Raw genomic sequence first — 56,900 nt, forward strand, 5'->3', positions numbered from 1 at the left:
GACGCGACGTTGAACAGGCCGGCGATGCCGGTGATCGCCCTCAGCACCGGCTGCCGCCACAGAAAGGAGAAGCCCTCGCTGATGGCCCGCCGCATGCCGCCATCGCCGAGGGCGTTGCGGGCCACATGGTAGTCGCCGCGCATCCGGCGCAGGAGGACGGCGCTGACCAGGAAGGACAGCGCGTCGCCCAGGAAGGGGAGCGACCTGGACATGGTGAACAGCAGGCCGCCGAGGGGCGGACCGACGAAGGACTCCACCGTGTTCCGCGATCCGACCAGCCACGAGTTGGCGCGCTGGATCCGCACGGGGTCGTTCGCCACCACCCTGGGCAGCACGGCGGTGCTGGAGCTGTCGAACACGGTGTCGGCGATGGCGATCAGGAAGCCGACCACCATCAGCAGGGCGATGCCGGCGGACCCCGTCGCCACGGCCACCGCGAGCCCCGCGGTCAGTCCGGCGCGGACCAGATCGCTGATCCACATGGCGCGTTTGCGGTCCCACCGGTCGGCCATGACGCCCGCGGGCAGGGCGAACAGCAGCCAGGGCAGCCTGCCGACGACGACCACCGACGACACCACGATCGGGTCGCTGGACAGCGAGGCCGCCAGCAGGGGCAGCGCCGCGGAGGAGATGCCGTTGCCCAGGAGCGACACGGTCGTCGCCCCCCACAGCATGGGGAAGTCGGGGGCGAGCGCGGACAGGCCGAACCGGCTCGGCCGGCGCGGGGGGCTCGTGTCGCGCAGGGTGTCCGCCATCATCGGTCCTTTCTGTCGGGTGCGTCGGCCGGGAGGGGCGCGAGGTCGAGGCGCAGCAGGCCATGCCGGAGCAACTCGGCCACCACTTCGCGGCCCTCGCCGGTGGACGGCCCGCCGTCGCCGGAGGCCGCGCGGACCAGTTCGTCCACCCGCCACGGGGTACGGGCCAGCAGCAGCCGCACCAGTGGGGCGCAGACGGCGTCGAAGTCGTAGCGCTTGCCGGCGGACACCAGGACGCACCGGGGACCGTCCTCCTGGAGGGCCACCGGCCGGGGCGAGGCCAGCACCACGACGGCGTCCGGCGGGCAGTCGCCGGCCGGCCCGGCCGCGTACGGCAGCGCGTGCCGGGGCCTGGGCTGCGCGCGCCCGTCCCGTTCCGCGACGTACCGGCGCAGCCCGTCCTCGGTGAGCAGGGCGCCGATCTCCTCCCGCAGCACCGACAGCCGGCTCGCCGTCTCGTCGTCCCACCCGGTGAGGGGCAGGTCGAAGCGCGCCTCCGGGAGGCGGCGCTGCCGTTCGACCACCCATTTCAGGAAGTCCTCGACGACGGGCCGCCGGAAGCCGATGGTGAGGTGGACGGTGGTGCCGCCGACCGGCCGGACGGCGTGCCAGTGGCCGCGCGGCACGTACAACGCCTCGCCCTCGCGCAGCTCGAACTGCCGCAGGGGGGTCGGGGGGCATTGGTTGAGGGGCTCGTCGCCGGGGAGCGGCACGGGACGGCCGACGCCGAACAGCTGCCATTCCTTGCGGCCGTAGATCTGCAGGATGAGCCCGTCGTGGTCGTCCCAGTGCGGGTCGAAGGCGCCGACCTCCCCCCAGGAGGCGTAGAGGTTGACGAACACCTCCGCGCGCAGGTCGTGTTCGAGGGCTTCGGCGAGGTCCCGTACCGCCGGGACGGCCTCGTCCACCGAGCCGAAGACCAGCGTCGCGCCTTCGCGCAGCCGGGCGTGCAGTTTCGTGCTGCTGACCCGGAGCGCGGGTTCCCTGCCGACGCCGCGGCCGGGGATCGGCTCGACGTAGGACGACGGAGGCAGCGACTTGTTCGCCTTGGCCACCTGCATGCGCAGCGGCCAGGCCCGGTGGCCGTCGAGCAGCCGGTTGAGCTCGTCCCAGGGCAGCAGGTGGTGGAAGCGGTCCGGCTCGCCGGTGTCGTGGTAGCCGTCCCTCCCCCAGTACCGGTCGAGGAACCGTTCACCGGTGATGGTGGCGAGAACGCGGTCCAGCGCGTGGCCGCCCGTACCGGTGTCGCCGAGGGACGGCCCCGGCAGGTCGGACCGGGGGTCCGGTTCCCCGACCGTGAGCAGCCTGCGTGTCTCCGTCATGATCACTCCCACCGGTCAGACGTCGGCCTGGTGGACCGGCAGGCGTGCGGCCGGATCCAGGTCCAGCAGGAGGCGGCGGGCGTGCTCGGCCTCGTCCGGCCGGCCCAGCCGCTCCGCGCACACGGCCGCCGCGTTCGCCGCCGACGCCCCGCGCAGCGTGCCGGAGCCCGCGGCCCGCAGGAACGTCTCGAGCGCGGCCTCCCAGTCGCCGCGGCCGGCGAGGTAGGCGCCGATCGCGTAGAGCGGCTCGGGGTCGACGGGGTCGAGGGAGAGCAGTTGCCCGACGGCGTCCCCGGGCGCGCTCGCCGTGCCGGTCAGGGTGTCCAGCTTGAGGTGGGCCTCCAGCACCAGGCCCCGGTTCTCCCGCTGGTAGTGGGCCTGCACCGGGTTCCCGGCCGACCGCGCCAGGGCGTCGTCGTGTTCCAGGGCGGCGCGCATGTGCGCGACCACCGGGTCCCGGTCGCGGCCGGACAGCTCGTGCAGCGCGGCGGCGCGGTGGTAGCGGCTGGTCACCAGGTGCGCCAGCCAGTCCGGCTCCGCGCCGAGACCGGTGAGGGACCGCTCCGCCTCGGCGAGCCATCGGCCCGCCTCCTCCCGATCGCTGCCACGGGCGCGGGTGGAGACCAGTTGCAGGGCCGCGAGGGTGCGCAGCGCCGGGCGGACGGCGTCGCGGGCCAGCCAGGCGAAGATCTCGTACGGGATCGGGGACTTCCTGTTGAGCTGGTAGGCCGCACGGGCCACCTCGTAGACCAGTTGCTGGCGCAGCGGGTCGGTGTCGACCGTGAAAGGGCCGACCAGGCGTACGGCGTGGCGGTGGAAGCCGAGTTGCGTGAGCAGGGCGACGACGACGACCCGGCGTTCCGCCGGCAGATCGGCCCAGCGTTCCAATGCCTCGACGAGGGCCCGCCAGCGCGGGGAGCGCAGCTCCTCCGGGAGCGCCCCGGGCTGTTCGCACAGGTGACGGTGGCTTCTGGCCTGCACGATGACCTGGTAGCGGGAACTGGTCACCGACACCGTGCTGAACCAGTTGGGCACGACCGCGTCCTCCTCGCCGGTGAGCATCCGGGCGAGGTGCACGGCGTGCCGGGACCGCAAGGGGACGGGGCCGGCGGCGTCGCGCAGGTCGAGCCACCCGGCCCAGCGCCGAGCCAGTTCGGCCGTATCGAGCGCGTCCGCCGCCGGGAACCGAAGCTCGCCGAATGACCGGGAATCGTCGCGCTGATAGGCGAAGGAAGGCACGTGGGGCTCCTAAACCACTGGGCAGGGCAGGTGGGAGGGTGGGGTGAGCGGTTCGAAGACCTCCGAGCCGTGACACACCACGCGGCGCACCACGTGGCCGTCGAGGGAGGGCAGCCGCACCTCGACCGGCTGGCGCTCGAACAGGGCGTCCGCCGCGTCCAGCAGTGCGGCCGGGCCGGCCGGGGCCCGCCGGAGGGCGCCGCGCCCCACGATCCGGCTCTCGACGAAGTCCAGGTGCGCCGGGCCGGCCGCGGCCACGGCGTGTCCCCGGTCCCGGTCCCGGCTCTGCAGGCTGCTCGACGGGCGCGCGCCGAGGGCGAGCCGTGCCGCCACCGCCTCGTAGACCGCGTGCCGCACGGCGTCGGCGGTGTCGCCTCTCGCCGCGGCGCCGCAGGTGAGGGCGGTACCGCCGGTCCGGTGGAGCAGGGCGAGCACGATGTCGGGGCAGGGCCCGGCCACGCGGACGGTGCGCAGGCGGACCTCGTGATCGCGCAGGCCCGAGAGCAGTCCCGCGGGCAGCACGGAGTCGTGCAGGTGGTCCAGGTCCTCGAAGCGGATGTCACCGGTGCGCCAGCCGCGGGCCAGCACGTGCCGCTCGATCACTTCCAGCAGCGCCGCCGTCCGTGCCCGCCGCGGGTCCGTGCCCGCGCCGGTACCGGCCGACGTCTGCACGCACCACCGCTCCTCGGGCGGCGGCGGGTCCCAGCCAAGGAAGACCGCCTGGGCCGGCACCGCCGTCGCGGCGCCGTCGCGCATACCGGTTCCGGCCACCCAGTGGCAGGGCGGAGAACCGGCCTGCCGCAACGCGGCGGGTTCGACCCGGGGCAGCGTGCCGGGATCCGCCAGCAGCGGCAGCGCACCGGCCGCCGACACGTGGCTCACGTGCTGGACGTACTCGCCGAGCGCGCGCCGCGCCGCCCGGCCGGGGTCGTCGTCGCAGGCGCCGCCGCTGATTCCCGACTCGTCGCTCATCCAGGCGACGTGGACGGCGCCGTTGATCAGAGGGCGCACCGTGGGCCCGGCGGCCCGCACCGCTCCCCGGTGGCTCATGGTCACTCCTTGGCGAACATCGACCGTCACTCCAGGCGCGGACACGGTGGGGCGCCCGCGCGGCCGACCCACCCCACCGCGTCCTTCCGACCGGCCGCGCGCAGGTCACGGGCGCGCGGACGACCTACACGTCAGTAGGACTTGTTGCCGAGAACGTCGAACTCCGCGGCTTCCTCGTCGACCTGACCCAGGTCCCAGCTGATCTCCATGAATCTTCACCTCCTCCTGTAGTGGGTCGAATACTGACGGCATTCGGGGCCTGGCGCATCTCGCAGATTGCTATACTGCGCGGCTCACCGCCGGCTGTCGGGCTAGCATGTGAGGCTGGTCGTCCCCCCGAGGAGGTTCGCGGTGTTTCCGGGTCCGGCGTCCGATACAGGTGGTCCGACGTCCGGAAGAGTCCCGTTCCTGCGGGCGCACTGGGTGTTCCTCGTCGCCGTGGCGGCGGGGGCGGTGTTGCGGCTGGTCGCGGTGCTGGGGTATCGGCCGGTGCTGTGGTTCTGGGCGGACTCGTTCGTCTACGTCAACGCGGCGCTCGACCCGCAGCCGCTGGAGTCGCGCCCGTCGGGCTACTCGCTGTTCCTGTGGGCGCTCCAGCCGTTCAAGAGCTTCGCCGCCGTCGTGGTGGTCCAGCACCTGCTGGGCCTGGCCACGGCGGCCTGCGTCTACGCGCTGCTGCGCCGGCGCGGCGGGCTGCCGGGCTGGGGGGCGACGCTGGCCGCCCTCCCGGTGCTGTTCGATGCGCACATGGTGCAACTGGAGCACCTGGTGATGGCCGACCCGCTGTTCACGTTCCTGGTGACGGCCGGGGTGACCGTGCTGCTGTGGCGGCCGCGCCCGGCGGTGTGGACGGCCGCCGCCGGGGGCCTGCTGCTGACGGCGGCCACGCTCACCCGCACGGTCGGGCTCGCGGTGCTGGTGGTCGCCCTGGTCGCCCTGGTCGTCGCGCGGGCCGGGGTGCGGGCGGTCGTCGCGGCGGCGCTGGCCTCGGCGGTGGGGCTCGGCGGGTACGCGGCCTGGTTCCACGCCGAGCACGGGAGCTACGGCCTCGGCCAGAGCAACGTGTGGCTGTGGGCCCGCACGATGTCCTTCGCCGACTGCGCGAAGATCCGGCCCACCGGCGAGGAGCAGGTCCTGTGCCCGGCGGACCCGCCCGGCGACCGTCCCGCGCCGCCCGTCTACATCTGGGACTCCGGGTCGCCGCTCGCCAAGGTCGGGAAGGACGCCGACCGCGAGCGGCTCTCGGGCGCGTTCGCCAAGGAGGCGATCCTGGCGCAGCCGGTGGACTTCCTGCTCACCGGCGTCAGGGACGCCCTGTGGAGCTTCGAGTGGACCCGCCGGGTGTACCCGACGCCCGGCCCGCAGAGCGCCTACGTCTTCCCGTCCTCGGTGAAGCCGTTCACCGACAAGATCGCCTCATCCGGCCGCACCGCGCCCGAGCTGACGACGGCGTACCAGGGCGAGCGCGGCGACACCACGGTCGCCGAGCCCTACGCCGGCTGGATCCGCGCCTACCAGGAGCAGGGCTACGTCCGGGGTCCGCTGCTCGCGGCCCTGATGCTGGCGGGACTGGTCGCGGTCGTCATGCGGTGGCGGCGTCTGGGCGGCCCCGCCCTGCTCCCGTGGGCCACCGCCGTCACCCTCCTGGTCCTGCCGCCCCTCATCGCCGCCTTCGACCACCGCTATGTCGTCCCGGTGCTTCCCATGGCCTGCCTCGCGGCGGGCCTCGCCTTCGGGCGGCGGTCGCGGGCCGGGGAGGGCCACGTGACAAGCTCATAACATGACCTAGGCTCACGTTCGCGTGGTGCCTAGACTCGTGACATGGACGAACGCCGGCGTTATGAGCGCGCCACCGCCGGGCTGGAGCCGCCGCTGGCGATCCTGGACATGGACGCGTTGCGGGCGAACGCCGCCGGCATGGTGCGCAGGGCGCGCGGGAAGCCGATCCGGCTCGCGAGCAAGTCGATCCGTTGCCGGGAGGTCCTGCGGCGGGTGCTGCGCATGGACGGCTTCCGGGGGATCATGGCGTTCACGCTGCCCGAGGCGCTGTGGCTGGCCGCCGACGGGTTCACCGACATCCTGGTGGCCTACCCGACGGCCGATGGGGAGTCCCTGGCCGCGCTCGCGGGTGACGCGCGGGCGGCCCGCGAGATCACGGTGATGGCCGACAGCGTCGAGCACCTGGACCTCATCGAGAAGGCGGTCGGCGGGGTGGCCGATCGCCAGCAGATCCGGATATGTCTGGACATCGATGCGGGGTTCACCGCCTTCGGCGGCAGGTTCCGCGCCGGAGCCCTGCGCTCCCCCGTCCGGGAGCCCGCCGACGCCGTGGCGCTGGCCGCCGCGACCGCCGAGCGTCCCGGCCTGCGCCTCACCGGCCTCATGGCGTACGAGGCGCAGATCGCGGGCGTCGGCGACCGGGTGCCCGGTCCGTACGGGCGGGTCGTCCGGCTGATGCAGGAGCGGTCGCGGCGCGAGCTGGCCGTGCGCAGGGGCCGCGTCGTGCGGGCCGTCCGGCACATCGCCGACCTGGAGTTCGTCAACGGCGGCGGCACCGGCTCGGTCGAGAAGACCGCGCGCGAGAAGGCCGTCACCGAGATCGCGGCGGGCTCCGGCCTCTACCACCCGCGCCTGTTCGACTTCTACCGGGGCTTCACCGGCCGCCCGGCCGCCCTGTTCGCGCTGCCGGTGGTCCGCAGGCCCGCGCCGGACGTCGTCACCGTCCTCGGCGGCGGCTACCACGCCTCCGGATCGCCCGGGGCCTCGCGGCTGCCGCAGCCGTACCTGCCGGCCGGGCTGCGGTACGACCCGCGGGAGGGCGCGGGCGAGGTGCAGACGCCGCTGCTCGGCGCGGCGGCCCGGGACCTCGGGATCGGGGACCGGGTGTGGTTCCGCCACGCCAAGGCGGGCGAGCTGTGCGAGCGCTTCGACGCGCTGCACCTGGTCGAGGGCGACCGCGTCACCGAGACCGTGCCGACCTACCGGGGCGAGGGCAAGACCTTCCTGTGAGGCCCCGCGCGCCGGGCCCGCGCGACCGGTCAGGTGGGCTGCCGGGTGCGGGGGGCGGCGAGGCCGAGGTGGTCGCGGAGGGTGGGGCCGGAGTAGTCGGCGCGGAACACGCCCTTCTCCTGCAGCAGCGGGACGACCTTGTCGACCAGGTCGTCCAGGCCGGTGGGCGTGAGGTGCGGGACGAAGATGAACCCGTCGGAGGCGTCGGTCTGCACGAACAGGTCGATCGCGTCGGCGACGGCGCGCGGCGTGCCGATGAAGGTCTGCCGGGCGGACAGCTCGATGACCAGGTCGCGGATGGACAGGCGCTTCTCCTCGGCCAGCGCGCGCCACTTGGCCACGGTCGCGCCCCGGTCGCCGCGGAACTGGGCGCGTCCCTTGGACACGCCGACCTCCAGGTCCGGTTCGACGTCGGGCAGCGGGCCGTCCGGGTCGTAGGCGGACAGGTCGCGGCCCCAGATCCCTTCGAGGTAGGCGATCGCGGTCTGCGGGCTGACCTGCGCCCGCCGGATCTCGGCCGCCCGCTCGGCCGCCTCCTCCTCGGTGTCGCCGAGCACGCAGGTGACCGCGGGCAGGATCTTCAGGTCCTCGGGGCGCCGGCCGTGCGCGGCGAGCCTGCGCTTGACGTCGCGGTAGAACGCGCGGCCCTCCTCCAGCGTGCTGTGCCTGCTGAAGATGACGTCGGCGTCGGAGGCGGCGAACTCGCGGCCCTCGTCGGAGTCCCCGGCCTGGATGATCACGGGGTGGCCCTGCGGCCCGCGCGGGGCGTTGAAGCGCCCGGAGATGTCGAAGTGGCGGCCCTGGTGCCGGAACGCGCCGACGTCGCCGTCGCGGACGAACGCGCCCGCGCCGGCGTCGGCCGTGACGGCGTCCTGCGCCCAGGAGTCCCACAGCTCGCGCGCGGTGTGCAGGAACTCGGCGGCCCTGGTGTACCTGTCGGCCTCGTCGAGGAAGCCGCCGCGGCGGAAGTTCTCGCCGGTGAAGGCGTCGTAGCTGGTCACGACGTTCCACGCGGCACGGCCGCCGCTCAGGTGGTCCAGGGAGGCGAGCCGCCGCGCCACCTCGTAGGGCTCGTTGAAGGTGGAGTTCACGGTGGCGGCCAGGCCGAGGTGGGTGGTGACGGCGGCCAGGGCCGACAGCACGGTGAGCGACTCGGGGCGGCCGACCACGTCCAGGTCGTGGATGCGGCCCTTCATCTCGCGCAGCCGCAGCCCTTCGGCCAGGAAGAAGAAGTCGAACTTCCCGCGCTCGGCGGTCCTGGCCAGGTGCGCGAAGGACGCGAAGTCGATCTGGCTGCCGGCGCGCGGGTCCGACCAGACCGTGGTGTTGTTGACGCCGGGGAAGTGCGCGGCGAGGTGGATCTGCTTGGTCACGAGGTTCTCCTCATCGGGGACTCCGGTGCGGACGTCTCAGGCGCCGGGCCCGCTCACCCAGGCGTCGCCGAGCTGCTGGAGCCGGGAGTCGGCGCCGAGCTCGATGCCGTGGGCGGTGCGCGACAGCGCCACGACCGTGGTCAGTTCGAAGACGGGGACGGCGTGGGCCTGTTCGACGATGAGCCGCTGGGCCTCGGCGAGGCGGGCGGCCCGCCGGGCGGCGTCGCCCGCGGCGAGCTGCCCGGCCAGGGCCTTCTCCAGCTCGGGGTCGTCGACCTTGTAGTAGTTGCTGCCGGTGCGGCCGAACGAGACGCGCAGCACGTCGCCGTCGGCGCGGCTCTGGTTGCCCCAGGACAGGTCGAAGTCGCCCTTGGCGTAGACCTGGAGGAGTTCGGGGACGGTGTAGCTCTTCAGCTCCAGCTTGAACCCGACCTTGGCGACCTGCTGCTGGATCAGCTCCAGCGCCGACTGGTTGGGGCCGAAGTTGGACAGCCACGTGGTGGCGAGGACGAGCTTCGTCCCGTCCTTCTGGCGCACGCCGTCGGGGCCCGCGGTCCAGCCGGCCGCGTCGAGCAGCCGTTTCGCCGCCTCGGGGTCGTAGGTGACGGCGCCGCTCAGGTCCGTCCAGTCGGGTGTGGTCCTGGACAGGACGCTGGTGGCGACGGCGAAGTCGGGCGTCAGGACGGTGTCGCGTATCTCCCTGGCGTTGACGGCCTTGGCCAGGGCCTGGCGGACCCGGACGTCCTTGAACACGGGGCTCGCGTGGTTGGGGAGCAGGGAGAACACGTTGCCGGGGTTCGGGCGGATCACCAGGGTGTACCCGCTGTCGCGCAGCAGGCGGATGTTCTGCGGCGGGACGGTGCCGATGGCCGCGATCTGCCCGGACTGCAGGGCCCCGGTCCGCACCCCCGCCTCTGGGATGATCTTGAAGACGACGGTGTCGAGGTACGCCTCGCCGCGGTGCTTGCGGTCGGCGGGCCCCCAGTCGTACCCCTTGCGCTTCCTCAGCACGACCTCGGAGCCGCGCGTGTAGTGGTCGAGGGTGAAGGGGCCCGAGCCGGCCAGGTTGGCGGTGTCCCGGTCCTCCACCGGCGTGGCGAGGGTGGAGGGTCCGAGGAGCCCGAGCGCCGCGGTGGAGCTGGCCTGCAGGAACGCGGCGTTGGGCGTGGTGAACTCGACCTTGGCCGTCAGCCGGTCGACGACGTGCGTGGCCTTGTACCCGTTGAAGTAGATGATGGAGCTCGGCGCCTTGGCGCCGGCCTTGACGATGTCGTCGAAGTTGTCCTTCACCGACCGCGCGGTCACGGGGCTGCCGTCGGAGAAGGTGACGCCGTCGCGCAGCGTGAACGTGAACGTCCTGGCGTCCGGGCCGACCTCCCATTTCGCGGCCAGCCACGGGATCAGCCGTCCCGTGGCGGGGTCCTGCTCGGTGAGCGAGTCGACGAGTTGCCGGGAGACGTAGAGGGCGTCGTTGCCGGCGCCCGCGCCGCGCGGGTTGATGCTGATCGGGTCGGTGCTCAACCCGAAGGTGAGGGTGCCGCCCGGGCGCGGCGCGCCGCCCGAGGCGCCGGTGCTCGCGGTGCCCGGCCCTCCGCAGGCGGCCAGGAGCAGCGCGGCGGTCACGGCCAGCGCCACGGGTGCGGACGCGCGCAGGGAGTACGGCTTGTTCATCGGCATGCTCCTGGGATGCTCATCGGCGGTGGCCCGGGATCGCGGCCAGCAGTTCGCGCGTGTAGTCGTGCCGGGGACGCGAGAAGACCTCCTCCGTCTCGCCCTCCTCGATCAGGCGTCCCGCGCGCATGACGCCGACCTCGTGCGCGACCTGCCGCACCACGGCGAGGTCGTGCGAGATGAACAGGTAGCCGACGCCGAGGTCCTCCTGCAGGCCGGCGAGCAGGTCGAGGATCTGCGCCTGGATCGAGACGTCCAGCGCCGACACCGGCTCGTCGCAGACGACCAGCTCGGGGTTGACCGCGAGCGCCCGCGCGATCGCCACCCGCTGGCGCTGGCCTCCGGACAGCTCGGCGGGACGGCGGCGCAGCAGCGAGCCGGGCAGCGCGACGGTGTCCAGCAGCTCGGCCGCGCGGCGGCGCCGCTGGGCGCGCGTCCCGAGGCCGAACGAGGCCAGCGGGTCCACGACGATCTGCTCGACGGTCAGGCGGGGGTCGAGCGAGGCGTAGGGGTTCTGGTAGACGACCTGCACGCGCCGCCGCAGCGCCCGCAGGCGGCGCCCGCGCAGCCGGGTCACGTCCTCGCCGTCGAAGACGACGCGCCCCTCGGCCGGCTCGGTGAGCCGCAGCAGCAGGCGGGCCGTCGTGGACTTGCCGGACCCGGACTCCCCCACCAGGCCGTAGGTGCGCCCGCGCCGGACGCTGAAGCTCACGCCGTCCACGGCGCGGAGCACGCCCCCCGGCAGCGGATACTCCTTGACCAGGTCGTGGACGGACATCAGCACCTCGCCCGCGGGCGCGGCGGGCGGGACGGCGTCGGCGAACGGGTCGCCGGTCGCGCCGGTGGCCCGCGCCCGCGCGGGCCGGGTGGCGCGGGCGGCCGGGCGCGGGGCGGCGGCCAGGCCGGGGGCGGCGGCGAGCAGGTCGCGCGTGTAGGGGTCGCGGGGCGCGGCGAGCAGCCGTCCTGGCGTGCCCTCCTCCACGACGCGGCCCTCGCGCATCACCACGACCCGGTCGGCCCGGTCGGTGGCGATGCCGAGGTCGTGGGTGATGAGCAGGACGCCCATGCCGTTCTCGCGGGACAGCAGCCCGATGTGGTCGAGGATGCGCCGCTGCACGGTGACGTCGAGGGCGCTGGTGGGCTCGTCGGCGATGACCAGGCGCGGGCGCGCGGCGACGGCGATGGCGATCAGCACGCGCTGGCGCATGCCGCCCGACAGCTCGTGCGGGTACTGCCGCGCCCTGGCCTCGGGGTCGGACAGGCCGGCGCGGCGCAGCGCCTCCACCGCCTCGGCCGCGGCCGCGCGGCGGCCGGCCATGCCGTGCACGATCAGGACCTCGGCCACCTGGTCGCCGATCCGTTTGACCGGGTTGAGGGACACGGCGGGATCCTGGGGGATCAGGCCGATGTCGCGTCCGCGCACGGCGCGCAGGCGGCGTTCCCCCAGCCCGAGCAGGTCGGCGCCGCCGAAGAGGATCTCTCCTCCGGCGACCACGGCGTTGGGCGCCTGCAGTCCCACCACGGCGTGGGCGGTGGTCGACTTGCCCGACCCGGACTCGCCGACGAGCGCGACCGTCTCGCCCCGCGCCACCGTGAGGCTCACCGACCGGACCGCGGGCACCTGGCCCGTGCCGACGCGGTAGCGCACCGAAAGGTCCCGCACGCGCAGGAGCGGCTCGTCGCCGGTCATCGGCCGTGCCTCCATTCGCCGTCCAGCAGGCGCGAGATCCGGTTCGCGGCCAGGACGGTCGCCGCGATCGTCAGTCCCGGCATGGTCGTCATCCACCAGGCGACCGACAGGTAGTCGCGCCCGGCGGAGATCAGCGAACCCCACTCAGGCGCCGGCGGCTGCGCGCCGTACCCGAGGAAGCTCAGCGCCGACACCGCGAGGATGGAGGTGCCGAACTCCAGGGCGGCCAGGACGAGCACGGGGCCGGAGGAGTTCGGCAGCACGTGCCGCACGAGCACCCTGATCCGGCGCGCGCCTCCGGCGTGCGCGGCCTCGACGTAGAGGCTGTGGCGCACCCGCAGCACCTCGGCGCGCATGACCCGGGCGCAGGTCGCCACGCTCGCCACCCCGACCGCGATCGCCACGTTGACGGTGCCGAAGCCGAGGACGACGACCAGGGCCAGCGACAGCAGCAGCGCGGGTATCGCGAGCAGGACGTCGGCGACCCGCATGATCACGTCGTCCACCCACCCGCGCAGGAACCCGCCGAGCAGGCCGAGGAGGGTTCCGGTGGCGAGGCCGACGGACACGGCGATGATCGTCGCCTTGAGCGAGAGCGCGGCCCCGTGCACGGTGCGGGCGTACAGGTCGCGGCCGAGTTCGTCGGTGCCGAGCGGGTGCCCGGCCGAGGGAGGAGTGAGCTTGTCGGCGGGCACGGCGGCCAGCGGGTCGGCGGAGGTGAGCAGGCCGGGCGCGAAGGCCGCCAGCAACACGAGCGCGACCCAGGCCAGGGCGAGCAGGAGGCCGGGCCGCCTGGCCAGGAAGGCGAGCACCTCGCGGGCCCCGCCGCGCAGGGCGGTCCCGCGCGCCTCCGTGGCCGCGGCGTCCGGGTGGAACACGCCGGTCAGGTCCGTCATCGTCACCCCTTCACGCCGCCGCGGCGGGCGATCCGCGGGTCCAGCAACGGGTAGACGAGGTCGACGGCCAGGTTGACCAGGACGAACACCAGCGCCGCGAACACCACCAGACCCTGGACGACGGGGATGTCCTGGGTGGTCACCGCCAGCGCCGTCACCCGGCCGAGGCCGGCGCGCGAGAACACGGTCTCGGTGACGACGGATCCGGCGAGCAGGTTGCCGACGACCAGGCCCGCGACCGTGAGCGCGGGCAGGGCCGCGTTGCGCAGCGCGTGGCGCAGGTGGACGCGCGCCCGCCCGGCGCCCTTGGCCCTGGCCGTCTCGACGTAGGGCTCGCGCAGCGTGGCGGTCATGCTCTTGGCCAGCAGTTGCGCGATCATGGCGCCGGTGGGCAGCGCGAGCGTGACGGCGGGGAGCACGACGCCGGCGGCCCCCTCGTCCCCGACGGCCGGGAACAGGCCGAGCCGGAAGGAGAAGACCTGGAGCAGCAGCAGGCCGAACCAGAACGGCGGGATCGCGACGCCGAGGGGCGGCAGGCTCAGCAGCGTCTGGCGCAGCCACGCCGCCGAGACATAGGTGGCGAGCAGGGCGAGGCCCCCGCCGACGACGACGGCCAGCAGCAGGCCGAGGCCGGCGATCTGGAGGGTGGCGGGGAGCGCGCCGGCGATCACGTCGCCGACCGGCTGGTGGTTCTGCACGGACCGCCCGAGGTCGCCGTGCAGCATCCGGCCCAGCCGGGTGAGGTACTGGACGACCAGCGGCCGGTCGAGGCCGTACTCCTGGCGCAGCGCGTCGAGCCGCTCCGGGGGGATGTCGGCGTCCGGCCCGACGAGGAGCGCGACGGGATCGCTGGGAAGCATGTAGAGGATGGCGAACGACACGGTGAACGAGGCCCAGAGCACGAAGAGGGCCTGGGCGAGCCTGCGGGCGAAGTACCGCCACAGCTCCGCTCGGCCGGGCTCCGACGTCACTCGTCCTCCTGGCGCTATTCCTACTTATCCTACCGGGAGGATAGGAAAGCGCCACGGCATGGTCAAGAGATGGCGTGGAGGAATGCGCGCACGCGCCAGTGGCGGGCCCCGCGCCGAGGGGACCCGCGTGGCGGAGATATCAGGAGGAAAGGGGCGTCAGCCGCGCCGGCGGCGGCGCAGCATCGCGATCGCCGCGCCCACCACCACGATGGCGCCCACGCCGATGAGGATCGGGGCGAGGTTCGCGGCGGGCCGCTCGTCGCGCCACGCCTCGTCGCCCGAGTAGGGCTCGTGCGCGGGGCCGAGGCCCACCGCCTCGCGCGCCGAGGCGATCACCTGCTCGGCGTTGGCCTTGACCTTGGCGACGCCGCGCTCGGCGACGCGCTTGGGGCTGATACGGTCCACGATGGCGTCCACGGTGACAGCCAGCTCCGCCCTGCTGCGCTCGATCCGGCGTTCGAGCGCCTCGGGGTCGGTGTCCGCCATGGCGATCCCCTTCTCTTCGTCCCGCACGGGCCGCGCCGCGCCCACGGCGGCCGCTGGCGTCCCGGCATTTCAAGCGATCAGTCTGTCAGGTGCGGCCGCCGCCCGGCACGGGGGGCGTGCCGGTAGGTTGGTCCCGTGACACAGACGAGACTCGAGCCCGGCGACGCCGCACCCGACTTCATCCTGCCCGATTCCACGGGCCAGGAGGTCGGCCTCAAGTCCCTGCGCGGCAACCGGGTCATCCTCTACTTCTACCCCGCGGCGATGACTCCCGGGTGCACCAAGCAGGCCTGCGACTTCCGCGACAGCCTGCAGAGCCTGAAGGCGGCGGGCTTCGCCGTGCTCGGTGTGTCCAAGGACACCCCGCAGAAGCTGGCGAAGTTCGCCGAGCGCGACGCGCTGAACTTCCCGCTGCTGTCCGACCCCGACCTGGCCGTCCACCAGGCGTACGGCGCCTACGGCGAGAAGACCATGTACGGGAAGACGACGGTCGGGGTGTTGCGGTCGACCTTCGTCATCGACGCCGACGGCACGATCGAGAAGGCGCTCTACAACGTGAAGGCCACGGGGCACGTCGCCCGCCTGCGCAAGGATCTGGGCCTCGAATAAACCGGTGCGGCGGGCCCCTCGCGCTCAACTATTATGGCGCATGCCGTAAAAGCCCGGGGTCGTAGCCCAATGGCAGGAGGCACAGGTTTTAGGTACCTGACAGTGTGGGTTCGAATCCCACCGACCCCACTCCCGGTCCCACCACCGGCCCGTTCCGGCGGGGGAAACAGGAGAGCCGCCTCCACCTGAGTGGAGGCGGCCCGGCCGTGTCAGCCCGCTGGGCATGGGGCGTCTGGCGTCGGAAGGGCGGATTGCTCAGGGTCCCCCGGGGCCGCGTGACTCATCCCCCTTGCCACGCGACCCGTCGTCTTTGTTCCCCGGCATCACAATCTCCCTTTACTCACCCGAAGGTGGCTCCCACCGACAACTATCCCCTAGGCCCCGTAAGCGGGCTGTAAGCGGTTTTGTCCCTGTACGACCAGGGTCGTAGACCGAGATCCCTCTTCAGAGGGAATGGGGATGAGCTGCGCGTACGTAGGGTTGGGGCGTGTTCGGACGATTGCGCGCCCTGACAGCGCGCCACAGCCGGGTGGCGAACGCGCTCCTGCTCGTTCCGCTGATCGTTCTGAGCCTGATCTCCGCCGATGCCTACTCCCGCCCGCCGGCGCTCCCCGACGGCACCCGCCTCACGCCGGCGTCCTACCTCGGCCTGTCGGCGCTGCTCATCGTGCCGCTGCTCTGGCGGCGCAGCCGTCCCGTCCTGACCTTCGCCGCCGTCGCCGCCGTCAGCTTCGCGCAGTGGCTCATGCGCGTCGACGTGCTGCCCGGCAACCTCGCCGTCCTCGTGGCCATGTACGGCGTCGCCTCCCGGTGCGCGCCGCGCTGGGCCATCGCCGCCGGCCTGGTCGCCGAACTCGGCGCGTGCCTGTCCCTCGCGCGGTGGCAGGGCCTCCCGTTCGGCGCCTACGCCTCCGCCTCGATGTTCGTGGTGGCCCCCTGGGTCGGCGGCATCTACGCGAGCGTGCGGCGCCGCTACCTGGAGAGCCTGGAGGAACGTGCCATGCGCGCCGAGCGTGAGCGCGACCAGCAGGCCCGCATCGCCGCCGCCGCCGAACGGGCCCGCATCGCCCGCGAACTGCACGACGTGGTCGCCCACAACGTCAGCGTCATGATCGTCCAGGCCGACGGCGCCGGGTACACCATCGACAGCGACCCCGAGAAGGCCCGCCGCGCCGTCCAGACCATCTCCAGCACCGGGCGGCAGGCCCTGGCCGAGATGCGCCGCCTCGTCGGCGTGCTGCGCGAGGACGCGGGGCCGGAGGAGGAGTACGCGCCCCAGCCCGGGGTCGCGGAGCTGGACGACCTGGTCGCCCAGGTCAGGCGCTCGGGGCTGCCGGTCGAGTACACGGTCAAGGGAGCTTTCCGCGACCTGCCGGAGGGCGAACAGCTCGTGATATACCGCATCGTCCAGGAGGCCCTCACGAACGCGCTCAAGCACGGCGGCCCCGGCGCCCGCGCCACCGTCGAGATGGAGTACGGTGCCCGGGAGATCCTGCTGCGGGTCACCGACGACGGGCGCGGCGCGGCGGCGCCCGCGGGTATCGGCGGGCACGGGCTGGTCGGCATGCGCGAGCGCGTCGCGATGTACGACGGCAGCGTCAAGGCCTCCCCGCGGCCGGGAGGCGGGTTCCAGGTGGCCGTGCGGCTCCCGGTGAGCAGGGCGGCGTGATGACCGACGATCGGGGCGGCGACGTGACCATCAGAGTGGTGCTGGTCGACGACCAGGAGCTCGTCCGCGCCGGGTTCCGCATGGTCCTCGGCGCCCAGCCGGACATCGAGGTCGTCGGCGAGGCGCCCGACGGCGACGCCGCGGTCCACCTGCTCGGCTCGCTGGCGGCCGACGTCGTGCTCATGGACGTGCGCATGCCCCGCATGGACGGCGTCGAGGCCACCCGGCTGATCACGGCGCTGCCCGAGCCGCCCAAGGTGCTCATCCTCACCACGTTCGACCTCGACGAGTACGCCTTCGCCGCGCTCAAGGCCGGCGCCGCGGGGTTCCTCCTCAAGGACGTCCCGCCGTCCGACCTGATCAGCGCGATCCGCTCCGTGCACGCCGGGGACGCCGTGGTCGCCCCCAGCACCACCCGGCGGCTGCTGGAGCGCTTCACCGCCCACCTGCCCGGCAAGGCCGCCCCCGAGCCCGAGGCGCTGCGCAGGCTCACCGCCCGCGAGCGCGAGGTCCTCGTTATGGTCGGGCGTGGCATGTCCAACGCCGAGATCGCCGACCGGCTCACGCTCGCCGAGGCCACCGTCAAGACCCACCTCGGCCGCGTCCTCGCCAAGCTCGGCGTCCGCGACCGCGCCCAGGCCGTCGTCTACGCCTACGAGACCGGCCTGATCACGCCGTTCGGCGGCGCCGCCGGCCGCTGACGCGCCGCTCAGACTTTCGGCCGACTTCGGGGTACCCCAGGGGTCGCACACGCCCCGCCGGGCCAGCCCCCGGGCGTACGGGAAGTCCGTCCCCAGGGCTCATGGAACCCGGCTCCCGCGGCCATAGCGTTGAGATCACTGCAGATCAACGCTGAACCGCGTCAAGGAGCCAGATGTGACCATCACCGGAGAAGAAGCCCTCCGCCGGGCCGCGCCCGCGGCCGTCGTCGCGCGCGGCGTGACGAAGGTCTACGGCCAGGGAGACGCCGCCGTGCACGCGCTGCGCGGCGTGGACGTCGGGTTCGAGACCGGAGCCTTCACGGCGATCATGGGTCCGTCGGGCTCCGGCAAGTCCACGTTGATGCACTGCCTGGCCGGGCTCGACAGCGTCACCAAGGGCGAGGTGCGCATCGGCGACGTGGACATCACCCGGTTGAACGACAAGCAGCTCACCCTGCTGCGCCGCGATCGGGTCGGGTTCATCTTCCAGGCGTTCAACCTGCTGCCCACGCTGTCGGCCGAGCAGAACATCATGCTCCCGCTGGACATCTCGGGCCGCCAGGCCGACCCCGAGCTGTTCAAGGTCGTGATCCGCACCGTCGGGCTCGGCGACCGGCTGAAGCACAGGCCGAGCGAGCTGTCGGGCGGCCAGCAGCAGCGCGTCGCGGTGGCCCGCGCCCTGATCAGCAAGCCGCAGGTCATCTTCGCCGACGAGCCCACCGGCAACCTCGACTCGCGCAGCGGCGCCGAGGTGCTGTCCTTCCTGCGGACCTCGGTGCGCGAGCTGGGCCAGACCATCGTCATGGTCACCCACGACCCCGTCGCCGCCTCCTACGCCGACCGCGTGGTGTTCCTCAGGGACGGCGTGCTGGTGACCGAGCTCGTCCACCCCTCCCCGCAGAGCGTGCTCGACACGCTGATGAAGCTGGAGGGCTGAGGTGCTCAAGAGCACTCTGGCCGGGCTGCGCGCGCACAAGCTGCGGCTCCTGCTCACCTCCCTCGCCATCACGCTCGGCGTGGGCTTCATCGCGGGCACGTTCGTGCTCACCGACACGCTCCAGTCCGACGTCACCCAGCGGATCGCCGCCTCCGCCGACAAGGTGGACGTCGCGGTGCTGCCCGCCGGCCCCGGCGGCGAGTCGCCGGGCCGGCTGGACGCCAAGGACCTGGAGAAGGTCCGCGGCGTGACCGGCGTCGCCGAGGCCCAGGGCGTCGTCCAGGGCGAGGCCCCGCTGATCGGCAAGGACGGCAAGGCCGTCGGCGACTTCCCCACGGCGGGCGTCTCCATCGTCACCGGCAGGCTCGCCCGCACGACGATCACCTCCGGCGTCGCGCCGGCCGCGGCCGACCAGGTGGTCCTCGACGAGAACACCGCCAAGACCCGGAACTTCGCGATCGGCGACACCGTCCGCGTCCTCGGCCGCGACGGCAAGCCGGCGTCCTTCCGCGTGGTGGGCCTGTTCGACGTGGGCGTCGACCAGCGGATGGCCATGACCGGCGCCGTCGGGTTCACCGGCGCGACCGCGCAGACCATGACCGGCCAGAAGGGCTTCGCCGAGATCGACGTCGCCGCCGCGCCCGGCGTCTCGCCGCAGACGCTGAAGGCGTCCGTCGCCGCCGCGCTCGGCGGGGCCGGCCACACGGTGCGCACCGGGCAGGAGCTGGTGGACGAGCTGGCCAAGGCCAACGGCGCGGACATGCGGTTCATCACCATCGGCCTGCTGATGTTCGGCGTGGTCGCGATGCTCGTGGCGGCGCTCGTCATCTACAACACGTTCAACATCCTGATCGCCCAGCGCGCCCGCGAGCTGGCGCTGCTGCGCTGCATCGGCGCCACCCGCAAGCAGGTCTTCGGCTCGGTGCTGCTGGAGTCCGTGGTCGTCGGGGTCATCTCCTCGGTGCTCGGCCTGCTCGTCGGCTACGGGCTCGGGGCCGGCGCGATCGCCGTGGCCGGGGCGATGGGGCAGGACCTGCCCGTCGTGGGCGTGTCGCTCGCGCCGAGGACCATCGCGCTCGCGCTGGCCATCGGCGTGCTCGTCACCGTCGGCGCCGCCCTGCTGCCGGCCCGGACGGCCACCCGGGTCGCGCCCATCGCCGCGCTGCGCAGTCAGACCGACGAGCAGACCTTCCGGGCCGGCGTGCTGCGGACGGTGTTCGCCGCGCTGTTCCTGGTCGCCGGCGTCGGCGCCACGGCCGCGGGCGTCATGGCCCCGCCCGGGCCGGAGGCCCTGTTCATCGTCATGGGCGGCGGGGCGCTGACCTTCTGCGCGGTGCTCATCCTCGGGCCCGTCATCGTCAAGCCGCTCAGCGCGTTCGCGGGCTGGCTGCCCGCCAAGCTGGCGGGCGTGCCCGGCAGGCTCGCCGTCGACAACGCGCGGCGCAACCCCAAGCGGTCCGCCACCACGACGGTCGCGCTGACGATCGGCGTGACGCTGATGACGCTGATCTCCGTCATCACCGCCACCACGCGGGCGACGATCTCCGCCCAGCTCGACGACCAGTTCCCCGTCGACTACATGGTCATGTCGCAGGGGTCCCTCTCCGACCGCGACGCCCCGGCCGGGGTGCCGCCGGAGCTCTCCACCGCGCTGCGCGCCCGGCCCGAGCTCGCCTCGGTGGTGCAGATCCGCCAGAGGGAGGCCCGGGTCAACGGCGGCGAGTACCAGGTCGGCACCTTCGAAGGCCCCTACAAGGCCGTGGCCACCAAGGGCACCACGCGCGGGTTCACCGGCTCCACCGCCATGCTGAACACGAGCGCGGCCAAGGAGCTGAAGGCCTCCCCCGGCGGCACGCTGGCGCTCGCCACCCCCAAGGGCGGGACCGTGGACGTCAAGGTCATCGCGATCTTCGACGACTCGGCGCCGCTGCCCGCGATCACCGTGCCCGCCGACGGCTTCGCCACGTGGTTCGGCGCCATGAACGACGAGCAGGTGCTCGTCAACGCCAAGGACGGCGTCGGCGCCGTGGCGTCCAGGAAGGCCGTCGAGGCCGCGGCGCAGGCGTTCCCCGCCGCGAAGGTGCTCAGCTCCACCGAGATCCGCGGCCAGTTCGACGACATGCTCGACACCATGCTCATGGTGATCTCCGGGCTGCTCGGCCTGGCGATCCTCATCTCGCTGCTCGGCATCGCCAACACCCTCAGCCTGTCGGTGCACGAGCGCACCCGGGAGTCGGCGCTGCTGCGCGCCCTCGGCCTGACCCGGCCGCAGCTCCGGCGCATGCTGTCGCTGGAAGCGCTGATCATGGGCCTGATCGGGGCCATCGTCGGGGTCGTCCTCGGCGGGGCCTTCGGCTGGGCCGCCACGCAGACGCTCGTGGAGGACGTCCTGTTCCGCGTGCCCGTCACGCAGGTGCTGCTCTTCGTCGCCCTCTCCGGCCTCGCCGGCGTCCTCGCCGCCCTCCTCCCCGGCCGCCGCGCCTCCCGCGCCTCCATCGTCACCTCCCTCGCGAGCACCTGACCCGCGCGACGCGACACCGGCGGGGACGCCTCCCAGGAGTGCCGTCCCCGCCGGTGTCGTTCACGGTCTGAGCCCTTCATGCCGGGCGATGGGCCTGCCACTCGCCGGCCACCTCCTCCGGAGCGAGCAGGGGACGGATCGACAGTTCGCCCGTGAGACCGTCGATCACCGCGCACCCGCCTCCCGCGACCTCCGGGAGCACGGACGGGTCGTCGTTCTCCGAGCCTCTGGCCCAGGCGACGTATCCGCCGTCGAAGGCGTGCAGCCCCACCTCGGTGGCCTGGTCCGCGGGCAGCGGCCCATTGAAATACTCCTCGGCCAACGCCCGCACCAGCTCCACCGGCATCCCCCGCCCGCTCATGGTTCGCGCGGTCTCCTGTCCGGTCACAGTCGTCTCCCCCGGCGGTCGATCGCCACGCAGAAGACTCCGGTGACCGGGCCCGGCAGGGGGTCCACGGAGGCGCGCCCGCGTTGGCCGTCCACCCAGACGACCTCGCCCGCGCTGTTCAGGGCGTTCCAGGCGTGGGCGCCGCCGGAGGACCAGCGGGTGACCAGGACGGCCGCCGCGCCGTGCCCGCCCGAACGCAGCCGCCGCGCGACGGCCGTGTACGCCCGGCGGCCCTGCCCGACGTACTCGAACCGGTGCCCCAGCCACCGCTCGGCCCGCGCCACCCCGCCCACCTCCCCCGCCAGCGAGGGCCTGCCGAGCCGGTCGTACTCGGGCAGGCGCGCCGCGGCCACGACCGGCTCGCCGTGCCAGGTGGAGATCACCGCCAGCGCGCAGTCCAGCGCGTTGGTGGCCCGGAACGGATCCTCGGCAGGCCCTTCGCCGTTGACCAGCCGGATCCAGATGCCACGCGGATCGGGGAAACGCGCCCCCTCAGGCACGGCCTGACACAGGTCGCGCTGCAGCTCGGGATCGGGCCAGACGAGCCCTCCCGGGGTGCCGTACGGCCTGCTCGCGTCCAGCCTGACCGGACGCTCCCGCGTGTCGAACCAGTCATCCTCGGGCCCCCGCCACCCCGGCGCGGCCGGCCACTCAAGGGTCGTCACGTCAGAGGCCGGTGGCACGGCGGGCGGCTGCGCCTCTGCCGGCGGCGGGGCCGCCTCCGGCCGGAACGACGGCGTCCGTGGCTCCCCCGGAGCTCCGCCGGACCGGCGTGTCTCCGTCCCGGTCCGAAATGAGGGCGTCCCCGACCGCCGGGGCACCCCTCCGGCCCGGCCGGCCGGTCCCCCATCGGTGCGCGGCGCGTCCGGCCGCGCCGACGGTGGATCAACGTGAGGCGGACGCCACTCGGCCGCCGATGTCTCGGCCGCCCGTTCGTAGTCGCGCCAGCGGACGCCGTCGGCGGTGACGACGGGGTTGTACCCCGTCCGTGCCGCGCGCCGCGACACCCCTGCCCGCGACGGCACGACGTTATCGGTCCCGGTCATGTGTTCCCCCGTGTGTATGGCCGGACGACGCCGATCGTAGGCGGCGGCACCCGCGAAGAACCGCCGATTCACCGCCCAACCTGGAACCACGGGTCAGCCGTGACCAGCACCACCCCAGAACTCCGGGCCTACGGCGGGGGCGTCCTCGGTCCCGCGCGGCGAGAAGCGGCTACTTCACGGTTATGAGGATGGAGTGCCAGCCGGCCGCGCCATCGGGGATCACGGGGGCGTAGTCGGGGGTCTGGGTGTAGCCGGTGGCGTCGGTGGCGCGGACTTCGATGGTGTGGTCGCCGGGGGTGGCGGTCCAGCCGTCCAGGACCCACTGCCGCCAGGTGTCGATGCCGGGGACGTCCGCCAGGCGGGCCTGCCGCCAGGGGCCCTTGTCGACGCGTACCTCCACGGCGTCGATGCCCTTGTGCTGGGCCCAGGCCACGCCCGCGATGGGGGTGGGGCCGGGCGGGACGGTCGAGCCGCCGCGAGGGAGGTCGATCCGGGACTGGGTCTTGATGGGGCCCTTGGCCGCCCAGCCGCGTTCGGTCCAGTACGCCTCGTCGCGGTCGTAGCGGGTCACCTTGATCTCGGTGATCCACTTGGTCGCCGACACGTACCCGTAGAGGCCGGGGACGACCTGGCGGACGGGGAATCCATGGGAAAGAGGCAGCGCCTCGCCGTTCATGCCCACGGCGAGCAGCGCGTCGCGGCCGTCCATGACGACGTCCACGGGCGTGCCGGACGTCCAGCCGTCGGAGGACGTGGACAGCAGCATGTCGGCCCCGGACCGCAGGCCGGCCTCGCGCAGCAGGGCGGAGAGGCTCGCGCCGAGCCAGCGGGCGTTGCCGACGTACTGGCCGCCGACGTCGTTGGACACGCAGGTCAGCGTGACGTCGGCCTCGGTGAGCGGCCGTCGTACGAGCTGGTCGAAGGTGATCTCGACCGGCCGGTCCACCATGCCGTGGATCTTCAGCTTCCAGGTCTTGGGATCCACCTGGGGGAGGATCAGCGCGGTGTCGACGCGGTAGAAGTCCCGGTTGGGGGTGACGAAGGGGCCGAGGTCCCTGAGGCGGAGGTCGGCGCCCGCGGGGATGGGCGGGAGGGCCTTGGCGGGCCTGGGCAGCGCGACCTCGGCCCGCGCCGTGCCGACGTCGAGCCGCCCGCCGAGGGCCCGCCCCGCGAGCCCTCCGACCCCGGCCACGACCACGCCGGCGGCGACACCCGTGAGCAGCCCGCGCCGGTCGAACCGGGCCGGCTCACCCCCGGCCCGCATGACGACGGGCCGCACCTCGGCAGGCCGCACTTCAGCGGGGCGGTCTTCGGTCCGCACGTCGGCGAGAGGCTCCGCCATCCGCACGCCGGCGGGGCGCGTTTCCGTGCCGTCCGGTGCGGGTGGGGGCTCGTCGTGGTGGGGGGCGGCGAAGCCGTCCGGCCAGGTGCGGTGGGTGAGCAGGCGGAGGGACCAGGCGCCCGCGGCGGCGCCGAGGAGGGAGGGGAGGACGTCGAGGGGGGCGGCGTCGGGGCGGGTGGCCGCGGCGGCGGCGCCGAGCGCGCCGAAGGCCAGGAGGCCGGCGCCCGCCCAGCCCGGCCGGGTGCGCGCCAGCAGGCCGAGTCCGGCCGCGACGAGTGCGAGGACGACCATGATGCCGCCGATGAGCACGATCTTGTCGGCTGCCCCGAACGTCCTGATCGCCCAGTCCTTCACGGCCTGCGGCGTGTGGTCCACCGTGGCGTCGCCGACCGCGATGACCGGCGCGGCCTTGGGGCTGACCAGCCCGGCGACGAGCTGTCCGACGCCGAGGGCCACGGCGCCCGCCACCAGGCCGAGCAGCGCGGCGGCCCACGCGTCCGCGCGCGACCCCGTTCCCTTTTCCGTCACACAGCGAACGCTACGCCCGAACAGGCCCGCGGATTCTTACGCCCTGGTTACGGGACCCTGGGCGCCGAGCAGCTCGTGCAGGACGGGCACGAGCGCGCGGAACGCCCGGCCCCGGTGGCTGATGGCGTCCTTCTCCGCGGCGGACAGCTCGGCGGTGGTGCGGGTCTCCCCGTCGGGCACGAAGATCGGGTCGTATCCGAACCCGTTCGTGCCGCGCGAGGAGTGGATCACCGCGCCGGGCAGGACGCCCTCGACGACGCGCTCCGCGCCGGAGGGCAGGGCCGCGGCGGCGGCGCAGGCGAAGTGCGCGGCCCTGCGCCCGTCCGGGACGTCGGAGACCTGGGCGAGCAGGAGCCGCAGGTTGGCGGCGTCGTCGCCGTGGGACCCCGACCAGCGGGCGGAGAACACCCCCGGCATGCCGTTCAGCGCGTCGACGCAGAGGCCGGAGTCGTCGGCGACGGCGGGCAGCCCGCTGGCCGAGGCGACGGCGTGCGCCTTGAGCAGCGCGTTCTCGGCGAAGGTGAGGCCGGTCTCGGCGACCTCGCCGATCTCGGGGAACTCTTCGAGGCCGACCAGCTCGATCTTCTCGTCGGCCTCGGCGAGGATGCGGCGCAGTTCGCGGATCTTGCCCTGGTTGCGTGTGGCGAGCACGACGCGGGCGACGGCGCTCACGCCAGGGCCTGCCGCTGGAGCGTGGTGAGCTCGGCGCAGCCGGCCACGGCGAGGTCGAGCAGGCCGTCGAGCGCGGCGCGGTCGAAGGGGACGCCCTCGGCGGTGCCCTGGACCTCGACGAAGTCGCCGGCGCCGGTCATGACGACGTTCATGTCGGTCTCGGCGGCGACGTCCTCGGTGTAGCACAGGTCGAGCAGGGAGGTCTGGCCGACGACGCCGACGGAGACCGCGGCGACCGAGGTGACGAGCGGCTCGCCGGGGCACAGCTTGCGCGCGCGCATCCAGGCGACGGCGTCGGCGAGCGCGACGTAGGCCCCGGTGATGGCGGCGGTGCGCGTGCCGCCGTCGGCCTGCAGGACGTCGCAGTCGAGCACGATGGAGTTCTCGCCGAGGGCCTTGTAGTCGACGCAGGCGCGCAGGGACCGGCCGATGAGCCGGGAGATCTCGTGCGTGCGCCCGCCGATCTTGCCGCGCACGGACTCGCGGTCGCTGCGGGTGTTGGTGGACCGGGGCAGCATGGCGTACTCGGCGGTGATCCAGCCGAGGCCGCTGCCCCTGCGCCACCGCGGCACGCTGTCCTGCACCGAGGCGGCGCACAGCACCTTGGTGCGCCCGAACTCCACGAGGACGGAACCCTCGGCGTGGGCCAGCCAGTCACGGGTGATGGTGACGGGCCGGAGCTGGTCGGGCCTACGCCCGTCTTCACGTGCCATGAGGCTCACCTTAGGTCATACACGGCCCCGCTCCGCGCCAGTTCCATGGCGCCGCCGAACCCGGCGCCGGAGGCGTCGGCGAGCACGTCCGCGGGGTCGTACCAGGGCACCAGGTGGGTGAGGACGAGCGTGTCCACGCCCGCGCGTGCGGCGTGCTCGGCCGCCTGCCTGCCGCTCAGGTGCAGGCCCTCGGGGTTGCCCGGCCGGTCGCGGAAGGACGCCTCGCACAGCAGGAGGTCGGCCCCGGTGGCGAGCTCGACGAGCTCGGCGCTCTCGCCGGTGTCGGCGGAGTAGGCCACCGAGCGGCCGCCGTGGGAGACGCGGAAGCCGTAGGTCTCCACGGGGTGGTTCATCAGGGCGGCCGTCACCGCGAAGGGGCCGACCGTGAAAGAGCCGGGCGCGAGGGGCGTGAAGGCGAACGTGGTGTCGAGGGCCGGTTCGTCGTCCATGCCGTAGGCGGCGGCGAGGCGGCGCGGCGCGGCGGAGGGGGCGTGGACGGGGACGCGCGGCCGCGGGCCGTCCGGGGAGTAGGCGCGCACGACGTGGTAGGAGCACATGTCCAGGCAGTGGTCGGCGTGCAGGTGCGACAGGCAGATGGCGTCGACGTCGTACAGGCCGATGTGGCGCTGCAGGGCCCCGAGGGAGCCGTTGCCGAAGTCGATCAGCATGCGGAAGCCCTCGGCCTCCAGCAGATAGCAGGACGCGGGGCTGTCCGGGCCTGGAAAGCTTCCCGAGCATCCGACGATCGTCAGCTTCACGGCCTTCTCCTCACCTCGCTGGCTGGACTCGCTGATTCGCCGGACTCGCCCGCCGGGGCCCCGGCCGCGGCGGCTATCCGGGTTGGCCGGGCGCGGCGAGGGCCTCCTCGCCCAGCGCCTCGCCGACCGGGGCGCGCTCCACGTCCGCGATCTCGGGGCCGAGGAACCGCCGCCCCAGCTCGGCGAACAGGGCGCCGTCGCCGGTGGCGCGGAACCTGTGCCGGGGAGTGCGGCCGTTGCCCTGGCTGGTCATCCCGCGGTCGTGGAGGACGCGGAAGACGTCCTTGGCGGTCTCGTCGGCGCTGGACACCAGCGTCACGCCCTCGCCCATGACGTAGGAGATGGCGCCGGCGAGCAGCGGGTAGTGGGTGCAGCCGAGGATCAGCGTGTCGCACCCCTCCTCGATCACCGGCCGGAGGTAGGCGCGGGCGACCTCGATGAGCTCCTCGCTCATCGTCTCGCCGCGCTCCACGAACTCCACCAGGCGGGGGGCGGCCACGCCGGTGAGCCGGACGTCCGGGGCCGCGGCGAACGCGTCGTTGTAGGCCATGGAGTCGATGGTGGCCCGGGTGGCGATCACGCCGACGCGGCCGTTCCTGGTGGCCCGCGCGGCCCGGCGCGTGGCGGGCTGGATCACCTCGACGACGGGGACGTCGTAGCGTTCCCTGGCGTCCCTGAGCACGGCCGCGCTGGCGCTGTTACAGGCGATGACCAGCATCTTCACGTTGTGCTCGACGAGGTGGTCCATCACCTGCAGCGCGTAGGCGCGCACCTCGGCGATGCGCTTGGGCCCGTACGGCTGGCGCGCGGTGTCGGCGACGTAGAGGATCGGCTCGGCGGGGAGCTGGTCGATGATCGCGCGCGCGACGGTGAGGCCGCCGACACCGCTGTCGAAGATCCCGATGGCGGGCTCATCGTGACCGATGTCCTCGCCGGAGGACTCCGTGACGCTGACCCACGGCGCGTGGGCGACGCTCCCTATGTCCGACATGTTTCCCAAGGTTAAGGGACCATGGTCAATCGCTCGCGGTAAGAATGCTCACACCGCGGTAATCGTCCTCGATGATCGGCGGGATCACGTGGCGTCGCCCCGGCCGAGGCGGGCGAGCTGGCGCGACTGCGCGACCAGGTTGCCCGCCGCGTCCCAGACCTCGACGTCCTCGTCGAACCATCCGTCCCTGATCAGCCGGCCGGAGCCGATGAGCGTGAGCCAGCCGGGCGCGGGCAGGGCGCGCAGGTGCCAGGTGAGCTCGACGGTCGGCGACCAGCCGCGGGCGCCCGCGGAGAAGGCGACCGGCGGCAGGGCGTCCACCGCGAGGGCGAGGACGAAGGGGTCGGGGTCCTGGGGCTCGGCCAGGCGGAAGTAGGCGCGCGACTCGGGCCGCCCGGTGGGCGCGCCGGTGAACCAGCCGACGGTGGGCGGGTCGTAGCGCAGCTCCATGCGCTCGCTCAGCGTCATGCCGGACTCGGGCCGGGGGTCGGGCAGCGCCACGCACTCCTCGACGGGCGGCATGGCGACCGCGGGGGTCGCCGACCACGCGGCGGGGGCGCCGTCCAGGGCGGCGGTGGTGACGAGCGTGTCGAGGCAGGCGTCGCCGTCGCGGACGAGGGTGGCGCGGGTGACGGTGGTGGTCCTGCCGGTCTTGAGCGGCTCCAGCACGACGCGGGCGGGGCCGGGGAGCGCGGCCTTGAGGAACTGGGCGGAGGTCGAGACGGGGTGGGGGTGCGGCGAGGCGTCGGCGACCGCGCGCAGGAGCGTGGCCATCAGGTAGCCGCCGTTGAGGGGGCCGCCGATGGAGTAGCCGGGATCGAGGCACACGTCGTAGGTGGTCTCGTCGACCCGGATGGCCTGCGTCGCCTCGTCGAACTTGGTCATGGGCTCCCCGTGTTCCCTACCGAATGTTGTTCTGGGCGTCCTCACTCTAGCGGGGCGCCCGGCCACGGCGAGGGGAAGGACTCCAGGGCGACTTCCGAAAAAACGCTACTTATCCGACAGAAAGCGTCTTGCAAGTCGCTCGCTACCGGGACGATCTACTCTCATGACGCAATCCCGTGAGACAGCGAGAGTGGACCATGCCTGATCAACCGCAGCCGCCATATCCTTTCAACCAGGATCCCGACGTGACGGTGCACTACCGGACGCCCGGCTCCGGCCCCACCCCGGCTGCGTACGACCAGCAGTACGGCGCGGGCCCGGCGCAGGGCGGCCACGCCCCGCAAGGTGGCTATTCCCCGCAGGGTGGCTATTCCCCGCAAGGTGGCCATGCCCCGCAGCCCGGCGCCCAGGGCGGGTACGGCCAGCCCGGGTACACCCAGCCGTATGGTTCCACGCCCTCCCACCAGGGCGGATACGACCAGGCGTACGGGTACGGCGCCGCGCCCGCCGCCCAGCCCGGCTGGCAGGGCGGCGAGCTCGGGCCTCCCATGGCGCCGCCCCCCACGGCGCGGAAGCGGCGTGGCGGCTGGGTTTTCGCGGTGATCGCGGCCGTCGTGGTGGCCTTGATCGGCGGTGGCGGCGTGTACGCCATGAACCTGCTCAGCGGCGGCGGCGCCCAGCCCGAGGACGTGCTGCCCGGCGACTCCCTGGTGTACGTGCGCGTCGACCTCGACCCGTCCGCGACCCAGAAGCTGGCGCTGTTCAACCTGGCCAGGAAGTTCCCCGCGACGCGGGACAGCTTCTCCGGGGACGACCCGCGCAAGGCGCTGTTCGAGCTGCTGGGCAAGGGCGGCGCCGTCGACGGGGTGGACTACGCCCGTGACGTGCAGCCCTGGCTCGGCGACCGCGTGGGACTCGCGCTGCGGGCCCCGGCCGGCGGGTCGCAGGACGAGCCCGAGGTCGTGCTCGCCGTCCAGGTCACCGACGAGGCCGCCGCGCGCGCCGGCATCGCCAAGCTCGACAAGGGCAAGGACATGAGCGGCCTCGCCTTCCGCGAGGGTTACGCGATCATGGCCAAGACCCAGCAGGCGGCCGACCGGTACGCCGCCGGGTCGGCGCTGTCGTCCAACGCGAACTTCGCCGCCGACCTCGAACGCCTCGGCGAGCCCGGCGTGCTCTCGTTCTGGGGTGACATGGGCAGGATCTCCAAGCTGGTCCCGTCGGGCGACCGTGAGGCGCTCGGCCTGGTCCAGAACATGCGCGTCGCCGGCGCCCTGCGCTTCGACAGCGCCTACGCCGAGCTGACGGCCGTCTCCAGCGGCGGCCCCGCCTCCTCCCCCGGCGAGCCGGGCCGGATCGCCGACCTGCCCGCCTCCACGGTCGGCGCGCTGTCGATCTCCGGGCTCGGCGACATGGTCGCCAAGCAGTGGCCGACGCTGCAGAAGAGCCTGGAGTCCGCCGCGGGCTCCCAGGGCGGCGACTTCGTGGGCATGGTGCGCCAGGCCTACGGCATCTCCCTGCCCGACGACGTGGTGACGCTGCTCGGCAAGAACCTCACCGTCGCCGTCGACGAGCAGGGCCTGGACGGCGACCTCCCGAACGTCGGCGCGGTGCTCACCACCGACGCGGCCAAGGCCAAGGAGATCGTCGGCCGGCTGGAGCAGGCCGTCGCGGCCTCGGGCACCACCACGCCGCAGATCGCCAAGGTCGAGGCGGACGGGCGGCTCGTGCTGGCCAGCACGCAGGACTACGCGGCCAAGCTGGGCCAGGACGGCACGCTCGGCGACAGCGAGACCTTCAGGACGGCCGTCCCCGACGCGGACTCGGCGACCACCGCCTTCTACGTCGACCTGGACAAGATCGAGAAGTACTACCTGAACTCGCTGCAGGGCGACGAGCGGGCGAGCCTGCAGACGCTGAAGGCCGTGGGCATCAGCGGCAGGCAGTCCGGCGACACCGGCAGCTTCAGCCTGCGGGTGCTGTTCAACTGACCCGGCGCCGGGGCACGCACGGCGAAGGGCCGCCACCCGGACGGGTGGCGGCCCTTGACGTCTCTCGCGGGGACCATGCCTCTCACGGTGATGGAAACCCGGGCCCCGCGTCTCTCGCGGCAGGGGACCCCAGCCCCCTACGCCCAGAGCTGGCCCTCCAGACGGTCCTCCGCCTCGTTCAGGGTGCCCTCGTAGGCGCCCGTGGACAGGTACTTCCAGCCGCCGTCGGCCACGATGAACGCGATGTCGGCGCGCTCCCCGGCCTTCACCGCCTTGGCCGCCATGCCGAGCGCCGCGTGCAGCGCGCAGCCGGTGGAGATGCCGGCGAAGATGCCCTCGGCGGCGAGCAGCTCGCGCGTGCGCCGCAGGGCGTCGGCGGAGGTCACCGAGAACCGGGTGGTGAGGACGTCGGCGTCGTAGATCTCGGGGATGAACCCCTCGTCCACGTTGCGCAGGCCGTACACCAGTTCGCCGTACCGGGGCTCGGCGGCGACGATCTGGACACCGGGCACCCGCTCGCGCAGGAACCGCCCGACCCCCATGAGCGTGCCGGTGGTGCCGAGCCCGGCCACGAAGTGGGTGATGGACGGCAGGTCCTCCAGCAGCTCCGGGCCGGTGGACTCGTAGTGGGAACGCCAGTTGGCCGGGTTGCCGTACTGGTACAGCATCACCCAGGAGGGATTCTCCTTGGCGAGCCCCTTGGCGACGCGCACGGCCTCGTTGGAACCGCCCGCCGCCGGCGAGGAGATGATCTGGGCGCCCCACATGCGCAGAAGCTGGCGGCGCTCCTCGGAGGTGTTCTCCGGCATGACGCAGATCAGCTTGTAGCCCTTGAGCCGGGCCGACATGGCCAGCGAGATGCCGGTGTTGCCCGAGGTGGGCTCCAGGATCGTGCAGCCGGGGGTGAGCAGGCCGTCCTTCTCGGCCTGCTCGATCATCCACAGCGCCGGGCGGTCCTTGACCGAGCCGGTCGGGTTGCGGTCCTCCAGCTTCGCCCACACCCGGACCTCGGGTGACGGGGACAGGCGCGGCAGGCCCACCAGCGGGGTGCGTCCGACCGATTCGATCAGCGAGTCGAAGCGCATGGCTAGCGCGCGCCGCCGGCCACGGCGGGCAGCACGGTCACGGTGTCGCCGTCGGACACCGGGGTGTCGAGACCGCCGAGGAACCGGACGTCCTCGTCGTTGAGGTAGACGTTGACGAAGCGCCGCAGCCCGGAGTCGTCGACGATGCGCTCCTTGATGCCGGGGTGGCGGGACTCAAGGTCGCCGAGCAGGTCGGACAGCGTCGCACCGGCGCCGGTGACGGACTTCTCGCCGCCGGTGTAGGTGCGGAGGATGGTCGGAATGCGAACCTCGATGGCCATCGCGGGTCATTCTCCTTGGTTCAGTGGTCGTGACGGGGCGCTCCAACGGGTGCGAACACGCGCTGGCGGGGCGGGATTCCTGAGTTCGGGACGCTATCGGGAGACGATCAGGAACAGTCGTAGACCACGGCACAGGGAGTGTGGCCGAAAAGGTGCGTCCGCACGGGCGACGAATGCCCGGGGCGCACCCCGGCGCTCCCGAAATCCGGGTCAATCGTCAGCATGTTCCCAACTCTACAGCGTCCGGTGATCCGGGCGATGGCAGCCCGTGACCATCGCGGACGCCTCCCCGGACATCAGGACGGAACGATCGTGACCTCTTCTTCGGTCACCACTCCGTCCAGGATCCGATAGGACCGGAACTGCGCCTCGCCGGCGTCCGCGGTGGACACGAGCACGTAGTGGGCGTTCGGCTCCGAGGCGTAGGAGACGTCCGTGCGCGAGGGGTAGGCCTCGGTCGCGGTGTGGGAGTGGTAGACGACCACGGGCTCCTCGTCGCGGTCGTCCATCTCACGCCAGACGCGGAACTGCTCCATGGAGTCGAAACGGTAGAAGGTGGGCGAGCGCTCGGCGTTCTCCATGGGGATGAAACGCTCCGGGCGGTCGGAGCCGACCGGCCCGGCGATCACTCCGCACGCCTCGTCCGGATGATCGGCCCGCGCGTGGGCGATGATCTTGTCGACCAGCTCCCGTGAGATCGTCAGCATGTCTGGAAGTTACCAAAGCGCCCGGACCAGTGTGTCCTGCAGGTAGGTCAGCCAGTCGTAGGTGACGTACGCCGGGTACCGCGGGTCGTCCTCGGCCATGTCGGCCAGTTCCTCGTGGATCTCCTCGGTGACCTCCAGGCGCACGCCGAGCGCGAGCCGGACGTCGTTCAGCGCGCGCAGCCACGCCTGCCCCTGCTCCTGGGTGAGACGGACCTCACCCTGCTCGGCGGTCTCCAGCAGGGTCTCGGCGTCGGCGCGCTTGCCCTCGCGCAGCGTGGCCTCGGTGTAGCGGCGGAACTCGGCCGCGGCCTTCTCGTCGTCGGCGTACGCCGAGGGGAACAGCCGGGCGAGCACGGGGTCGGAGGGCTCCTCGGCCGCGCCGATGCCGAGCGCGCGCTCCAGCGGATCCTGGCCGGTCGCGCCCGGCTCCACCAGCCCGAGGACCTGCGACACCAGCGAGCGCAGGATCGAGGCCTCCCCCGCGTCCAGCGCGATCGTCACGCCGCCGTCCCGCCCGGCGGTGAAGCCCACGCTCACGCCGAGTCCCGCTGGACGGTGGCCCACAGGCCGTAGGAGTGCAGGATCTGCACGTCGCGTTCCATCTCCTCACGGGTGCCGCTGGCCACGACCGCCCTTCCCTTGTGATGCACGTCGAGCATGAGCTTCTCGGCCTTCTCGCGGGGATAGCCGAAGACGGTCTGGAAGACGTAGGTCACGTAGGACATCAGGTTGACCGGGTCGTTCCAGACGATCGTCAGCCAGGGGAGATCGGGCCGGACGTCCATCGACGGACGTTCGACCTCAGCCGGCGCGGTACTACCCACACTCCCATCCTGCCCTAACCCGGTCGTAGTCTTCGACTTGTGAAGATGGGCATGAGCAGCGCGTTGCTTACCGATCACTATGAGCTGACGATGGTGCAGGCGGCGCTCGCCGGCGGCACGGCCCATCGGCGCTCGGTCTTCGAGGTCTTCGCCCGCCATCTGCCCGGGGGGCGCAGGTACGGCGTCGTGGCCGGCACCGGCCGCCTGCTCGACCTCCTGGCCGACTACCGCTTCGGCGACGCCGAACTCGCCTACCTGCGCGAGAACGGGGTCGTGGACGACCGGACGCTGGACTTCCTCGCCTCCTACCGGTTCTCCGGCGACATCCGCGGCTACCCGGAGGGCGAGTGCTACTTCCCCGGCTCGCCGATCATGGTCGTGGAGTCCACGTTCGCCGAGGCCGTGCTGCTGGAGACGCTGATCCTCTCGGTGCTCAACCACGACTCGGCGGTCGCCTCCGCGGCCTCGCGCATGGCGCACGCGGCGGGCGGGCGGCCGCTCATCGAGATGGGCTCGCGGCGCACCCACGAGGTCGCGGCCGTCTCGGCGGCCAGGGCCGCCCACATCGCCGGTTTCTCCTCCACCTCCAACCTGATGGCCGGGCGCCTGTACGGGGTGCCGACCGCCGGCACCGCCGCGCACGCCTTCACCCTGCTGCACGACTCCGAGTACGACGCCTTCCAGGCGCAGATCGACTCCCTCGGCCCCGAGACCACGCTCCTGGTCGACACCTACGATGTCGCCAAGGCGGTGCGCACGGCGGTGGAGCTGGCCGGGCCCCGGCTCGGGGCGGTCCGCATCGACTCCGGCGACCTGGCCGTGGCCGCGCAGGAGGTGCGGCAGATGCTGGACGCGCTCGGCGCCACCACCACCCGCATCGTCGTCACCAGCGACCTGGACGAGTACGCCATCGCCGCGCTCGCCGCCGCGCCCGTCGACGGGTACGGCGTCGGCACCTCGGTCGTCACCGGTTCCGGAGTGCCGACCGCCGCCATGGTCTACAAGCTCGTCGCCCGCGAGGACGCCGAGGGGGTGCTCCGTCCTGTGGCCAAGAAGTCGGTCGGCAAGCCGAGCAAGGGCGGCAGGAAGGAGGCCTTCCGCGCGCTGCGGGACGGCGTCGCGACCGCCGAGCTGATCACCACCTCGCCCGGCGCGCCCGCGCCCGCGCAGGCGCGCCCGCTGCTGCGCGACCTGGTCCGCGGCGGCGAGATCGTGGGACGCGAGCCGCTGGCCGCCGCGCGCGAGCGCCACCTGGCCTCCACCGCCGAGCTGCCCGTCCCGGCCCGCCAGCTCTCCCACGGCGACCCGGTGATCCCCACGGTGTTCTCATGAGTGCCTCGGGGGGCCGGTGCGGCCCTTCGCGCGCTCCCGGCTTCTCCCCCAATCCCCTTGAAGGCCTGGCGCGAGGGCGTCCGGCCGCGTGAGTGAGGCGATTCCCGATGAAGACCAGCCTGGTGATCGTGGACGTGCAGAACGACTTCTGCGAGGGCGGCAGCCTGGCCGTGGCGGGCGGCGCGGGCGTGGCGGCGGCGATCGGGCCGCACGCCGCCGCCGGCTCCTACGACCACGTGGTGGCCACCCGTGACTACCACGTCGATCCCGGCGGCCACTTCTCCGCCCGCCCCGACTACGTCGAGAGCTGGCCCGCCCACTGCGTCGTCGGCACCCCGGGCGCCGCGTTCCACCCCGCGCTGGACACCTCGGCGGTCGAGGAGGTCTTCAGCAAGGGCAGGGACAGCGCGGCCTACAGCGGCTTCGAGGGGTGCGGCGAGGACGGCGCCGGGCTGGCCGGCTGGCTGCGGGCGCGGGGCGTCGAGGCGGTGGACGTGGTGGGCATCGCCACCGACCACTGTGTGCGCGCCACCGCCCTGGACGCCGCCGCGAACGGCTTCACCGTCCGTGTGCTGCTCGACCTCACCGCCGGGGTGTCCCCCGCGACGACCGAGACCGCGCTCGCCCAGATGAGGGCGGCGGGCGTGACCCTCGTCGGCACGCCGGTCCTCGGAACGCCCTGAGCCTCGGGACCGGCCGGGACCCCCTCGGCCGGCGCGACGCTCAGGCCCTCGGACCTAGCGGGAGCGCTGGGTCGCCCACTTGCGGATGGTCTCGATGCGCTGGCGGATCTGCTCGGCGGTGGCCTGGGCGACCGGGGGGCCGCCGCAGGCCCGGCGCAGCTCGGCGTGGATGACGCCGTGCGGCTGGGCGGTGCGGTGGTTCCAGGCGCCGACCAGGCCGTTGAGCTCCTTGCGCAGGGCCGCGATCTCCTCGTGCGGGCTCAGCGCGGGCTCGGGGCGGGGGTCCGCGGCCTTGCGCCGCTTGGCCGCCTGCTGGTCGGCCTGGTGCTTGCGCAGCAGGACCGCGACCTGGTCGGGCTCCAGCAGGCCGGGCAGGCCGAGGAAGTCCTCCTCCTCGGGGGAGCCGGGCTCGGCCGCCGTGCCGAACTCGCCGCCGTCGAACAGCACCCGGTCGAACGTGGCCGACGCCTCGACGGTCTCGAACGGCAGCTCGTCCCCGAGGACGTCAGGGTTGTCCTTCTTCTGCCGGGCCTCGTCGACCAGGAAGTCGTCGAGGCCGTCCTCGGGCGGCTTGCGGTCCAGGACGTGGTCGCGCTGGGCCTCCATCTCGCCGGCCAGCCCCATGAGGGTGGGCACGGAGGGCAGGAACACCGAGGCCGTCTCGCCCCGGCGGCGGACCCGGACGAAGCGCCCCACGGCCTGGGCGAAGAACAGCGGCGTGGACACGCTGGTGGCGTAGACGCCGACCGCGAGCCGGGGGATGTCCACGCCTTCGGAGACCATGCGGACCGCGACCAGCCAGCGCTCCTCTGAGGCGCTGAACTGCTTGATCTTGTCGGAGGCGCCGGGGTCGTCGGAGAGGACCACGGTCGCGCCCTGGCCGGTGATGGCCCGCAGCAGCTTGGCGTACGCGCGGGCGGCCTCGTGGTCGGAGGCGATGACCATGGCCCCGGCGTCGGGCACGCCCCGGCGGACCTCGGTGAGCCGGCGGTCGGCCGCGCGCAGGACCTGGGTGATCCAGTCGCCCTTGGCGTCGAGCGCGGCCCGCCAGGCCTGGCCGAGCTGGTCCTTGGTCAGCGGCGTGCCGAGGGTGGCGGTGATCTCGTCGCCCGCCCGGGTGCGCCAGCGCATCTCGCCGGCGTAGGCGAGGAAGATGACCGGGCGGACGACGCCGTCGGCCAGCGCGGGCGCGTAGCCGTAGTCGTAGTCGGAGACGCTGCGGCGGACCCCCTCGCCGTCCTCGGCGTAGGTGACGAACGGGATGGGGTTGGTGTCGGAGCGGAACGGGGTGCCGGTGAGGGCGAGCCGCCGGGCGGCGGGCTCGAACGCCTCGCGCACCCCGTCGCCCCAGGACTTCGCGTCGCCGGCGTGGTGGATCTCGTCGAAGATCACCAGGGTCCTGCGGTACTCGGTGCGCGAGCGGTGCAGCGCGGGGTGCATCGAGACCTGGGCGTAGGTGACCGCGACGCCGGTGTAGTCGCGGGAGGTGGCGCCCTGGCTGTTCTTGAACTCCGGATCGATGGCGATGCCCACCCGGCCCGCGGCGTCGGCCCACTGGCGCTTGAGGTGCTCGGTGGGGGTGACGATCGTCACCCGCTGCACCACCCCGCGGGCGAGCAGCTCGCTGGCGATGCGCAGGGCGTAGGTGGTCTTGCCGGCGCCGGGGGTGGCCACCGTGAGGAAGTCACGGGGCTCGCGGCGGAAGTAGAGGTCGAATGCCTCCTGCTGCCAGGCGCGCAGCTTGGGCGCGGTGCCCCAGGCGGCGCGGTCGGGATAGGAGGGTGACAGGTGGGACGCGGCGAACGAGCTCACCCCGCCCTCCTTCCCGGACGGTCCCGGCGGGCCGGGCCCTCGTCGATCACATCGTCACGCTCGTGTCTGTCCCTCACAGTGAAGTCACCATAGCCGGGCCGACGGACAAACGCGCCGACGCCCGGGGAATCCCGGCCGGCGCGCCCGGCCTCCGTGAGATCGCCGGCGCCGCCCTTCCCGCCCTTCACACCGGCCGTGACCAGGGCATCCGGCGCTACCGCAGCCCGTTGACCACGGCGTCGATCTCGGCGCGCCGCCGGGGGCCGTCCGGCTGCGCGAGGCCGACGACGACCACGCTCCTGCCGTCCTTGGTGAGAAGCGTCACGCGCAGGTACGACGGCCGGTTGACGACGTCGGTGTAGGTCGCGCGGAGCGCGCGCGAATGGCCGGTGTACCCGCCGACGCTGAGCCAGCGGTCGTCGACGACCTCGACCGTGTCCCCGTGCAGCAGCAGCCGCCCGTACAGGTCGGCGAGGCCGATCGCGGCGGCCCTCGGGCCGAGAGCGGCCACCGCGTCGCCCGCGTTCCCGGGCCTGGTCATGACGAGCGCGCCGTCGTCCACGCCCGCCACGGAGGTGAAGCCGGTCACGGGAGGGACCATCCGGGGGGTCCAGCCGCCGGGCAGGGGGTAGCGCACGCCCGCGACGGCGTCGGCGACCGCGGGCGGCGCCCCAGGCGAGCCCAGGGCGGTCACGGCGGTCGCGACGGCGCCCGCCACCAGCGCCGTGCCGAGGACCACCGCCACGGCCGGCACGGCCACGCGACGGGCCCACGAGGGCATCGCGACCCGCGACGGAGGCGCGGGCCTGCCGTACACGCGGGCCGAGGGTGGTAAGCCCTCCTCGTCCGGCGGGGGCCACACCGCATCGCCGTACGGCCGCCGTCCCGTGCGGTGTTCCTCCACGCCGCCTCCTCCCGGTGCACTGAGTATCGCCACCGGAGGCGCCCATCCGTCAACGCGCGCGGGCATTCCCGCGTGAACCGGCGCGGACGGGCGGGGCGGCGGAGGCGCGGTAGGCGGCCCACATCTCGCGCATCCGGACGGCCTGGCCCGCGGTGAACTGCGACATGCAGCGGTCGTGGGAGTAGTCCATGAAGTTGTGGAACGGGTCCTCCCCGTCACCCGGGCAGGTGTCCTTCTGGGCGGGGCAGCCCTGGGTGGGCATGGCCTCGGGCGGGGTGTCCTCGATGGAGTCCCCGGGCGGGGCGCAGCCGTTCTCGAAGGTGTGCAGCAGGCCGAACCAGTGGCCGATCTCGTGGACGGCCGTGTACCCCTTGGAGAAGTCGCGCAGGGAACCTCCGGGCAGACTGCGCCAGTCGATGACCACGCCGTCGTTGGCGGGCCTGTCGCCGTACCAGTGCGGGTAGGTCGCGTAGCCGAGCACCAGCTCGCCGAGCTGGGCGACGTACAGGTTGAGCGTCTCGGGGCCGCCCTTGCGCAGGCGCTGCTTCATGGCGGCCTCGCTGACCAGGGGACGGCGGAACCACAGGGGGTTGGCGGTGTGCGTCACGCCGCGCAGGTCGAACCTGATGCCGGTGTCCACGCCGCCGAGCCGCCCGCCGTACGCGGCGTTGAGCGTCTCGACCTGCGCCGTGATCGCGGCGGCGGGGACCTCCTGCCGCCCGTCGGTGACGACGTGGACCCACAGGGGAACGGAGGTGGGGGTGGGCTCGCGCCGGAGCCCGGGCCGCGCCGCGAGCCTGCGGCGCATGCCGTCGAGCATGCGGACGGCGTCGGCCTGCTCCAGCGGGTGGGGCTCGGCGCGGCGCGCGCCGGGCACGGCCAGACGGAAGCGGACGCAGGAGCGGCCCGTGTCCGCGCCGGCGGAGCCGGACAGGCCGCCCCGCGGGGCCGGGCCCGCGAAGGAAACCACGCACGCCAAAGCCACGGCCACCGCCCGCCGCACCATGCACTCCCCCGTCGTCGCAGGTCAGAGTGATGACGCTAGTCGCAGCGCGCACGATCGCCGGGGAGCAACACACCCCTGCCGGCGGCGCGGCGCGCGGGCCGCGCGGCGCGCTCAGGCGTCGGGCCCGCCGCCCTTCGGCAGCCCCTCGTAGATCTCTTTGCACTCGGGGCACACCGGGTACTTCTTCGGGTCGCGGCTCGGCACCCAGATTTTGCCGCAGAGCGCCCGGATCGGCACGCCGGTCACCAAGCTCTCGGTGATCTTGTTCTTGTCGGCGTAGTGCGAGAACCGCTCGTGGTCTCCTTCGTCACCATGCGAGAGGTTCGGCCGTACTTCGCTCTCTGGAAGGATCTTCGTGCTCACGAGACAAGAGTCTACGGGCGTGCCGGTACGGCCCGCGAAGCCGTCGGGCCGTACCGGGGCCGCGGGCTGTCAGCCGACGTGGACCGGCGCGCCCTCGGTCTTGCGACCGGCCCTGACGAACACGGCGAGCACGGCGGCCAGCACGGCGACCGCCACGCTGACGCCGAAGCCGAAGTGCATGCCGTCGAGGAAGGACAGATGGGCGGCCTGGGTCAGCGCGTCCGCGACCGGCTTGGGGGCGCCGGGGGGAACGGGCGCGACGCCGAGGGCGACCACGCTGCTCATCGCGTCGACCTGGCCGGGCGTGGTGGGGATCTTGACGGCGGCGAGATGGCCGGGCAGGACGTCCGCCACCTTGCCGGTGATGAGCGCGCCGAGCACGGCGGTGCCGAGCGAGCCGCCGACCTGCATGGCCGACTGCTGCATGCCCCCGGCGACGCCGCTGAGCCGCTCGGGCGCGTTGCCGACGATGACCTCGGTGGCGCCGACCATGACCGGCGACAGGCCGAAGGCGAGCAGCACGAAGGGGATCGCGGTGTCGACGTAGCCGGCGTCGATGCCGAGGCGGGAGAGCAGGAACATCGAGAAGGCGGTGATCACCATGCCCACGGCGATCGGGATCTTCGGCCCGAACCTGGTCAGCAGGGCGCCGGCGAGCGGCGAGGCGACGATCATCCCCGCGCTCATGGGGAGCATGCGCATGCCCGACTCCAGCGGGGACAGGCCGTGCACGCCCTGGAAGAAGAACGTGAGGAAGAACATCGCGCCGAACATCGAGAACGCCATGAGGACCATGAGCACCGTGCCGATGGTGACCGAGGCGCTGCTGAACAGGCTCAGCGGGAGCAGCGGCTCGGCGGCGCGGGTCTGCCAGAAGAGGAACGCCGCTCCCAGGACGACCGCCCCCGCGAGGAAGCCCAGGGTCTTGGCGTCGGACCACCCGTACTCCGGCGCCTTGATGATCGCCCACACCAGGCAGAACATGGCGCCGGACAGCAGCACCACCCCCGGAAGGTCGATCTTGGAGAGCGACTCGGCCCGGCTCTCCTTGATCACCCAGATGCCGACGATCAGCGCCACGACGCCGACGGGCACGTTGATGAAGAAGACCGACTGCCAGCTCACGTTCTCGACCAGCAGGCCGCCGACGATCGGGCCCGCCGCGCTCGACACGCCGATCGCGGCACCCCAGATGCCGATCGCCATGTTCAGCCTCTCGGCCGGGAACGCCGCGCGCAGCAGCGCGAGGGCGGCCGGCTGGAGCAGCGCGCCGAAGAGGCCCTGCAGCACGCGGAAGGTGATCAGCACGCCGACGGAGGAGCTGAGGCCGATCGCGAGCGAGGTCAGCGCGAAGCCGGCGATGCCCACGAGGAACACCGACTTGTGCCCGAACAGGTCGCCGAGCTTGCCCGCGGTGATGAGGAAGACGGCCAGAGCGAGCAGGTAGCCGCTGGTGACCCACTGGAGGTCGGAGAGCGACGCCCCCAGATCCTTGCCGATCACCGGGTTGGCGATGGCGACGACCGTGCCGTCGAGCATCACCATGATCACGCCGAGCGCGACGGCCAGCAAGGTCAGCCACGGATGGCCGTGGCCGCGGCGGGCGGGCGCGTCGCTGGGCGCCGCCAGCGCATGAGCCATGGAAGGGTCCCCCTGATTCGTTCAGTAGTCAACAAGCCGTAATTTATGGCAGTCAATGACAGATGACAAACGCTTTTATACGACAGATCATGACTTGTGGCAGTATATGAAGTGAACGTCTCGGAGGAGGTGTAGGGGTGGGTCTAAGGGAGCGGAAGAAGCACCAGACCCGGCGGGCGCTGCTCGACGCCGCGTTCGAGCTCTTCGCCGCACAAGGCTACGAGGCGACCACGATCGACCAGATAGCGGCCGCGGTCGACGTCTCGCCCCGCACCTTCTTCCGCTACTTCGGCGGCAAGGAGGACCTGGCCCTCGACTACACCGCCGAGTACGAGGAGCTGGTCACCTCGGCGCTCGCGGCGCGGCCGGAGGACGAGCCGCCGTTCCGGGCACTGGTCAACGCCTACCGCTCGTTCATCCACGAGATGCGGCGGACCGCGGGCGAGGACGCCGAGCGCTTCGTTTGCCGGCGGCTAGTGATCGAGCGCAACCCGCACCTGCTCACGGCCGGTCTCGCCCGGTTGACCGCCGTCGAGGCCAAGCTGACCGCGGAGATCGCGCGGCGCCAGGGCACCGACCCCGCCACCGACCCGCGCCCGCGGCTGCTGGTGGCCTTCGTCACCGCGGCGATCCGGGTGGGCTTCGAGTGCGACGCCGCCGCCCCCGCCACGCCGCCGGATCTCTTCGGCAACCTCGAACGCGCGCTGTCGCTCACCGAGGAGGCGCTGGACCCCTCCTGGTGTCAGTTCAGCTTGGGATCGTCCGGGCAGGTCGCCACGAAGGCCAGCTCCCCCGGCTGACGCCGCAGCACCGACCGCCACAGGTTCGCCGGGCGGGAGTCGAAGGTGTCGCCGGGCTCGGCCTCCACGACGTACCAGGAACCCTCGCGGATCTCGGCCTCCAGCTGACCCGCGGTCCACCCGGCGTACCCGGCGAAGATCCGCATCTGGGTGATCTCACCCGCCAGGATCTCCGGAGGCGCGTCCAGGTCCACGGTGCCGAGCTTGGAGACCGCCGAGCCCGCCGCGTGCAGCCTGCGCCATCCGAGGGGCTCCTGCCCGCTCGGCACCGAGGCCAGCGCGAGCGCGCTGTCGGTCTGCACCGGCCCGCCCTCGAACAGCACCGGGGGGCCGCTCACCAGTGGGTCCCACGAGGGGAGCACCTGGTTGACCGTGACATCGCTCGGCCGGTTGAGCATCACGCCGAGGGTCCCGCCGTCCTCGTCGTGTTCGAGGATCAGAACGACGCCGCGCCGGAAGTTCGGGTCGTCCAGCAGTGGCGTCGCCACCAGCAGCCCGCCGACGTAGATCGCCTCCGCCATGCATCCATCATGACGCGTGATGCCCCGAATGCGCGCCCGCCCCCGCCACTCCGCGCGCACTCGGCCTGCTCGCCCCCGGCATGTTACTTTAGGTAGGCGAACAGGCACTCTCCGTGTCAGATTCCCGACATGGCGGGCGCCCGTCCGCACAGCACACGGCAGTGAGCAAAGGGAGAGAGCCCACATGAACCGCCTCATCCTCGTGGCGCTCATGGCGGTGGGCGTGGCCGTGGGGGTCCCCGCCGCGCGCACCTCCCACGCCGCCGGCGTCGGCGACGACGACCGCGACCGCGACCGCGGCTCCCGCGTCGACGTCCGCGTCTCGCGAGTGCAGTGTCCCTCCGGCAAGGCCGAGGTCGTCATGACCGCCCCCCGCGACCACGGCACCGCCGAGTACTCCGTGTACCGCGGCGACACGCTGGTGCGCAACGGCCTGCTCTGGCCCGGCGTCCAGCGCACGATCTCGGTGTACGTCGAGCCGCGCTCCACCGAGCGCATCGGCGTCACCGTCGCCGGCGAGGGCACCCGGCGATACCAGGTCTGGTCGCGGTGCGACCTGCGGGAGCAGTCCTACGCCGAGTACCGCGAGTCGACCTACGCCGAGAGCTCCGGGGACGACGAGCGGAGCGACGGCGGGAGCCGCGCCGAGACCAGGCGGCCCTACCACTACAACCCGCTGATCCGCCCGTCCTACCGCGACCGCCTGCCCTACACCGGGCCGCCCGCCGACCTGTGGGGCAAGGTCGCCACGGCGGGAGGCTTGGTGGTCTTCGGCGTCATGCTCTGGTACGTGGGCCTGGTCTGGCCGCGGCGCGCGCCCGCCGAGCCGCTGCTGCGCCCCCGCCCGCCGCGGGCCCCGCGCCGCCGCGAGGGCCCGTGACCCGGCGGCGGCCCCGGCCCGCCCCTACGCCTCGGTGAAGCCGCGGGCCTTGCCGCCCGCGGACTCCCGCACCGCCGCCGCCACCGTGGTCGCGACGTCGGGGTGGAAGACGCTGGGGATGATGTAGTTCGGCCCGAGCTCCTCCACCGACACCACCTTGGCCAGGGCGTTGGCCGCGGCCAGCAGCATGGACTCGGTGACCGTGCGCGACTGGGCGTCCAGCAGGCCGCGGAAGACGCCGGGGAAGGCCAACACGTTGTTGATCTGGTTGGGGTAGTCGGAGCGGCCGGTGGCCACCACGGCCGCGTGCTCCCTGGCGTCGTCGGGCGAGACCTCGGGCTCGGGGTTGGCCAGCGCGAACACCACGGCCGACTCCGCCATCGTCGCGATGTCGTCGCCGGTGAGGATGCCCGGCGCCGAGACGCCGATGAAGACGTCCGCGCCCTTGATCGCCCCGCGCAGGTCGCCGCCGTACCCCTCGGCGTTGGTGTTCTCGGCGATCCAGCGCAGCGAGGCGTCCAGGTCGTCGCGGCCGAGGTGGACGGCGCCGAGGTAGTCGCAGACGATCACGTTGCGTGCCCCGGCGGCCAGCAGCAGGCGCAGCACGGCCGTGCCCGCCGCCCCCGCGCCCGCCAGCGTGATCCGGACGTCGGGCAGGGACTTGCCGACGACGCGCAGCGCGTTGGTCAGGGCGGCCAGCACGCAGATCGCGGTGCCGTGCTGGTCGTCGTGGAAGACCGGGATGTCCAGCAGCTCGCGCAGCCGACGCTCCACCTCGAAGCAGCGCGGCGCCGAGATGTCCTCCAGGTTGATGCCGCCGAAGCCGGGCGCGATGGCGCGGACGATCTCGACGATCGTGTCGACGTCCTGGGTGTCCAGGCAGATGGGCCAGGCGTCGATGCCGGCGAAGCGCTTGAACAGCGCGGCCTTGCCCTCCATGACGGGCAGCGCCGCCGCGGGCCCGATGTTGCCGAGGCCGAGCACCGCGGAGCCGTCGGTGACGACCGCGACCGTGTTGCGCTTGATCGTCAGACGGCGGGCGTCCTCGGGGTTGCGCGCGATGGCGAGGGAGACCCGCGCCACGCCGGGGGTGTAGGCCATCGACAGCTCGTCACGGGTGCGCAGCGGGACCTTGGACTGCATCTCGATCTTGCCGCCGAGGTGCATGAGGAAGGTGCGGTCGCTGACCTTGTGCAGGGCGACGCCCTCCACGGCCTCGAGCGCGTCGACGATGGCCTGCGCGTGCTCGGTGTCCTTGGCGGCACAGGTGACGTCGATGCGGAGCTTCTCGTGACCGGCGTTGGTCACGTCGAGGGCGGTGACCACGCCGCCCGCGTTCTCCACGGCGTGGGTGAGCTGGCTGACGGCCTTGCCGCCCGCCGGGACCTCGAGTCTGACGGTGATCGAGTAGGACACGCTCGGCACGGTGGCCACGGGAATCCGCTCCTTTGCGGTACTTCAGATCCGCGTGCTCGGGTGCCCGGGGACGTGCATCCGGCTCGCCTGCTCCCCTTGAAGGACATGAATCCGGGGGCTTCCATCGTGCCAGACGCGGCCGGGCGGTTCCGCCACGCCCGGCGCGCCGCCCGAGCCGTAGGGGTGACGGCTCGGGTGGTGACCGCTCAGAACAGGGCGCTCGCGAGGGCCCTGCGCGCCTTGGCCACCGAGGGGTCGTCCGGGGGCAGGGCGTCGAAGAGGCCGAGCAGGTGGCGGCGGGCACGGTCGCGGTCGTCGCCGGAGGTGCGGCGGACGAGCGCGACGAGCCGGTCGAACGCCTCGTCCACCTTGCCGCCGAGCACCTCGATGTCGGCCGCCTGCGTCTGGGCCTCCACGTCGGCGGGTTCCTCGGACGCACGGCGCAGGACGGCCGAGGGGTCCAGGCCCTGGGTGCGGCTGACCAGGCCGACGCCGGCCAGGCCGATCTTGGCGTCCGGGTCGGACGGGGAGCGGGCGAGCAGCCGCTCGTAGGCCGCGGCGGCGGCGTCCAGGTCGCCGTCCTCGACGGCCTTCTCGGCGGCGAGCAGGTCGGGGTCGACGGCGGGGGCCTGCGGCTCCTCACCCGCTTCCTCGCCGGGCGGGGGGAGGTACTGGGCGAGGGCGGCCATGAGCTGGTCGAGCCACTGGCGCACCTGGGCCTCGGGGAGCGCGCCCTGGAACCCGGTGACGGCCTGGCCCTGGAAGACGGCGAGGACGGTGGGGATGCTCTGCACCTGCAGGGCGCCGGCGATCTGGGGGTTCTGGTCGACGTCGACCTTGGCGAGCACCCAACGGCCCGCGGCCTCCGCGGCGAGCTTCTCGAGGATCGGGCTGAGCTGCTTGCACGGCTGGCACCAGGTCGCCCACAGGTCGAGGACGACCGGGGTGCGCATGGAGCGCTCGATGACCTCGGTCGGGAAGGTGTCGTCGGTGACGTCGATCACCGCAGGGCCGGCCGGGGCGGCGGGGCCGCCTCCCGCCGCCGCCTGCGCCGCGGCCGCCTCACGGCGGGCCTGGGCTTCCAGTGCCTGCTTGCGGGCGCCGAGGTCCACGGCCCCCTGCAACGATGCCGGTCGAGTGAAGTCCGCTGGGCTCATACCCCAATCCTGCCGCATCCGGCGCGTGCTCATGGTCGCGGACCACCAGGTGCCGGCGCGTTCGCCGCCCGCCACCCAATGTCACGCCTTCGTCGCGGATATCTCTCGGAACTGTCGTGGCGCGCGGTTATCGCCAACGATGGGCTCGGCATGACTTCAGCTCACGTGGAGGTGGGTGTGAAACGCGTCATCGTGGTCTCCGCCGCTGCCGCCGTGTTCGCCGCGACCGTGGCGTTCCCGGCACAGGCCGTTCCGACGACGGCCGAACCGGCGGCGACGACCCAGTACGTCGTCCTCTACAAGGACGGCGCCCCGGCGGCCGACGCCCAGAAGGCGATACAGGCCGCGGGCGGCACGATCGTCAAGGTGAACCCGGCCGTGGGCCTCGCCACCGTGACCACCGCGAACCCCGGCTTCGCCACGGCGCTCACCGGGAGCGCGGCCATCGAAGGCGTCGCCCACGACCGTCCCATCGGCAGCGTCCCCAAGGCGGCCAGGACGTCCCAGGCGGTCCAGCGGGCCATCCAGTCCAAGGCGGTCGAGAAGGCGGGCCGGGGTGAGGGCGGCCCCCTCGAGCACGGCCGGTCGGTCAAGGCCGAGCCGCTGTCGGACCTGCAGTGGGACCTGCGGCAGATCCACGCCGACGAGGCGCACAAGTACGAACAAGGCGACCGCGGCGTCCTGGTCGGCGTCGCCGACACCGGGATCGACGGCTCGCATCCGGACATCGCCCCCAACTTCGACCGCACGCTGAGCCGCAACTTCACCGTCGACATCCCCTACGACGCCAACGGCGCGGTGGTCGACGGGCCCTGCGAGGACGAGCCGGACCGGTCCTGCAACGACCCGAACGACGTCGACGAGGACGGCCACGGGACGCACGTCGCGTCCTCGATCGCCTCGCCGATCAACAAGCTCGGCATCGCGGGCGTGGCGCCCAAGGTGACGCTGGTCAACCTGCGGGCCGGCCAGGACTCCGGCTTCTTCTTCCTCCAGCCGAGCGTGGACGCGCTGACCTACGCGGGCGACATCGGCGTCGACGTGCTCAACATGAGCTACTACATCGACCCCTGGCTGTTCAACTGCGCCGACAACCCCGCCGACTCCCCCGCCGACCAGGCCGAGCAGCGGACCGTCATCAAGGCCACCCAGCGCGCGCTGGACTACGCCTACCGCAGGGGCGTCACGCTGGTCTCCGCCGCGGGCAACGGCGCGACGGACTACACCAAGACCATCGTCGACGCCGGCAGCCCGGACTTCGCCAGTGAGCCCGGCGAGGCGCCGCGCACCCGCACGATCCCGCCGAGCTGCGTCTCCATGCCGAGCGAGGGCGAGCACGTCATCTCGGTGTCCTCGACCGGCGTCAGCAAGCGCAAGGCGTACTACTCCGACTACGGCGACGGGTACGTCGACGTGGCCTCCCCCGGCGGCGACGTCTACGACACCCCCGGCAACACCCGGGACGTCACCAAGGCGACGCTGGCGGCGTATCCGAAGGCGCTCGCGGTCGCCAACGGCGAGATCGACGCCAACGGCGACCCGACCGTGAACTACGTCGTGAAGGACTGCGACGGCGCCACCTGCGGCTACTACCAGTACCTGCAGGGCACCTCGATGGCCTCGCCCCGGGCGACCGGCGTCGCGGCGCTGATCGTCAGCCGGTACGGCCACCGCGACCCGCGCCACGGCGGCAAGACGCTGTCCCCGGCCGTCGTCGAGACGGTGCTCAAGGCCACGGCCACCAGGACGGCCTGCCCGAACCCGCCCGCGTACACCTACACCCGCGTCCTTCCCAGCGGGCAGACCGTCACCGCCACCCACACGTGCGAGGGCGGCCGGGCGTCCAACGGTTTCTACGGCAAGGGCATCGTCGACGCCCTGCGCGCCGTGGGCCGGTAGCCGGGGATCACACCCGGCCGCGCGTACCGGGCCGGATCACCGCGGGCCCGCGCCCCGGTGGTCCGGCCCGGCCGCGTCCTCGCCCCCGTCGAAGTCGCCCGCCGCCACGCGCAGGGTGCGCAGCATGGCGAACATCTCGGCGAGGTCGGAGTCGGCGTACATGTCCATGAAGAAGCCGGCCTCCATGAGGTCGGCGGTGGCGCGGCGGACCGCCTCCCGCCCCTTGACGGTGATCTCGGCGAGCACGCCGCGCCCGTCCCGGGGGTTGCGCCTGCGCAGGACGAGCCCGGCGCGCTCGAGCCGGTCCACCGTGTTGGTCACGCTGGTGGGGTGGACCATGAGCCGCTCGCCGATGCGCGACAGCGGCAGCGAGCCGGTCCTGCTGAAGGTGAGCAGGACCAGGGCCTCGTAGCGCGCGAAGGTCAAGTCGTGCGGCCTGAGCAGCGTGTCCAGTTGCCCGAGCAGGATCTGGTGCGCTCTCATGATCGATGTGACGGCCGCCATGGCGGAGGACGGCCCGAAGTGGACGCGCCACGTCTCGGCGGCGCGTTCGATGGGGTCGAAAGGCAGATTCAGCGGCTTCGGTACACCGGTGGACACACCGCTACGCTAGCGCCTGCGGGGACCGCCTGACGCAGGGTGACCGTCTTCCACGGGTTCCCCAAGAACCGGGACGACAAACATCACGCTCCGTTATGGTTGGCGTGTCAAGAGGTGAGGCGCGGCAAAGCCCGGTCCAAACATGGGGAAGGCCGCTCCGGCGACGCGAGGCACGCCCAGGCGAGCCCGTGGACGTCCGGTGCGGGCCGATGGATCGGGCACGGGGCCAGGGGGGCCGGCACCGGTGCCGAGAGCGCCGCTCACCAGGCACGGGGGGTCCGTTTTGAAGAGCATGAGCGTACGGGCGGCGCGGCCGGGGGTCCGGCCCGCGCGGGTCCGTGCTTGAGCAGAGGGGCGTTTCACGCGAGGAGCTGAAGCACAGCGCGCTCGTGGCGGTAGGAATACTGCTCGCGCTGGGCCTGCTCGCGGCGTGGAGCGTCCTCGTTCCCGGCGTCTCCCGGTGGGAGAACGTCATCGTCGCGGTGATCGGCTCGCTACGGCTGACCGGGCCGGTCGCGGCGGCCTTCGCGGCCTGGGTGGCCGTGCGCGGGCGCCGCGCGGCGCCGCGCGGGGCGCCGGGCGCCTGGCGGGTGTTCAGGGCGCCGCTGGCGATCCTGGCCGTCGTGGTGGGGTCCTTCGGGGCGACGGTGACGCTGATCGCCATGAAGGCGTTCCTGACCGAGCAGGCGGGCCATCTGGCGCCCACGGGGCTGGCGGTGGGGGCCGCGGGGCTCGCGCTGTACACGATGCTGGGGTGGGTCGCCGGCTGGGCCCTGCCGTGGCCGGTCACCCCGCCGCTGGCGGGCGTCGCCGCCTACGGCCTGCTCACGGCGCTGCCGCAGGCGTCGCCCTGGGCCGCGAGGCTCGCGCCTGTCACCGCCGAGCCGTACGACCCGTTCGAGGGGCTCGGCCGGACGGCGTTCGCCGACCAGACGCTGTGGCTGCTCGGCCTCACCGCCGCCCTGCTGCTCACCTGGGCGGCCGTGGTCACCCGGCGCGCGTGGGCCGTGGCCGCCGCGCTGCCGGCCGTCCTGGCGGCGGGCTTGGGCATGACGCGGCTGCTCGCCGAGCCCGCGGCCGTGGCGGCCAGCGAGCCCATGACCTACACCTGCCAGCAGTGGCCGATCACCGTCTGCGTCCATCCGGGCGTGCGCGGCGGCCTGACCGAGCTGAGCGCGGCGTTCACCACCCTCGCCGCCCGCCTGACCGGCACGCCGGGCGCGTTCTCGCGCGTGGAGCAGCGCTCGCGCGCCGACAGCGCGCCGCCCGCGCCGGGCGTGGTGCCGATCCACCTCGACGACCTCACGCCCGGGTTCGCGGCGCGGGCGGCCGGCGAGGTCGTCGGACGGCTGGCCCGGCCGTGCGGAGGGGCGTCCGCGGAGGGCTACCGGGCGATCGTGACGGCCTGGCTGCGCGGCGACCCGCTGCCGAGCGGCCCGCTGCCCGGCCATCAGGCGGCGGCCTCGTGGTTCTCCGGCCTGACCGAGAGCCAGCGCCGCGACTGGCTGCGCATGTTCTACACCGACTTCGCGACGTGCGGGCTGAAGACGTCCCATTTCGGCGGAGGGGCCGCGGCACAGGCCGCCGGGCGGCACATGTCCCGCGGCTCGGTGACGGTCCCCCTGCCGGCGCGGAAGGCCACGGCGGGCTATCCCGCGACTTCGCCCGTCCCCGGCCCTCCCTATCCGACCACCCCGTGACCGGCCGTCCCGCGTTCGGCCATGCCGGGTCCGCGCACGCCGGGACGTGCGCGGACGGATGACGCCCCTGGTGCGGGCGGGGAATCGCGCCCACGCCCGGTGCCCCATGATGTGAGAAAGGTCGCATCCCGGGAAGGAGACGGGACGTGAACCGTCAGACGTCGACCCCCCAGACCGTGCCCGACGCCGAACCGGTGGAACGCCGCCGCAGGCGAGGATGGCGCCTGCTCGCGGGCGTGCTCACGGTGCTGGTCCTGCTCGTCGTGGCCGCCCGGCTCACCTGGTCCTACCTCGACCCCTTCGGCGAGACGACCGTGGACCGCAGCCAGCCGGTGCTGCTGCAGTCCATCCAGAACATGAGCCGCTACCAGGCCGCCAGCGGCAACTTCCAGGTCATCGTGGACCTGGAGAAGGACGCCGCGTTCCTGCCCGACGCGATCAAGGGCTCGCGCACCCTGTTCGTCGGCGCGGGCAGCGTGGACGCCTACATCGACTTCTCCGGCCTGCCCCGCGACGCGATCACCGTCTCCCCCGACCGCACCGAGGTGAGCGTGCGGCTGCCGCACGCGCAGCTGGAGAAGACCAACCTCAACAACCAGAAGTCCTACGTCTACGCCCAGCAGCGCGGCATCCTGGACCGCGTCCAGGAGATGCTGTCCAACTCGCCGCAGAACCAGCAGGAGCTGTACGTGCTGGCCGAGAAGAAGATCGCCGAGGCCGCCCTGGCGAGCGATCTGCGCGCCCGCGCCGACCAGAACACCAAGCTGATGCTGGAAGGCATGCTGAAGGGCCTGGGCTTCACCAAGGTCACGGTGAAGTTCGCCGACGAACGCTGACGCCGGCCGCCCTCGCCCGCGCGCCGGAGGTCACGGCGAGAGCGGGGGCCGGATCCGCGAGAAGGACCCGGCCCCGGCCCGCCGTAACGATCTCCCCCGTCCGGACCTCAGGCGGACGGGACGGTGATGATCAGGGCGTCGCCCTGGCCGCCGCCTCCGCACAGGCCGGCCGCGCCCGTGCCTCCGCCCCTGCGCCGCAGCTCGTGGGCGAGGGTCAGGACGATCCTCGCCCCGGAGGCGCCGATGGGGTGGCCGAGCGCGATGCCGCCGCCGTTGACGTTCACCTTGTCCTGCGGCAGCCCGAGCTCCTTCGCCGACTGGAGCACGACCGCGGCGAACGCCTCGTTGATCTCGACGAGGTCGAGGTCGCCGGTGGTGAGGCCCTGCTTGCCGAGCGCGTGGCGGATGGCGTTGGCCGGCTGCGACTGCAGCGAGTTGTCCGGGCCCGCGACGTTGCCGTGCGCGCCGATCTCGGCGAGCCAGGTCAGCCCGAGCTCCTCGGCCTTGGCCCTGGACATGACCACGACCGCGCAGGCCCCGTCGGAGATCTGCGAGGAGGACCCCGCGGTGATCGTGCCGTCCTTGGCGAAGGCGGGGCGCAGCCGGGACAGGCCCTCGGCGGTGGTGTCGGCGCGCACGCCCTCGTCGGTGGCGAAGACGACCGGGTCGCCCTTGCGCTGGGGCAGGGTGACCGGGACGATCTCGTCGTCGAACCGGCCGTCCTTGATGGCCGCGGCGGCGAGCTGGTGGGAGCGCGCCGAGAAGGCGTCCTGCTCCTCGCGGCCGAGGCCGAGGCGGGTGTTGTGCCGCTCGGTGGACTCGCCCATCGAGACCTGGTCGAACACGTCGGTGAGGCCGTCGAAGGCCATCGCGTCGACCACCTCGGCCCCGCCGTACTTCACGCCCTTGCGCAGGCCGGGCAGCAGGTGGGGGGCGTTGGTCATCGACTCCATGCCGCCGGCGACCACGATGTCGAACTCGCCGGCGCGGATGAGCTGGTCGGCCAGGGCGATGGCGTCGAGGCCGGACAGGCAGACCTTGTTGATCGTGAGGGAGGGGACGGTCATCGGGATGCCGGCCTTCACGGCGGCCTGGCGCGACGGGATCTGCCCCGCGCCGGCCTGGAGGACCTGGCCCATGATGACGTACTGCACCTGATCAGGGGAAACGCCGGACCGCTCCAGCGCGGCTCTGATCACCACGCCGCCCAACTCGACGGCGGACATGCCCGACAGTGCGCCGAGCAGCCGGCCGATGGGTGTGCGGGCCCCCGCCACGATGACGGATTGCGACATGCCGGACGGGATGGCGGAAGAACTGGACACCAGGGCCTCCATGATGGGGTCGTAGGCGACTTTGCCACCATACCCAGGACGGCCCGCACGGCTTTCCGGGAGGTCTCACGGCGAGACCGCCGCGTGTCGGGACCCGACACGCAGGGAGGACACGCAATGCTGCTGAGAATCGACCATGTGGGCATCGCCTGCGAGAATCTCGACGAGAAGATCGCGTACTACGAGGCGACCTTCGGCGTGACCGTGGTCAGCCGCGAGGTCAACGAGGAGCAAGGGGTGAAGGAAGCCATGTTGCACGTGGCCGACGGCGAGGGGGGCGGCTCCTACATCCAGTTGCTGGAACCCCTGGGCCCCGACACCCCGGTGGGCAAGTTCCTGGCCAAGCGCGGCGAGGGCCTCCACCACATCGCCTACGGTGTCCCCGACATCGAGGCGGCCATGGAGCGGATCGGCGGGTCGGGAGTGCGTTTGCTGGACGAGCGTCCCCGTCACGGCGCAATGGGCACCTCAATCGCGTTTCTTCATCCAAAGGACGTGGGAGGAGTCTTGACAGAGCTGGTCGAGTCCCCTCCGCGGCCGTCCTAGCAGACGAAACTTAACAATGGCTAATTCGTAACAAGTCACGCAGAAAGCCGGACGGGACCTCCAATTCGGCACCACCGGAGTACGCTGGCCTACCACCGGACGTGGTTCCCGCGCCATGGACGGGCGAGCCGAGCACGATCCCCGAGGGCCGCTACCGCGAGCCCTCGGTCACCGTGCCCGAGCGCGCGCGGTCATAGGTAGCGGGTTCCCCGCCCCGGATGTCCGCCCCCCGTCCGGCCCGTGTAGCCGTCTCGACAACCCAGGATCGAGCCTCATGCAGTCCGACATCGACGCCCAGCTGAACAATTTCTTCGAAGACGCCCCCACGCGGGAATTCGACGTGGTTCTCCGTGGTTACGACCGGCACCAGGTTCACGACCACCTCAAACAACTCGACACCGAGCTGCGCCAGGCGCGTGAGCAACTCGCCGCCTCCCAGCGCGAGCTTTCGGATTCTCAGCGCCAGCTCCAGGAACAGGAACGCCCGACTTATTCCGGGCTGGGCGCCCGGATCGAGCAGCTCCTGCGCCTCGCGGAGGAGCAGGCGACCGAGCTGGTCCAGGCGGCCAGGGCCGAGGCCAACGAGATCAAGGCCGCCGCCAGGGTGGACGCGGCGGACACCCGGGCCGCGGCGGAGAACGAGGCCGCCGAGAAGCGGGCGCTGGCCTCGCGCGAGGCCGAAGAGATGCGCACCACGGCGGAGCGCGAGGCCGAAGAGATCCGTTCGACCGCCAAGCGCGAGGCCGACGAGCTGACCTCCACCACGGAACGTGAGGTCGCCAAGCTCCGCGCCACCGCCGACCACGAGGTCGCCGAGAAGCGCGCCGACGCCGAGCGCGAGATCGCCAAGCTCCGCACCACCACCGAGCGCGAGGTGGCCCAGCTCCGGGCCTCCACCAAGCGCGAGCGCGACGAGGTGCTCACCACCGCCAAGCGCCAGGCCGACGAGATGCGGGCCCAGGCCCAGCGGGTGCTGGAGGAGTCCGAGGCCAAGCGCGCCCAGGACGAGGCGGAGTTCGAGATCCAGCTCGCCGCCCGCCGCGAGGAGGCCGAGCGCCAGGAGTCCGAGCGCCACGCCACCGCCCAGGCCGCCACGCAGAAGCTGGTCGCCGAGGCCGAGCAGCGCGCCGCCACCGCCGAGCAGCGGGCCTCCAAGGCCACCCAGCAGGCGGAGCAGACCCGCCGCGAGGCCGACACCCACGCCAAGCAGCTTCTGGCGAACGCCCGCAAGAACGCCGACCAGCTCGTCGCGGAGGCCAAGTCCAGCGCCGAGTCGATCGTCTCGGACGCCAAGGCCGAGGCCGAGCGCAACAGGACCGTCGCCCAGCGCCAGGTGGACGAGCTGACCCGCCAGCGGGACAGCATCACGAGCCACCTCGCCCAGCTCCGCCAGCTTCTCGGCGGCGCGGCGCTGCCGGGCATGGACGACGCGCCGGCGGTCTCCGCTCCTCCGGCCAAGCCCGCCCTCCCGGCCACGCCGGCGCCGAGCGAGAAGCCGGCCCCTGCACCGGCCGCGCAGCGCGCCTCGGCGGCGCCCGCCGAGGACGAGTCCGAGTGGTGGCAGGAGTAATCACCGGGGTTCCACCACATCAGGGGCGTTAGGACTGCTAGCGGGAGAGCCTGGCGATCATCATGGTCGCTAGGCTCTCCTGTGTTGTCCGCGCCATCATGACGCCGAGGAGCAGTCGTGACCGATACCGCCCCGGACGCGGTGTCCCGTCCGGAAACACCCGCCAGGCCGGGTACCTCGGCGCCCGCGCGTGCCGCGATGGGGCCCGCCGACGACCCGGGCGAGGTGACCGACGTCCTGCCGGGCGTGCCGGGCCCGGCGCGTCCCGGCGACCCGCCCGGCCCGCGTGCCGCCCCGGCCCGGCCGGCGGCGGACGCCGAGAAGCCCGCGGACGCCGCCCCGTACGGCCTGCCGGGCAAGCCGTTCGCCCGCGGCCCGTTCCTGTGGGGGCTCACGGCCGCGCTCGGCGTGCTGACGGCCTGGGGGCTGGCGCAGGCCCTGGTGAGCGCGCGCGGCGTGATCGTGCTGACCGTGGTGGCGGCGTTCCTGGCGGTCGGGCTGAACCCCGTCGTCGAGGGCCTGCGGCGGTGGGGGCTCGGCCGCCGCGCGGCGATCTCGATCGTGTTCCTCGGCGTGATCGTCATGTTCGGGCTGTTCGGCCTGGCGATCGTCCCGCCGGTGAGCCAGGAGACCAGCGACTTCGTGAGCGCGGTGCCCGGCTACGTGCAGGACCTGCTGGCCAACCCGACGATCAAGCGGCTGGACGCCGACTACCAGATCCTGGCCAACGTGCGCGACTACATCACCAGCGGGGGGCTCGGCGCGACGGTGGCCGGGGGCATCCTGGGCGCCGGGGCCGTCGTGCTGGACGCGTTCTTCTCGGGCCTCACGCTGCTGGTGCTGACGCTGTACTTCCTCGGCTCGCTCCCGTCCATCAGGGAGTACCTGCTGCGGCTGGTCCCCGCCAGCCGCCGTCCGCGCACGGCGGCGATCGGGGACGAGATCCTGGCGGGCATCGGCGGCTACGTGGCGGGCAACGTGCTGATCTCGGTGATCGCGGGCGCGCTGTCGTGGCTGTTCCTGACCGTCGCGGGCGCCAAGTACGCGCTGGCGCTCGCGCTCGTGGTGGCGGTGACGGACCTGATCCCGCTGGTGGGGGCGACGGTGGGGGCCGTGCTGGTGAGCGCGGTCGGGTTCCTGCAGTCCGCGACGCTCGGCATCGCCTGCGCGATCTTCTTCGTCGTCTACCAGCAGATCGAGAACTACGTCGTCTACCCGCGCGTGATGCGCAGGTCGGTGGACGTGGCGCCGGCGGTGACGGTGATCGCCGCCCTGTTCGGCGGCGCGCTGCTCGGGGCGGTCGGCGCGCTGCTGGCCATCCCGGTCGCCGCGGCGGTGGCGCTGATCCTGCGCGAGGTCGTGCTGCCCCGCCAGGCGCGATTGTGAGGGCGCTCAGGCGGCGGTGAGGCCGCCGTCGACGAACAGCACCTGCCCGGTCATGTAGGACGAGGCGTCGGCGGCGAGGAACACCGCGGGGCCGGCCATCTCCTCGGGGGCGCCCCACCGGCCCATGGGAACGCCCGCGATCGTCGCCTTGCCGGCGTTCTCGTCCTCCCACAGGACGCGGTTGAGGTCGGTGGCCGTCCAGCCGGGGCACAGGGCGTTCACCCGGACGCCGCTGCCCGCCCACTCCAGCGCCAGCGACTTGGTCAGCGCCACGACGCCGGCCTTGGCCGCCGCGTACGGGGCCATGAACGGCGCGCCCTGGGCCGCGACCGACGCCACGTTGATCACCGAGCCGGAGCCGCGCTCCAGCAGGTGCGGGGCGAGCGCGTGGCACACGGCCATCGCCGAGTCGAGGTTGAGCCGCATGAGCTTGTCCCAGCCCGACAGGCGCAGGTCCTTGAACGGCACGATGAAGTTGGAGCCGCCGGCGTTGTTGACGACGACGTCCACGTGGCCGAGCCGCTCGACGGCCTCCCGCGCGGCCGCGCCGGCGGCGTCGCGGTCGGACAGGTCGCACGGGATGACGTGCGCGCGGCGGCCGAGCGCCTCGATCTCGCCCGCCACCTCGGCCAGGGCGTCGCGCGACCGGGCGACGAGCGCGACGTCGGCTCCGGCCGCGGCGTAGGCGAGCGCGATGGCCCGGCCGATTCCCCGCGACGCCCCGGTGACGAGCGCGCCGCGCCCGGAAAGATCGAACGCCTGCACGGCATGCCTCCTCGCTACGACCGAACAAGATTCTACGGGCGTCGCGGGACGGCGCAAGGCGCGCCCGTCACACCTGCGTCGGCAGGGGATGCGCGGCGGGGTTCACCCGCTTGACGATCTCGTTCAGCACGATGCGAACGTACGGCTCGCCGACCCACAGGTGCTTGGCCCCCTCCACGCCGACCACCTCCGCCTGGGGAACCCGGGCGAAACGCTCGCGCGCCTCCTCGGGCCTGAGGTAGTCGTCGAACTCGGGCACCAGCGCGACCAGGGGCCGCCCGAACGCGGCCCAGGCGTCCAGGTCGGCGTCACCGGCCCGCTTCAGGGGCGGCGACAGCAGGATCGCGCCCTGGACCAGCGGGTCGTGGCCCCACTTCAGCGCCAGCTCGGTGCCGAACGACCAGCCGAGCAGCCACGGGTTCGGCAGGTCGTAGAACTCGGCGTACTCCAGGGCGGCGGCGACGTCGAACCGCTCCCCCTCGCCCTCGTCGAAGGCGCCCTCCGACCTGCCACGGTCCGAGGCCGTGCCGCGGGTGTTGAAGCGCAGCACCGCGAGGTCCGCCAGCGCGGGCAGCCGGTAGGACGCCTTGCGCAGCACGTGGCTGTCCATCATGCCCTCCGCCGTCGGCAGCGGGTGCA

The 56,900-nt window shown here is 73.1% G+C and carries 53 protein-coding genes and 1 tRNA gene (2 of these 54 cut by a window edge); 19 read left to right on the forward strand and 35 right to left on the reverse strand.

What is annotated here, in order from left to right:
* The 4 genes in view from BJ981_RS00265 to BJ981_RS00280 are tightly spaced (at most 15 nt apart) and all read right to left on the reverse strand, a layout consistent with a single transcriptional unit that may run on beyond the window.
* Positions 1–758, reverse strand: the 5' portion of a protein-coding gene (locus tag BJ981_RS00265; RefSeq protein WP_184607740.1) for an MFS transporter. It extends 538 nt beyond the left edge of the window; the window shows 758 of its 1,296 coding nt (coding positions 1–758); its start codon is at positions 756–758; its stop codon lies beyond the left edge, outside the window.
* Positions 755–2,077 carry a cupin domain-containing protein gene (locus BJ981_RS00270; protein ID WP_184607741.1) on the reverse strand — a complete coding sequence of 441 codons (1,323 nt, stop codon included), beginning with the start codon at positions 2,075–2,077 and terminating at the stop codon, positions 755–757. The genes BJ981_RS00265 and BJ981_RS00270 overlap by 4 nt, the downstream gene beginning before the upstream one ends.
* Positions 2,078–2,092: 15 nt before the next feature.
* Positions 2,093–3,316: a hypothetical protein gene (locus tag BJ981_RS00275; RefSeq protein WP_184607742.1), complete on the reverse strand. Its 1,224-nt coding sequence runs from the start codon at positions 3,314–3,316 to the stop codon at positions 2,093–2,095.
* Positions 3,317–3,325: 9 nt separating this feature from the next.
* Positions 3,326–4,366, reverse strand: a complete 1,041-nt coding sequence (locus BJ981_RS00280) for a YcaO-like family protein (protein ID WP_184607743.1) — start codon at positions 4,364–4,366, stop codon at positions 3,326–3,328.
* A 423-nt stretch (positions 4,367–4,789) separates the two neighbouring features.
* Between BJ981_RS00280 and BJ981_RS00285 the strand changes: the two genes are divergently transcribed.
* Positions 4,790–6,145, forward strand: a complete 1,356-nt coding sequence (locus BJ981_RS00285; protein ID WP_204070195.1) for a hypothetical protein — start codon at positions 4,790–4,792, stop codon at positions 6,143–6,145.
* Between the two features lie 42 nt (positions 6,146–6,187).
* Entirely contained in the window at positions 6,188–7,375 is a 1,188-nt protein-coding gene (locus tag BJ981_RS00290) for an amino acid deaminase/aldolase (protein WP_184607744.1), read from the forward strand.
* A 29-nt stretch (positions 7,376–7,404) separates the two neighbouring features.
* On the opposite strand, the gene BJ981_RS00295 is transcribed toward BJ981_RS00290, so the two are convergent.
* The 6 genes from BJ981_RS00295 to BJ981_RS00320 all read right to left on the reverse strand — a co-directional run bounded on the left by BJ981_RS00295 (position 7,405) and on the right by BJ981_RS00320 (position 14,462).
* Positions 7,405–8,748, reverse strand: a complete 1,344-nt coding sequence (locus BJ981_RS00295) for an NtaA/DmoA family FMN-dependent monooxygenase (protein WP_204070194.1) — start codon at positions 8,746–8,748, stop codon at positions 7,405–7,407.
* Between the two features lie 36 nt (positions 8,749–8,784).
* Positions 8,785–10,419 carry an ABC transporter substrate-binding protein gene (locus tag BJ981_RS00300; RefSeq protein ID WP_204070193.1) on the reverse strand — a complete coding sequence of 545 codons (1,635 nt, stop codon included), beginning with the start codon at positions 10,417–10,419 and terminating at the stop codon, positions 8,785–8,787.
* 19 nt (positions 10,420–10,438) lie between these two features.
* Positions 10,439–12,109 (reverse strand): dipeptide ABC transporter ATP-binding protein, encoded by a 1,671-nt coding sequence (locus BJ981_RS00305; RefSeq protein WP_184607746.1) that lies wholly within the window; start codon positions 12,107–12,109, stop codon positions 10,439–10,441.
* Positions 12,106–13,005 (reverse strand): ABC transporter permease, encoded by a 900-nt coding sequence (locus BJ981_RS00310; RefSeq protein ID WP_184607747.1) that lies wholly within the window; start codon positions 13,003–13,005, stop codon positions 12,106–12,108. The genes BJ981_RS00305 and BJ981_RS00310 overlap by 4 nt, the downstream gene beginning before the upstream one ends.
* Positions 13,006–13,007: 2 nt before the next feature.
* Complete coding sequence (locus tag BJ981_RS00315) at positions 13,008–13,976, reverse strand: ABC transporter permease (protein ID WP_239139181.1); 969 nt, start codon at positions 13,974–13,976, stop codon at positions 13,008–13,010.
* 156 nt (positions 13,977–14,132) lie between these two features.
* Complete coding sequence (locus tag BJ981_RS00320) at positions 14,133–14,462, reverse strand: DUF3618 domain-containing protein (RefSeq protein ID WP_184607748.1); 330 nt, start codon at positions 14,460–14,462, stop codon at positions 14,133–14,135.
* Between the two features lie 135 nt (positions 14,463–14,597).
* On the opposite strand from BJ981_RS00320, the gene bcp reads away from it, so the two are divergent.
* The 6 genes from bcp to BJ981_RS00350 all read left to right on the forward strand — a co-directional run bounded on the left by bcp (position 14,598) and on the right by BJ981_RS00350 (position 20,899).
* Positions 14,598–15,071, forward strand: coding sequence for a thioredoxin-dependent thiol peroxidase (gene bcp, locus BJ981_RS00325; protein WP_184607749.1), 474 nt, complete (start codon positions 14,598–14,600; stop codon positions 15,069–15,071).
* Between the two features lie 55 nt (positions 15,072–15,126).
* A tRNA-Leu gene (locus BJ981_RS00330) sits at positions 15,127–15,200 on the forward strand.
* 358 nt (positions 15,201–15,558) lie between these two features.
* Positions 15,559–16,740 carry a sensor histidine kinase gene (locus BJ981_RS00335; RefSeq protein ID WP_184607750.1) on the forward strand — a complete coding sequence of 394 codons (1,182 nt, stop codon included), beginning with the start codon at positions 15,559–15,561 and terminating at the stop codon, positions 16,738–16,740.
* Complete coding sequence (locus tag BJ981_RS00340; RefSeq protein WP_204070192.1) at positions 16,740–17,441, forward strand: response regulator transcription factor; 702 nt, start codon at positions 16,740–16,742, stop codon at positions 17,439–17,441. Before BJ981_RS00335 ends, BJ981_RS00340 begins: the two co-directional genes overlap by 1 nt.
* 175 nt (positions 17,442–17,616) lie before the next feature.
* The gene (locus BJ981_RS00345; protein WP_204070191.1) at positions 17,617–18,378 is read left to right on the forward strand and encodes an ABC transporter ATP-binding protein; all 762 of its coding nucleotides are present in this window, start codon (positions 17,617–17,619) and stop codon (positions 18,376–18,378) included.
* Between the two features lies 1 nt (position 18,379).
* Positions 18,380–20,899: an ABC transporter permease gene (locus tag BJ981_RS00350; protein WP_184607751.1), complete on the forward strand. Its 2,520-nt coding sequence runs from the start codon at positions 18,380–18,382 to the stop codon at positions 20,897–20,899.
* 76 nt (positions 20,900–20,975) lie between these two features.
* On the opposite strand, the gene BJ981_RS00355 is transcribed toward BJ981_RS00350, so the two are convergent.
* From BJ981_RS00355 to BJ981_RS00390, 8 genes are all read right to left on the reverse strand, one after another.
* Positions 20,976–21,260: an SUKH-4 family immunity protein gene (locus BJ981_RS00355; protein WP_239139180.1), complete on the reverse strand. Its 285-nt coding sequence runs from the start codon at positions 21,258–21,260 to the stop codon at positions 20,976–20,978.
* A 23-nt stretch (positions 21,261–21,283) separates the two neighbouring features.
* A complete protein-coding gene (locus tag BJ981_RS38935; protein WP_239139179.1) occupies positions 21,284–21,952 on the reverse strand; it encodes a toxin glutamine deamidase domain-containing protein in 669 nt (222 codons plus the stop codon).
* Between the two features lie 550 nt (positions 21,953–22,502).
* Positions 22,503–24,203, reverse strand: a complete 1,701-nt coding sequence (locus BJ981_RS00365) for a molybdopterin-dependent oxidoreductase (RefSeq protein ID WP_204070189.1) — start codon at positions 24,201–24,203, stop codon at positions 22,503–22,505.
* A gap of 36 nt (positions 24,204–24,239) precedes the next feature.
* A complete protein-coding gene (gene rdgB / locus BJ981_RS00370; protein WP_184607753.1) occupies positions 24,240–24,875 on the reverse strand; it encodes an RdgB/HAM1 family non-canonical purine NTP pyrophosphatase in 636 nt (211 codons plus the stop codon).
* The gene (gene rph / locus BJ981_RS00375; RefSeq protein ID WP_184607754.1) at positions 24,872–25,588 is read right to left on the reverse strand and encodes a ribonuclease PH; all 717 of its coding nucleotides are present in this window, start codon (positions 25,586–25,588) and stop codon (positions 24,872–24,874) included. Before rph ends, rdgB begins: the two co-directional genes overlap by 4 nt.
* A gap of 5 nt (positions 25,589–25,593) precedes the next feature.
* Positions 25,594–26,346, reverse strand: coding sequence for an MBL fold metallo-hydrolase (locus BJ981_RS00380; protein ID WP_184607755.1), 753 nt, complete (start codon positions 26,344–26,346; stop codon positions 25,594–25,596).
* 73 nt (positions 26,347–26,419) lie between these two features.
* Positions 26,420–27,337, reverse strand: a complete 918-nt coding sequence (gene murI, locus BJ981_RS00385; protein ID WP_184607756.1) for a glutamate racemase — start codon at positions 27,335–27,337, stop codon at positions 26,420–26,422.
* A gap of 84 nt (positions 27,338–27,421) precedes the next feature.
* The gene (locus tag BJ981_RS00390) at positions 27,422–28,222 is read right to left on the reverse strand and encodes a thioesterase family protein (RefSeq protein ID WP_184607757.1); all 801 of its coding nucleotides are present in this window, start codon (positions 28,220–28,222) and stop codon (positions 27,422–27,424) included.
* 245 nt (positions 28,223–28,467) lie between these two features.
* Here BJ981_RS00390 and BJ981_RS00395 point away from each other — a divergent pair, with 245 nt between their 5' ends.
* Positions 28,468–30,213, forward strand: a complete 1,746-nt coding sequence (locus tag BJ981_RS00395) for a DUF3352 domain-containing protein (RefSeq protein ID WP_239139178.1) — start codon at positions 28,468–28,470, stop codon at positions 30,211–30,213.
* Between the two features lie 137 nt (positions 30,214–30,350).
* Here the strand turns inward: BJ981_RS00395 and BJ981_RS00400 are convergent, their stop codons facing one another.
* The 5 genes from BJ981_RS00400 to clpS all read right to left on the reverse strand — a co-directional run bounded on the left by BJ981_RS00400 (position 30,351) and on the right by clpS (position 33,110).
* Complete coding sequence (locus BJ981_RS00400; RefSeq protein ID WP_184607759.1) at positions 30,351–31,298, reverse strand: PLP-dependent cysteine synthase family protein; 948 nt, start codon at positions 31,296–31,298, stop codon at positions 30,351–30,353.
* 2 nt (positions 31,299–31,300) lie between these two features.
* Positions 31,301–31,579, reverse strand: a complete 279-nt coding sequence (locus BJ981_RS00405; protein WP_184607760.1) for a MoaD/ThiS family protein — start codon at positions 31,577–31,579, stop codon at positions 31,301–31,303.
* A gap of 296 nt (positions 31,580–31,875) precedes the next feature.
* Positions 31,876–32,286 carry a M67 family metallopeptidase gene (locus BJ981_RS00410; protein ID WP_184607761.1) on the reverse strand — a complete coding sequence of 137 codons (411 nt, stop codon included), beginning with the start codon at positions 32,284–32,286 and terminating at the stop codon, positions 31,876–31,878.
* Positions 32,287–32,295: 9 nt separating this feature from the next.
* Positions 32,296–32,823, reverse strand: a complete 528-nt coding sequence (locus tag BJ981_RS00415; RefSeq protein WP_184607762.1) for a DUF2017 domain-containing protein — start codon at positions 32,821–32,823, stop codon at positions 32,296–32,298.
* Positions 32,820–33,110: an ATP-dependent Clp protease adapter ClpS gene (gene clpS / locus BJ981_RS00420; RefSeq protein WP_184607763.1), complete on the reverse strand. Its 291-nt coding sequence runs from the start codon at positions 33,108–33,110 to the stop codon at positions 32,820–32,822. Before clpS ends, BJ981_RS00415 begins: the two co-directional genes overlap by 4 nt.
* A 45-nt stretch (positions 33,111–33,155) precedes the next feature.
* On the opposite strand from clpS, the gene BJ981_RS00425 reads away from it, so the two are divergent.
* Together BJ981_RS00425 and BJ981_RS00430 are read left to right on the forward strand one after the other, a co-directional pair.
* A complete protein-coding gene (locus tag BJ981_RS00425) occupies positions 33,156–34,442 on the forward strand; it encodes a nicotinate phosphoribosyltransferase (RefSeq protein WP_184607764.1) in 1,287 nt (428 codons plus the stop codon).
* Positions 34,443–34,549: 107 nt separating this feature from the next.
* Positions 34,550–35,125 carry an isochorismatase family protein gene (locus BJ981_RS00430; protein WP_184607765.1) on the forward strand — a complete coding sequence of 192 codons (576 nt, stop codon included), beginning with the start codon at positions 34,550–34,552 and terminating at the stop codon, positions 35,123–35,125.
* 54 nt (positions 35,126–35,179) lie between these two features.
* Here BJ981_RS00430 and BJ981_RS00435 read toward each other — a convergent pair whose 3' ends face one another.
* The 5 genes from BJ981_RS00435 to BJ981_RS00455 form a co-directional block, all read right to left on the reverse strand.
* A complete protein-coding gene (locus BJ981_RS00435) occupies positions 35,180–36,937 on the reverse strand; it encodes a DEAD/DEAH box helicase (RefSeq protein ID WP_184607766.1) in 1,758 nt (585 codons plus the stop codon).
* A 214-nt stretch (positions 36,938–37,151) separates the two neighbouring features.
* The gene (locus BJ981_RS00440; RefSeq protein WP_184607767.1) at positions 37,152–37,841 is read right to left on the reverse strand and encodes a hypothetical protein; all 690 of its coding nucleotides are present in this window, start codon (positions 37,839–37,841) and stop codon (positions 37,152–37,154) included.
* A 49-nt stretch (positions 37,842–37,890) separates the two neighbouring features.
* Entirely contained in the window at positions 37,891–38,832 is a 942-nt protein-coding gene (locus BJ981_RS00445; protein WP_204070188.1) for a zinc metalloprotease, read from the reverse strand.
* Positions 38,833–38,958: 126 nt separating this feature from the next.
* Positions 38,959–39,210 carry a DUF3039 domain-containing protein gene (locus BJ981_RS00450; RefSeq protein ID WP_184607769.1) on the reverse strand — a complete coding sequence of 84 codons (252 nt, stop codon included), beginning with the start codon at positions 39,208–39,210 and terminating at the stop codon, positions 38,959–38,961.
* 69 nt (positions 39,211–39,279) lie between these two features.
* Positions 39,280–40,851, reverse strand: coding sequence for a DHA2 family efflux MFS transporter permease subunit (locus tag BJ981_RS00455; protein ID WP_184607770.1), 1,572 nt, complete (start codon positions 40,849–40,851; stop codon positions 39,280–39,282).
* A 137-nt stretch (positions 40,852–40,988) separates the two neighbouring features.
* On the opposite strand from BJ981_RS00455, the gene BJ981_RS00460 reads away from it, so the two are divergent.
* Complete coding sequence (locus BJ981_RS00460; RefSeq protein ID WP_184607771.1) at positions 40,989–41,651, forward strand: TetR/AcrR family transcriptional regulator; 663 nt, start codon at positions 40,989–40,991, stop codon at positions 41,649–41,651.
* On the opposite strand, the gene BJ981_RS00465 is transcribed toward BJ981_RS00460, so the two are convergent.
* Entirely contained in the window at positions 41,594–42,172 is a 579-nt protein-coding gene (locus BJ981_RS00465; RefSeq protein ID WP_184607772.1) for a YqgE/AlgH family protein, read from the reverse strand. The two genes, BJ981_RS00460 and BJ981_RS00465, sit on opposite strands and share 58 nt — an antisense overlap.
* Before the next feature lie 184 nt (positions 42,173–42,356).
* Between BJ981_RS00465 and BJ981_RS00470 the strand changes: the two genes are divergently transcribed.
* Entirely contained in the window at positions 42,357–43,052 is a 696-nt protein-coding gene (locus tag BJ981_RS00470) for a hypothetical protein (protein WP_184607773.1), read from the forward strand.
* A gap of 24 nt (positions 43,053–43,076) precedes the next feature.
* Here BJ981_RS00470 and BJ981_RS00475 read toward each other — a convergent pair whose 3' ends face one another.
* On the reverse strand, positions 43,077–44,486 hold the full coding sequence (locus tag BJ981_RS00475) for an NAD-dependent malic enzyme (protein WP_184607774.1): 1,410 nt from the start codon (positions 44,484–44,486) through the stop codon (positions 43,077–43,079).
* A 188-nt stretch (positions 44,487–44,674) separates the two neighbouring features.
* Positions 44,675–45,625 carry a tetratricopeptide repeat protein gene (locus BJ981_RS00480; RefSeq protein ID WP_184607775.1) on the reverse strand — a complete coding sequence of 317 codons (951 nt, stop codon included), beginning with the start codon at positions 45,623–45,625 and terminating at the stop codon, positions 44,675–44,677.
* Positions 45,626–45,802: 177 nt separating this feature from the next.
* On the opposite strand from BJ981_RS00480, the gene BJ981_RS00485 reads away from it, so the two are divergent.
* Positions 45,803–47,524 carry a S8 family serine peptidase gene (locus BJ981_RS00485; RefSeq protein ID WP_239139177.1) on the forward strand — a complete coding sequence of 574 codons (1,722 nt, stop codon included), beginning with the start codon at positions 45,803–45,805 and terminating at the stop codon, positions 47,522–47,524.
* Positions 47,525–47,560: 36 nt separating this feature from the next.
* Here the strand turns inward: BJ981_RS00485 and BJ981_RS00490 are convergent, their stop codons facing one another.
* The gene (locus tag BJ981_RS00490) at positions 47,561–48,124 is read right to left on the reverse strand and encodes a MarR family winged helix-turn-helix transcriptional regulator (protein WP_184607777.1); all 564 of its coding nucleotides are present in this window, start codon (positions 48,122–48,124) and stop codon (positions 47,561–47,563) included.
* A 389-nt stretch (positions 48,125–48,513) separates the two neighbouring features.
* Between BJ981_RS00490 and BJ981_RS00495 the strand changes: the two genes are divergently transcribed.
* Positions 48,514–49,824: a hypothetical protein gene (locus BJ981_RS00495; protein WP_184607778.1), complete on the forward strand. Its 1,311-nt coding sequence runs from the start codon at positions 48,514–48,516 to the stop codon at positions 49,822–49,824.
* A 146-nt stretch (positions 49,825–49,970) separates the two neighbouring features.
* Positions 49,971–50,660, forward strand: a complete 690-nt coding sequence (locus BJ981_RS00500) for a DUF4230 domain-containing protein (protein ID WP_239139176.1) — start codon at positions 49,971–49,973, stop codon at positions 50,658–50,660.
* 107 nt (positions 50,661–50,767) lie between these two features.
* Here BJ981_RS00500 and BJ981_RS00505 read toward each other — a convergent pair whose 3' ends face one another.
* The gene (locus tag BJ981_RS00505; protein ID WP_184615411.1) at positions 50,768–51,955 is read right to left on the reverse strand and encodes an acetyl-CoA C-acetyltransferase; all 1,188 of its coding nucleotides are present in this window, start codon (positions 51,953–51,955) and stop codon (positions 50,768–50,770) included.
* A gap of 156 nt (positions 51,956–52,111) precedes the next feature.
* Between BJ981_RS00505 and mce the strand changes: the two genes are divergently transcribed.
* From mce to BJ981_RS00520, 3 genes are all read left to right on the forward strand, one after another.
* Positions 52,112–52,540, forward strand: a complete 429-nt coding sequence (gene mce / locus BJ981_RS00510; RefSeq protein WP_184607779.1) for a methylmalonyl-CoA epimerase — start codon at positions 52,112–52,114, stop codon at positions 52,538–52,540.
* Between the two features lie 274 nt (positions 52,541–52,814).
* Entirely contained in the window at positions 52,815–54,110 is a 1,296-nt protein-coding gene (locus BJ981_RS00515; RefSeq protein WP_184607780.1) for a DivIVA domain-containing protein, read from the forward strand.
* A 117-nt stretch (positions 54,111–54,227) separates the two neighbouring features.
* Positions 54,228–55,496: an AI-2E family transporter gene (locus BJ981_RS00520; RefSeq protein ID WP_239139175.1), complete on the forward strand. Its 1,269-nt coding sequence runs from the start codon at positions 54,228–54,230 to the stop codon at positions 55,494–55,496.
* 6 nt (positions 55,497–55,502) lie between these two features.
* Here the strand turns inward: BJ981_RS00520 and BJ981_RS00525 are convergent, their stop codons facing one another.
* Together BJ981_RS00525 and BJ981_RS00530 are read right to left on the reverse strand one after the other, a co-directional pair.
* A complete protein-coding gene (locus tag BJ981_RS00525; RefSeq protein ID WP_184607781.1) occupies positions 55,503–56,261 on the reverse strand; it encodes an SDR family NAD(P)-dependent oxidoreductase in 759 nt (252 codons plus the stop codon).
* 67 nt (positions 56,262–56,328) lie between these two features.
* Positions 56,329–56,900 carry the 3' portion of an alpha/beta hydrolase gene (locus tag BJ981_RS00530; RefSeq protein WP_184607782.1) on the reverse strand. The gene runs 133 nt beyond the window's last position, so the window shows 572 of its 705 coding nt (coding positions 134–705); its start codon lies off the right edge, out of view — the gene reads right to left on this strand; it ends in the stop codon at positions 56,329–56,331.

Source organism: Sphaerisporangium krabiense (assembly GCF_014200435.1).
In the GTDB taxonomy this organism is placed as follows: Bacteria; Actinomycetota; Actinomycetes; order Streptosporangiales; family Streptosporangiaceae; genus Sphaerisporangium; species Sphaerisporangium krabiense.

What these genes read in the sequence shown, in the direction of transcription:
- BJ981_RS00270 (WP_184607741.1), bottom strand. Translation starts at nt 2,077, where the DNA reads ATGACGGAGACACGCAGGCTGCTCACGGTCGGGGAACCGGACCCCCGG.
- BJ981_RS00280 (WP_184607743.1), bottom strand. Translation starts at nt 4,366, where the DNA reads ATGAGCCACCGGGGAGCGGTGCGGGCCGCCGGGCCCACGGTGCGCCCT.
- BJ981_RS00290 (WP_184607744.1), top strand. Translation starts at nt 6,188, where the DNA reads ATGGACGAACGCCGGCGTTATGAGCGCGCCACCGCCGGGCTGGAGCCG.
- BJ981_RS00300 (WP_204070193.1), bottom strand. Translation starts at nt 10,419, where the DNA reads ATGAACAAGCCGTACTCCCTGCGCGCGTCCGCACCCGTGGCGCTGGCC.
- BJ981_RS00305 (WP_184607746.1), bottom strand. Translation starts at nt 12,109, where the DNA reads ATGACCGGCGACGAGCCGCTCCTGCGCGTGCGGGACCTTTCGGTGCGC.
- BJ981_RS00310 (WP_184607747.1), bottom strand. Translation starts at nt 13,005, where the DNA reads ATGACGGACCTGACCGGCGTGTTCCACCCGGACGCCGCGGCCACGGAG.
- BJ981_RS00320 (WP_184607748.1), bottom strand. Translation starts at nt 14,462, where the DNA reads ATGGCGGACACCGACCCCGAGGCGCTCGAACGCCGGATCGAGCGCAGC.
- BJ981_RS00340 (WP_204070192.1), top strand. Translation starts at nt 16,740, where the DNA reads ATGACCGACGATCGGGGCGGCGACGTGACCATCAGAGTGGTGCTGGTC.
- BJ981_RS00355 (WP_239139180.1), bottom strand. Translation starts at nt 21,260, where the DNA reads ATGAGCGGGCGGGGGATGCCGGTGGAGCTGGTGCGGGCGTTGGCCGAG.
- rph (WP_184607754.1), bottom strand. Translation starts at nt 25,588, where the DNA reads ATGGCACGTGAAGACGGGCGTAGGCCCGACCAGCTCCGGCCCGTCACC.
- murI (WP_184607756.1), bottom strand. Translation starts at nt 27,337, where the DNA reads ATGTCGGACATAGGGAGCGTCGCCCACGCGCCGTGGGTCAGCGTCACG.
- BJ981_RS00390 (WP_184607757.1), bottom strand. Translation starts at nt 28,222, where the DNA reads ATGACCAAGTTCGACGAGGCGACGCAGGCCATCCGGGTCGACGAGACC.
- BJ981_RS00400 (WP_184607759.1), bottom strand. Translation starts at nt 31,298, where the DNA reads ATGCGCTTCGACTCGCTGATCGAATCGGTCGGACGCACCCCGCTGGTG.
- BJ981_RS00405 (WP_184607760.1), bottom strand. Translation starts at nt 31,579, where the DNA reads ATGGCCATCGAGGTTCGCATTCCGACCATCCTCCGCACCTACACCGGC.
- BJ981_RS00410 (WP_184607761.1), bottom strand. Translation starts at nt 32,286, where the DNA reads ATGCTGACGATCTCACGGGAGCTGGTCGACAAGATCATCGCCCACGCG.
- BJ981_RS00425 (WP_184607764.1), top strand. Translation starts at nt 33,156, where the DNA reads ATGGGCATGAGCAGCGCGTTGCTTACCGATCACTATGAGCTGACGATG.
- BJ981_RS00430 (WP_184607765.1), top strand. Translation starts at nt 34,550, where the DNA reads ATGAAGACCAGCCTGGTGATCGTGGACGTGCAGAACGACTTCTGCGAG.
- BJ981_RS00455 (WP_184607770.1), bottom strand. Translation starts at nt 40,851, where the DNA reads ATGGCTCATGCGCTGGCGGCGCCCAGCGACGCGCCCGCCCGCCGCGGC.
- BJ981_RS00465 (WP_184607772.1), bottom strand. Translation starts at nt 42,172, where the DNA reads ATGGCGGAGGCGATCTACGTCGGCGGGCTGCTGGTGGCGACGCCACTG.
- BJ981_RS00470 (WP_184607773.1), top strand. Translation starts at nt 42,357, where the DNA reads ATGAACCGCCTCATCCTCGTGGCGCTCATGGCGGTGGGCGTGGCCGTG.
- BJ981_RS00480 (WP_184607775.1), bottom strand. Translation starts at nt 45,625, where the DNA reads ATGAGCCCAGCGGACTTCACTCGACCGGCATCGTTGCAGGGGGCCGTG.
- BJ981_RS00505 (WP_184615411.1), bottom strand. Translation starts at nt 51,955, where the DNA reads ATGTCGCAATCCGTCATCGTGGCGGGGGCCCGCACACCCATCGGCCGG.
- mce (WP_184607779.1), top strand. Translation starts at nt 52,112, where the DNA reads ATGCTGCTGAGAATCGACCATGTGGGCATCGCCTGCGAGAATCTCGAC.
- BJ981_RS00515 (WP_184607780.1), top strand. Translation starts at nt 52,815, where the DNA reads ATGCAGTCCGACATCGACGCCCAGCTGAACAATTTCTTCGAAGACGCC.